General features: G+C 62.5%; 42 protein-coding genes (1 of these 42 running past the window's edge). 19 read left to right on the top strand and 23 right to left on the bottom strand.

What is annotated here, in order from left to right; all coding sequences use genetic code 11:
• Together G442_RS0114535 and G442_RS0114530 are read left to right on the top strand one after the other, a co-directional pair.
• A protein-coding gene (locus tag G442_RS0114535; RefSeq protein ID WP_026398581.1) for a sodium:solute symporter family protein crosses the window boundary here: on the top strand, nucleotides 1-601 show its end. The gene continues 794 nt to the left of window position 1, outside the view; 601 of the gene's 1,395 nt are visible here — the last part of the coding sequence; its start codon lies beyond the left edge, outside the window; the stop codon is at nucleotides 599-601.
• A 497-nt stretch (nucleotides 602-1,098) separates the two neighbouring features.
• The gene (locus G442_RS0114530) at nucleotides 1,099-2,217 is read left to right on the top strand and encodes a THUMP domain-containing class I SAM-dependent RNA methyltransferase (protein WP_026398580.1); all 1,119 of its coding nucleotides are present in this window, start codon (nucleotides 1,099-1,101) and stop codon (nucleotides 2,215-2,217) included.
• 244 nt (nucleotides 2,218-2,461) lie between these two features.
• Here G442_RS0114530 and G442_RS0114520 read toward each other — a convergent pair whose 3' ends face one another.
• Nucleotides 2,462-2,683, bottom strand: coding sequence for a hypothetical protein (locus tag G442_RS0114520; protein WP_026398579.1), 222 nt, complete (start codon nucleotides 2,681-2,683; stop codon nucleotides 2,462-2,464).
• Nucleotides 2,661-3,818, bottom strand: coding sequence for a hypothetical protein (locus tag G442_RS24005; RefSeq protein ID WP_026398578.1), 1,158 nt, complete (start codon nucleotides 3,816-3,818; stop codon nucleotides 2,661-2,663). The genes G442_RS0114520 and G442_RS24005 overlap by 23 nt, the downstream gene beginning before the upstream one ends.
• A 275-nt stretch (nucleotides 3,819-4,093) precedes the next feature.
• Here G442_RS24005 and G442_RS0114510 point away from each other — a divergent pair, with 275 nt between their 5' ends.
• From G442_RS0114510 to G442_RS0114490, 5 genes are all read left to right on the top strand, one after another.
• Nucleotides 4,094-4,786 carry a fumarylacetoacetate hydrolase family protein gene (locus tag G442_RS0114510; RefSeq protein ID WP_026398577.1) on the top strand — a complete coding sequence of 231 codons (693 nt, stop codon included), beginning with the start codon at nucleotides 4,094-4,096 and terminating at the stop codon, nucleotides 4,784-4,786.
• Between the two features lie 62 nt (nucleotides 4,787-4,848).
• Nucleotides 4,849-5,889: an aldo/keto reductase gene (locus G442_RS0114505; RefSeq protein ID WP_026398576.1), complete on the top strand. Its 1,041-nt coding sequence runs from the start codon at nucleotides 4,849-4,851 to the stop codon at nucleotides 5,887-5,889.
• 123 nt (nucleotides 5,890-6,012) lie between these two features.
• Entirely contained in the window at nucleotides 6,013-6,510 is a 498-nt protein-coding gene (locus G442_RS0114500; protein WP_026398575.1) for a DUF2721 domain-containing protein, read from the top strand.
• A gap of 133 nt (nucleotides 6,511-6,643) precedes the next feature.
• Nucleotides 6,644-7,411, top strand: a complete 768-nt coding sequence (locus G442_RS22500) for a hypothetical protein (protein ID WP_035376698.1) — start codon at nucleotides 6,644-6,646, stop codon at nucleotides 7,409-7,411.
• A 74-nt stretch (nucleotides 7,412-7,485) separates the two neighbouring features.
• Nucleotides 7,486-9,321 carry a DUF885 domain-containing protein gene (locus tag G442_RS0114490; RefSeq protein WP_246789469.1) on the top strand — a complete coding sequence of 612 codons (1,836 nt, stop codon included), beginning with the start codon at nucleotides 7,486-7,488 and terminating at the stop codon, nucleotides 9,319-9,321.
• 174 nt (nucleotides 9,322-9,495) lie between these two features.
• Here the strand turns inward: G442_RS0114490 and fdhD are convergent, their stop codons facing one another.
• Both fdhD and mobA read right to left on the bottom strand, forming a co-directional pair.
• On the bottom strand, nucleotides 9,496-10,317 hold the full coding sequence (gene fdhD, locus G442_RS22495; RefSeq protein WP_084440625.1) for a formate dehydrogenase accessory sulfurtransferase FdhD: 822 nt from the start codon (nucleotides 10,315-10,317) through the stop codon (nucleotides 9,496-9,498).
• The gene (gene mobA, locus G442_RS22490) at nucleotides 10,314-10,967 is read right to left on the bottom strand and encodes a molybdenum cofactor guanylyltransferase (RefSeq protein WP_035376697.1); all 654 of its coding nucleotides are present in this window, start codon (nucleotides 10,965-10,967) and stop codon (nucleotides 10,314-10,316) included. Before mobA ends, fdhD begins: the two co-directional genes overlap by 4 nt.
• Before the next feature lie 167 nt (nucleotides 10,968-11,134).
• On the opposite strand from mobA, the gene mobB reads away from it, so the two are divergent.
• On the top strand, nucleotides 11,135-11,680 hold the full coding sequence (mobB, locus tag G442_RS0114475; RefSeq protein WP_026398573.1) for a molybdopterin-guanine dinucleotide biosynthesis protein B: 546 nt from the start codon (nucleotides 11,135-11,137) through the stop codon (nucleotides 11,678-11,680).
• Between the two features lie 88 nt (nucleotides 11,681-11,768).
• Here mobB and G442_RS0114470 read toward each other — a convergent pair whose 3' ends face one another.
• Nucleotides 11,769-12,761, bottom strand: coding sequence for an N-acetylmuramoyl-L-alanine amidase family protein (locus tag G442_RS0114470; RefSeq protein ID WP_084440624.1), 993 nt, complete (start codon nucleotides 12,759-12,761; stop codon nucleotides 11,769-11,771).
• 513 nt (nucleotides 12,762-13,274) lie between these two features.
• On the opposite strand from G442_RS0114470, the gene G442_RS0114465 reads away from it, so the two are divergent.
• A complete protein-coding gene (locus tag G442_RS0114465; protein ID WP_026398571.1) occupies nucleotides 13,275-16,151 on the top strand; it encodes a ribonuclease E/G in 2,877 nt (958 codons plus the stop codon).
• Nucleotides 16,152-16,337: 186 nt separating this feature from the next.
• Nucleotides 16,338-18,575: an excinuclease ABC subunit UvrB gene (uvrB, locus tag G442_RS0114460; RefSeq protein WP_026398570.1), complete on the top strand. Its 2,238-nt coding sequence runs from the start codon at nucleotides 16,338-16,340 to the stop codon at nucleotides 18,573-18,575.
• 40 nt (nucleotides 18,576-18,615) lie between these two features.
• Here the strand turns inward: uvrB and G442_RS22485 are convergent, their stop codons facing one another.
• From G442_RS22485 to G442_RS0114435, 5 genes are all read right to left on the bottom strand, one after another.
• Entirely contained in the window at nucleotides 18,616-18,825 is a 210-nt protein-coding gene (locus G442_RS22485; RefSeq protein ID WP_154660385.1) for a hypothetical protein, read from the bottom strand.
• Nucleotides 18,826-19,639: 814 nt separating this feature from the next.
• The gene (locus G442_RS0114450) at nucleotides 19,640-20,386 is read right to left on the bottom strand and encodes an ATP12 family chaperone protein (protein WP_026398569.1); all 747 of its coding nucleotides are present in this window, start codon (nucleotides 20,384-20,386) and stop codon (nucleotides 19,640-19,642) included.
• 23 nt (nucleotides 20,387-20,409) lie between these two features.
• Nucleotides 20,410-22,581, bottom strand: a complete 2,172-nt coding sequence (locus G442_RS0114445; RefSeq protein WP_026398568.1) for an AsmA family protein — start codon at nucleotides 22,579-22,581, stop codon at nucleotides 20,410-20,412.
• Between the two features lie 3 nt (nucleotides 22,582-22,584).
• Entirely contained in the window at nucleotides 22,585-23,559 is a 975-nt protein-coding gene (locus G442_RS0114440) for an RluA family pseudouridine synthase (RefSeq protein ID WP_026398567.1), read from the bottom strand.
• Nucleotides 23,560-23,569: 10 nt separating this feature from the next.
• Complete coding sequence (locus tag G442_RS0114435; protein ID WP_026398566.1) at nucleotides 23,570-24,964, bottom strand: replication-associated recombination protein A; 1,395 nt, start codon at nucleotides 24,962-24,964, stop codon at nucleotides 23,570-23,572.
• A 454-nt stretch (nucleotides 24,965-25,418) separates the two neighbouring features.
• Between G442_RS0114435 and G442_RS22480 the strand changes: the two genes are divergently transcribed.
• The gene (locus G442_RS22480; protein WP_051292358.1) at nucleotides 25,419-28,220 is read left to right on the top strand and encodes an HWE histidine kinase domain-containing protein; all 2,802 of its coding nucleotides are present in this window, start codon (nucleotides 25,419-25,421) and stop codon (nucleotides 28,218-28,220) included.
• A 4-nt stretch (nucleotides 28,221-28,224) separates the two neighbouring features.
• On the opposite strand, the gene rsmI is transcribed toward G442_RS22480, so the two are convergent.
• On the bottom strand, nucleotides 28,225-29,259 hold the full coding sequence (gene rsmI / locus G442_RS0114425) for a 16S rRNA (cytidine(1402)-2'-O)-methyltransferase (RefSeq protein WP_035376695.1): 1,035 nt from the start codon (nucleotides 29,257-29,259) through the stop codon (nucleotides 28,225-28,227).
• On the opposite strand from rsmI, the gene G442_RS22475 reads away from it, so the two are divergent.
• The 3 genes from G442_RS22475 to G442_RS0114410 all read left to right on the top strand — a co-directional run bounded on the left by G442_RS22475 (nucleotide 29,247) and on the right by G442_RS0114410 (nucleotide 32,815).
• Entirely contained in the window at nucleotides 29,247-30,755 is a 1,509-nt protein-coding gene (locus tag G442_RS22475; protein WP_246789468.1) for a penicillin-binding protein activator, read from the top strand. The genes rsmI and G442_RS22475 overlap by 13 nt on opposite strands.
• Before the next feature lie 336 nt (nucleotides 30,756-31,091).
• Nucleotides 31,092-31,550, top strand: a complete 459-nt coding sequence (locus tag G442_RS0114415) for a (2Fe-2S)-binding protein (protein WP_026398564.1) — start codon at nucleotides 31,092-31,094, stop codon at nucleotides 31,548-31,550.
• Nucleotides 31,547-32,815 (top strand): c-type cytochrome, encoded by a 1,269-nt coding sequence (locus G442_RS0114410; RefSeq protein WP_051292356.1) that lies wholly within the window; start codon nucleotides 31,547-31,549, stop codon nucleotides 32,813-32,815. Before G442_RS0114415 ends, G442_RS0114410 begins: the two co-directional genes overlap by 4 nt.
• A gap of 166 nt (nucleotides 32,816-32,981) precedes the next feature.
• Here the strand turns inward: G442_RS0114410 and G442_RS0114405 are convergent, their stop codons facing one another.
• The 3 genes from G442_RS0114405 to flgE form a co-directional block, all read right to left on the bottom strand.
• Nucleotides 32,982-34,064: a flagellin gene (locus G442_RS0114405; RefSeq protein WP_026398562.1), complete on the bottom strand. Its 1,083-nt coding sequence runs from the start codon at nucleotides 34,062-34,064 to the stop codon at nucleotides 32,982-32,984.
• Nucleotides 34,065-34,066: 2 nt separating this feature from the next.
• Nucleotides 34,067-35,581 carry a flagellar hook-associated protein FlgK gene (gene flgK / locus G442_RS0114400; RefSeq protein ID WP_026398561.1) on the bottom strand — a complete coding sequence of 505 codons (1,515 nt, stop codon included), beginning with the start codon at nucleotides 35,579-35,581 and terminating at the stop codon, nucleotides 34,067-34,069.
• A gap of 133 nt (nucleotides 35,582-35,714) precedes the next feature.
• Entirely contained in the window at nucleotides 35,715-37,025 is a 1,311-nt protein-coding gene (gene flgE, locus G442_RS0114395) for a flagellar hook protein FlgE (protein ID WP_026398560.1), read from the bottom strand.
• 547 nt (nucleotides 37,026-37,572) lie between these two features.
• Between flgE and G442_RS0114385 the strand changes: the two genes are divergently transcribed.
• Both G442_RS0114385 and G442_RS0114380 read left to right on the top strand, forming a co-directional pair.
• On the top strand, nucleotides 37,573-39,447 hold the full coding sequence (locus G442_RS0114385; RefSeq protein ID WP_146882521.1) for a hypothetical protein: 1,875 nt from the start codon (nucleotides 37,573-37,575) through the stop codon (nucleotides 39,445-39,447).
• A 139-nt stretch (nucleotides 39,448-39,586) separates the two neighbouring features.
• Complete coding sequence (locus tag G442_RS0114380; protein ID WP_456303709.1) at nucleotides 39,587-40,228, top strand: flagellar hook assembly protein FlgD; 642 nt, start codon at nucleotides 39,587-39,589, stop codon at nucleotides 40,226-40,228.
• Nucleotides 40,229-40,472: 244 nt separating this feature from the next.
• On the opposite strand, the gene G442_RS0114375 is transcribed toward G442_RS0114380, so the two are convergent.
• The 4 genes from G442_RS0114375 to gmd form a co-directional block, all read right to left on the bottom strand.
• Nucleotides 40,473-41,258: a methylenetetrahydrofolate reductase gene (locus G442_RS0114375; RefSeq protein WP_051292355.1), complete on the bottom strand. Its 786-nt coding sequence runs from the start codon at nucleotides 41,256-41,258 to the stop codon at nucleotides 40,473-40,475.
• A 952-nt stretch (nucleotides 41,259-42,210) separates the two neighbouring features.
• A complete protein-coding gene (locus G442_RS0114370) occupies nucleotides 42,211-43,650 on the bottom strand; it encodes a glycosyltransferase family 4 protein (RefSeq protein WP_084440623.1) in 1,440 nt (479 codons plus the stop codon).
• The gene (locus G442_RS0114365; protein ID WP_026398554.1) at nucleotides 43,647-44,561 is read right to left on the bottom strand and encodes a GDP-mannose 4,6-dehydratase; all 915 of its coding nucleotides are present in this window, start codon (nucleotides 44,559-44,561) and stop codon (nucleotides 43,647-43,649) included. The genes G442_RS0114370 and G442_RS0114365 overlap by 4 nt, the downstream gene beginning before the upstream one ends.
• Before the next feature lie 14 nt (nucleotides 44,562-44,575).
• A complete protein-coding gene (gene gmd / locus G442_RS0114360; protein ID WP_026398553.1) occupies nucleotides 44,576-45,559 on the bottom strand; it encodes a GDP-mannose 4,6-dehydratase in 984 nt (327 codons plus the stop codon).
• A 245-nt stretch (nucleotides 45,560-45,804) separates the two neighbouring features.
• On the opposite strand from gmd, the gene G442_RS24495 reads away from it, so the two are divergent.
• Nucleotides 45,805-46,185: a hypothetical protein gene (locus G442_RS24495; RefSeq protein WP_246789467.1), complete on the top strand. Its 381-nt coding sequence runs from the start codon at nucleotides 45,805-45,807 to the stop codon at nucleotides 46,183-46,185.
• A gap of 370 nt (nucleotides 46,186-46,555) precedes the next feature.
• Here G442_RS24495 and mdoH read toward each other — a convergent pair whose 3' ends face one another.
• The 5 genes from mdoH to G442_RS0114330 form a co-directional block, all read right to left on the bottom strand.
• Entirely contained in the window at nucleotides 46,556-48,730 is a 2,175-nt protein-coding gene (gene mdoH / locus G442_RS0114350) for a glucans biosynthesis glucosyltransferase MdoH (RefSeq protein WP_035376694.1), read from the bottom strand.
• Complete coding sequence (locus tag G442_RS0114345; protein WP_026398550.1) at nucleotides 48,706-50,253, bottom strand: glucan biosynthesis protein; 1,548 nt, start codon at nucleotides 50,251-50,253, stop codon at nucleotides 48,706-48,708. Before G442_RS0114345 ends, mdoH begins: the two co-directional genes overlap by 25 nt.
• An 88-nt stretch (nucleotides 50,254-50,341) precedes the next feature.
• Nucleotides 50,342-50,704, bottom strand: coding sequence for a winged helix-turn-helix domain-containing protein (locus tag G442_RS0114340; protein WP_026398549.1), 363 nt, complete (start codon nucleotides 50,702-50,704; stop codon nucleotides 50,342-50,344).
• A gap of 7 nt (nucleotides 50,705-50,711) precedes the next feature.
• Nucleotides 50,712-51,752, bottom strand: coding sequence for an FUSC family protein (locus G442_RS22470; protein WP_084440622.1), 1,041 nt, complete (start codon nucleotides 51,750-51,752; stop codon nucleotides 50,712-50,714).
• Between the two features lie 124 nt (nucleotides 51,753-51,876).
• Nucleotides 51,877-53,457 (bottom strand): DegQ family serine endoprotease, encoded by a 1,581-nt coding sequence (locus G442_RS0114330; protein ID WP_026398548.1) that lies wholly within the window; start codon nucleotides 53,455-53,457, stop codon nucleotides 51,877-51,879.
• 434 nt (nucleotides 53,458-53,891) lie between these two features.
• Between G442_RS0114330 and G442_RS0114325 the strand changes: the two genes are divergently transcribed.
• Both G442_RS0114325 and G442_RS22465 read left to right on the top strand, forming a co-directional pair.
• Nucleotides 53,892-55,547, top strand: a complete 1,656-nt coding sequence (locus tag G442_RS0114325; protein WP_026398547.1) for a lysine--tRNA ligase — start codon at nucleotides 53,892-53,894, stop codon at nucleotides 55,545-55,547.
• Nucleotides 55,548-55,623: 76 nt separating this feature from the next.
• On the top strand, nucleotides 55,624-57,657 hold the full coding sequence (locus G442_RS22465; RefSeq protein WP_035376704.1) for a lysylphosphatidylglycerol synthase domain-containing protein: 2,034 nt from the start codon (nucleotides 55,624-55,626) through the stop codon (nucleotides 57,655-57,657).
• Nucleotides 57,658-57,671 lie beyond the last annotated feature (14 nt).

Raw genomic sequence — 57,671 nt, 5'->3', positions numbered from 1 at the left:
GCTTTATATGGTGATGTTCGCCTTCCTGATCGTGGTCGCGTTCTATGCCCGCGGCGCTTTCGGCGATGGCCTGTCACCCAACCATGTGTTCATCGACACGGCGCGTCAGCTCCTGTCGCCCTGGCTGATCGGTCTGGTGGCGGGTGGGGCGGCGTTGTCAGGGCTCGTCGTGCTGGCCGGGACCTGTCTGGTGATCGGGCCGCTGTTCACGCATAACCTGCTGAAATCCCTGACGGAGCGCCAACAGAAAACCGGGGCGCAGGCGATCGGCGTGGTCTACCTTCTGGCGTCGATGGCGGGCGCCGCTTTCGCGTCGTCTTTCGCGGCGACCATGAATAACCTCACCTATTTCGGCATGACGCAGTTCCTACCCGGCGTCGTCGTCATCGCGCTTAACCTGCGGGCGCCGGGCGCAGCGGTTGCGGCGGGAATACTCATTGGCGACGTCATTCCCGTGACGCTGTTTTTCAGCGGCGCCGATACGGGCGGCGTCAATCCGGGGCTGATCGGCCTGGTTGCGAACGTCGTGATCCTGACGCTCATGACGATGCGCGCACGCCGCAACGAAGGCGGGGCGATGCGCTTGCGGAGCGGCGGGTAAGGGCTTTCTAACGCTGGTGGCTGGTGGCTGGTGGCTGGTGGCTGGTGGCTGGTGGCTGGTGGCTGGTGGCTGGTGCTGCGAGTGATTCTGCGCCTGAGCGCGCGAAGGACATTCGCCATGATCGGTAATAGCCGTACCAACTACCGCTTTCAGTAGAACAGCTTTCTGCCGTCCCAGTTTACTGTGCGCCGTCTGATACGGAACGCCGTCGGAGAGGTTGACGGTCCCGTATCCATTGTAAACGTCGAACCGCAACGGAGGGTGGGCATTGTGCTCCGTGGCTACCCGGAGAGCATGGCATGGCCGCGCGTGCGCGTTGGACCGCCATCCGATCAGACGTAATCGGCTGATCGGATAAAGAGGCCCGCCAAAACAACAAACCAGAGCCTTATCCGTGAGCCAGTGTGGACGGACAAGGCTCGATGAGTGGCTTTGGTGGGTGTGGTCTCTCTGCCGGAACCGTTGCTCCCGGCGGATGGACCTGCCATTCAGGACGGATGACGACCGCCGACACCGATTTCGAGATATTTCTCGCCGCGCCGCCAGGATTGGAGCTGGTGCTGTGCGAAGAGGTAAGATTGAAGGGTTTCAAGCGTCCTGTGGTCGTGCCCGGCGGGGTCGTCACCCGGGGCGGTTGGCCGGAAGTATGGCGGGCTAATCTCTGGGTACGTGGGGCGTCGCGCGTTCTGGCGCGTGTTGATTCCTTCCCCGCGGTCCACTTGGCCGAACTCGAACGCCGGGCGCGGCGCGTGGCCTGGGCGTCGGTCCTGCGTCCCGACGTTGCGTTTCGCGTGGAGGCAGTCTGCCTGGGCTCGCGAATTTATCACGAGGGGGCGGCCGCCGAGCGCGTTGAGACGGCGATCAAAAGCGCTCTCGGCGCACAGGTTTCGCCTGTGGCCGAGGTCGTGGTCCGGTTGCGGATCGAGCGTAATATGTGCGTGTTGAGCGTGGACACGTCGGGTGAGTTGCTGCACAGGCGCGGCTATAAGCAGGCGGTGAATCGAGCGCCGTTACGGGAGACGTTGGCTGCGCTGTTTCTGCGCCAATGCCGCTTCGACGGTGTGGAGTCGGTGGTTGACCCGATGTGCGGGTCTGGAACATTCGTTATCGAGGCCGCCGAAATCGCGGCTCGGCTCAATCCGGGGCGCGCACGTAATTTCGCGTTCGAGCGGATGGCCACGTTCGACGAAGAAGCGTGGCGGGCCATGCGGGCGCCCAGGGGCGTTCGCACGCCGACGGCGCGATATTACGGTCGTGACCGGGACGCTGGGGCGATCGCCATGAGTTGCGAGAATGCTGAACGTGCTGGCGTCACGGCATTCACCGACTTTCGCTGTGCGGTTATCAGCGAGGCGACGCCCCCCGATGGACCGCCTGGTCTTGTGATGATCAACCCGCCCTATGGCGCGCGGATTGGGGACAAGGGCGAATTGGCGCCGCTTTATGGTGCGCTTGGCAAGATCCTGATGCAGCGTTTTTCCGGGTGGCGCGTAGGGCTGGTGGCTAATGATTCCGGTCTGGCTCATGCCACGGGCCTTCCGTTTCTGCCCAATGACGCCCCGGTGCCGCATGGCGGCTTGCGTGTCACGTTGTTTCAGACCGATCCGTTGGGGTGAGGTCGTCTGTCCGTGTGATAAGGGGCCGTGAACCGACAGGGCGTCCTTCTTCTGCAGCGCGACACCGAACTCTCTTTTGAAAAGTTTCAAATTCTTCATTATATAAATAGTTTTTTCGATATAGAGCTTGCGGCTTATCTGGTGGCGCGGATCGCGTGACGGTGGATGTCCAACGTGATCCGGGCGGCTATGCCTTGCGGCGTCCCCGTCTGGATACGGCGATTTTGTTTCGACCAGAGCGACTTTAGCGAACCGCCAGCGGTGCGGAACGCGCGTTTCGGCCGCACTGCGCCGCCGCATTCGGGAACAACGCGCGATATTCAGCAGTGGGCGCCGGGCTGAGGACGGCCCATGCGGCGTACACGTCCAGCGCCGCCGCGAGCAACGCCGTAATCAACAACGCCGGTCGTCGCGCTGTGCGACGCGAAACGGGCGCAGGCGCGTCAGGCGAGCGTCGATTTTCCATGAATCCACAAAATCCCAATAATAATGTCGAGGATTGCGAAAAGCCCTAAGGTGCCCCATTTCCATGTCGTATTGAGGCTACGCGCCGCGCGCCAGAACACGACGATCATCAGGGGATTGGCGGGCACAATTCGGTAGATGGAATTCAGTCCTGTCGACACGGACAGAAGCCATGTGACGCCGAGGATTGCGCTCTCCATCCGGAAGCCGACGGCGAACGCCCATATCAGCACGATTGGTTCTATGACCGCGAACGGGACAAGGGTGGCCGCGTGCGGCAGGCGCATTCCAGCGGTAATGTGCGAGAGGGGATTGTTCAAATGCCGCCCCCAGCCGCTTTGCACGTGGGAAAACGCCAGCGCATCGCCGATCGTGTGGTGGAGATACAGCATATAGGCCGCCAGACCGCTGACGCCGATTGTAACCAACACGGCGCTTTCGGCGACGGCGCCGCCCAGCGACGCTGTTCCTGCTTTCCGAAGCATGGCGGCGCCGTTCTGCTGATCAATCTTCATGGCCGCAAGCACATGCGCCACCGCGAGGACAAAGAGAATCGGGGCGCCCGTAGGCCTTGCCGCCGTCATGAGCGCGCCTGCGGCGCCTGCCTGCAGCAGGGCGCCCGCCTGCAGCCGCGTGAGGCACAGCATGAGCGTCAGGCCGAACAGCGTCTCGCTATAAGGAAGCCGGAACCACAGTCCCAAAGGGTACAGCAGGAAAAAGAGACAGAAGAAACGGGCGTCTCTGATGCCGTGCTGTTTGCGGGTCCAGTCAAAAGTGAGCCAGAGCAGGATCGGGAGCGACACGGCGTTCAGCAATAGGCCAGCCGCCGCGACGTTCAATGTCGTTACGACGCTCACCAGTCGCATGGCGAGAGGAAAAAGCGGAAAAAAAGCCCATGAGCCCTGACCCGGCAGGGCTTCGGGGCCAGACTTCACGAGAACGCCATAGCCTGACCGCGCGATGGCGGAATACCACTCGCAGTCCCAATGGCAGGCCGAGCGGACGACGCCCGAACGCCACGCAAGCATGACGCCAAGCGCGAGAAGAATTGCATGCGTCGTCAGCGCCAGTCGCAGTGGAAAACGGCTCCAGTGCAGCCGTGCGGGGATGGTCAAACTCAATTCCGGTCGCTGCACGAACGCCCTGCTCCTAAAATCCGGCGATCGACCCCGGTTTTGCGCCGAGATGCGGCAAAATACGCCGCCAGTGTAACCGAACGCCGACGCTAATATTTTGACATAAAGTAACGTATGCAAAAAGTGGAGACGTCGTAGCGATCCCTTTCGCATTATTTCGGTCGTCCAGCTCTCGACACAATAGCGGGAAGTTTCGGCGCGCCTGCTCAACAGCGTTCGTCCGATGCGGTAGCCTGGGTCCGACAGAAACACGGCGAGCAAGGAACAACACCGTAATGACGTATGTGATCGACGCGCCGAAGCAGGCGAGTGTGAGTGTGGCTGGCGAGGAAGCACGGTTTCCGGTGCGCCGGATCTGGTGCGTCGGACGCAACTACGCCGAACACACGCGTGAAATGGGAGGCGATCCGTCGCGCGATCCGCCGATTTTCTTCTCCAAGCCCTCCGACGCCGTCACCGAAGAGCAGGGTCTGCCTTTCCCTGTTCACACGGACGACCTGCATCACGAGGTCGAACTGGTGGTCGCCATAGGCGGGGAAGGCGCTGACGTTCCGGAAGAACGTGCTCTTGATCTTGTCTACGGCTACGCCGTTGGCCTCGATATGACCCGTCGGGACCTTCAGGCGATCGCGAAGAAAGGGGGGCAGCCGTGGGATCTGAGCAAGGGCTTCGACCAGTCCTGCCCGATCAGCCCCATCGCGCCCGCAGCGCGAAACGGACATCCGACATCGGGGAAAATTGAGCTCACGGTAAATGGGGAAGTAAGGCAGTCAGGAAATCTCGATGATCTGATCTGGTCCGTGCCGCAGATCATCGCGTTTCTGTCGACCTATGTTACCCTGCGTCCCGGCGACCTGATCATGACGGGAACGCCGTCGGGCGTCGGCCCTGTGCGGGCTGGCGACATAGTGCGCGCGGAGTGCGAGGGCGTCGGCTCTTTGCAGGTGACTTACGTGACTCGGGATTGATAGCGGCAGTCATTCGTAATCCCTGCGTGGCGCACGCGCGCGACAGATAAAGGAGCACGACGATGGAATATCGCCAACTGGGCCGTTCGGGCCTGCGTATTTCCGCGCTCACGATGGGAACGATGACGTTCGGCGGGCGCGGAAATTTCGCGAAGACCGGCAATGTCGATCTGACGGGCGCGAAACGTCAGATCGATCTCTGCATCGAGGCCGGGATCACGATGTTCGACACGGCGGACATCTACTCCACTGGCGCGTCCGAGGAAATTCTCGGTCAGGCCCTGAAGGGCCGCACGGAGGAGACGCTTGTCACCACCAAGGCGCGGTTTCGTATGGGGCCGGGCCAGAATGACGTGGGTCTGTCGCGCCAGCATCTGATCGCGGCGTGCGAGGCCAGTCTGAAGCGACTGGATCGCGACCATATCGATCTTTACTACCTGCATGAATGGGACGGCCTGACGCCGCTGGACGAGACGCTGGAGGCGCTGGACGCGCTGCGTCGCGCAGGAAAGATCCGCTATGCGGGCGTTTCCAATTTTTCCGGCTGGCATCTTATGAAAGCCCTGTCCATCGCGGAGCGTGACCGTCTGATCGCCCCTACCGCGCAACAGATTTATTACTCGTTGCAGGCGCGTGACGCAGAGTATGAGCTTCTGCCGATCGCCGTGGATCAGGGAATCGGCGTACAGGTGTGGAGCCCGCTCGCAGGCGGTCTTCTCTCTGGCAAATACCGTCGCGATCAACCGACGCCACAGGGGCGCCAACTGGAGAACTGGGGCGAGCCCCCGGTCCATGACAAGGAGCGCCTGTTCGACGTCGTGGACGTGCTGGTCGCCATAGCGGAAGAGCGCGGCGTTTCGCCAGCCGAAGTGGCTCTTGCATGGACGGTAGCGCGCCCCGGCGTCACGTCTCTGGTCATCGGCGCCCGAACGGAGGAGCAACTTCTGTCGAACCTGAAGGCGGCGGAACTTCATCTGTCGGCGGAGGAGACGACGAAGCTGGAGGAGGCGAGTCGTCCGCCGCTGATTTACCCCTACTGGCATCAGGCGAGCACGGCGAAAGACCGGCTTTCGGCGGCCGACCGGGTGCTCATCCGGGAGTGATTTTGGGGGCGACGCATTGGGGCGACTATCGTGGTCGCGCCAATGCGTGGTTCGCACGAAATTTTGAACTTGGACGATCAAAAGGGTAGAACGCCCGGATCGCAACAAACTGTGTCTGATCTGATGCCTCTTCCCCTGTCCTCGCTCGCCACGGATTCAGCAGGCGACGTCGCCCATCTGATTGAAACCGCGCTGACGCCGGTTTTCATGTTGTCCGGCGTCGGCACCCTGTTGAATCTTTTCAACACCCGCTCCGCACGCGTGGCCGATCATATCGAAAAGGCGTCCGACCTGCTGGACGACGAGGTGGACAAGCACGCCCGGCAGAGTTTGCACCGCCACCTGTTTCATCTCCGCCGACGGACGTTCGTGCTCGACCTGTCTATCCTGTTCGCTGGCCTCGCAGGCGCGACGACTTGCGGCGCGGCGTTTGTGTTGTTCCTCGGCAGCGTCCGCGACGCGTCCATAGCCTTGTGGCTGGTGCTCATGTTCGGTGCGGCTCTGCTTGCGACTGTGGCCGCGCTGGCTGCGTTTCTGGTCGATTGTCTGCTCTCCTGGAATAGTCTGAAGAGTGAAGGGCCGTTGCCGAAGAGCGTTAAGCGCAGCGGAAAGGCCACATGACTTGCCTGTATCGAGCCTGACTGTGTGTCAGAAGATGTATGACATAAGAAGCTGAGAATATTTGCTTAGATTGCGGCGCCGGGAATTTATTTTTATGCCTTGATTTAAATAATTTTTCGAAGGCGAAGATATTGTGGGCTACGATGTGGAAATAACGCGAAATCCCTTATTTTCGCGCAAGAAAGGGCCGCAGATCACGCTGGATGAATGGTTCGCCATTATTCGCGCCGATAAGGAGCTTAAGTTCTTTGTCGGCGAGCACGCAGACAAATATGGCGTCGACACCGCCATATGGTCTGCCCATCCAGACCCGGAGAGTGAGTCGCGATATCTGTGGGGAGCAGGCGGAGTCATCACCGCCAAGTATCCCGATAATCACCTGATGGCAAAAATGGTGCGCATCGCCCGCCGTCTCGACGCCGACGTGGTTGGCGACAATGGAGAAATCTATGAATTGGACAACGATGGCGCCTTGATCGTGCTGGACGATCACGGGGTTTCGTCTTCCGAATTTCATGCGGGTTTTATGGGCAAAAACGCGCTTATTTTTGGGGTTGGGCATAATAAAGGAAAAGATTTTCTCGATAGAATATACAGAGATACTTCAAAAATGACGGGACAGCACGCTTATCTCGAGATAGAAACATATAAAGTCAACACGATGTGGTGGAAGGTTGTATACTACGCGTGGTATCAAGGATTTATTACCGCGATAAACGAAAATAGAAAAGCCGATGGCTTTCCAATCATTACCTACAAGGGGGAAGGAAACTTCTTCGACGAAGATATGATTTTTTTTCGCAATTATTTTGACAAAAAGCCGGATGCCTCTTTTTTTCGGGCGGTAAACGCGTTGATCGAATTTCGCAAATCCAAACTGGGCTTCTACGACGAATTCTGATCTGGCGCCGCTCTGCAAGCGGGGAGGCTGCCGACTGGGAGACATCTGGTCAGCGCTGCGTAGGGCGCGTCTGTATGGAAGACCAGCCACTATCAATTCTGGCTCAGGAAGGCGTGAGCGGCCTGCTTCTTTCGATCGGCCCACGCTTTGCACGGGGCTGTGCCCCAGATATCGTGCCGCTTATGAACATGCATGCACCACGCGCCGTCCGGCGTATCTTTCTGGCCGTGACGGTCTCAATGATCGGTATAGCCGCTCATGCCGCGCCGCCGGCCTCGTCCACACTCGATGCAATCGAGAAAGCGCATTTTGACGCCGAGTGGGCGGCGAGTCCGGTTTCTTCGACCCTGCTTGGCGTCCACAATGCCGATGGCGAACTGGATGACGTCTCCGTCGCTGCGACTGTCGCGCAGACGGCGCGCTTGCGTCGCGAAAAGGATGCGCTGACCGCGCTTGACGTCTCCAGTCTGCCTCAGCGGCGTCAGGACGACAGGGACGTCCTCGTCGCCGAGATCAATGGCGAACTGCTCTCGAACGAGCGTATTCAGCCCTACGCGCATAATCCTGACAGCTATGTTTCGCTCGCCACCAACGCGCTCTACAGCCTGATTGATCGGGACTTTGCGCCGCTTTCGGAGCGTATGAAGAACGTCATAGCGCGAGAAAAGCTGATCCCTGCGATGCTGGCGACAGGCGAGAGTCAGCTTACACAGGTTCCCGCGATTTTCATCGAAATCTCCAAAGAGGATCTCGCCGGAGCAGTGTCTTTCGTAAAAGACAACGTGCCCGAAGCTTTCGCCGGGGTGAAGGACCCTGCGTTGCAGGCGCAATTACGGTCCAGCACCGCCAGCGTGCTTGACGCTCTGCAGATGTTTGGAACGAAACTCGAAAGCATCAAGCCATCCGGCGGCTTCGCACTTGGCGCCGATACGATGAAGGCGATGCTGGCGGCGGATATGGTGGATACTCCGCTCGATACAGTGATCGCAGCGGGCCGCGCGCAACTGAAGCGTGACCAGATCGCGTTCCATCAGGCCGAACGAGAGGTGGACCCATCCCACCCGAAAAACGCGCTCGCCGAAATCCGCAAGGATCACGTCGCGGCTGACGCGCTCAATCAGCTGGTGCGCGATCAGTTGAAGGACGCCCAGAGCTTCGTGACGACGCATCGCATCGTGACGTTGCCCAACGCCACATTGCCGGTGGTGACGGACACGCCGAGCTTCCAGCGCTCCCTGATCACCGCCGCGACGGATTGGCCGGGCGCTTTCGAGACGAAGGCGACGACGTCGTTTTACTACGTGACGCCCATCGACCCGAAGCTGGATGCGAAGAAGGCTGAGGAGTCTTTGGAAGATTTCAATACGCCTTCACTCCTGAACATCACTGTTCATGAAGCGATGCCCGGACATTTCGTGCAGGGTCTGTACCTGCGCGCCAACCCTGGCTGGACCCTGACGCGGAAAGGAGCACAGTCCTATTCCACGACGGAGGGATGGGCGCATTACACCGAGCAGATGATGGTCGAGCAGGGCTTTCATGCTCAGGACGCCAGGCTGCATCTGGCGCAGTTGCAGGACGCTCTTCTTCGCGACTGCCGTTTCCTTGCGGCTTTTGGCATGCACACGCAGGGAATGTCTCTGAAGGACGCGACCGGAATGATGCAGCGCGAATGTTATCAATCGTCCGTCATGGCGTACAAAGAAGCGCGTCGTGGTACGGCCGATCCTGGATATTACTCGTATCTGCTGGGAAAGCTGATGATCCTGCATCTGCGTGAGGATATGCGGAAGCGAGACGGAGCCTCATTCTCTTTGCAGAAGTTTCATGACGGGTTGTTATCTTCCGGGTTGGTGCCGATGAAGATCATTCGCCGTGAATTGACCGGCGCCGACGCGCCGATGCTGTAGGGCGTGATCCATTCGCGGATGAGCGCCCGGCTTGCGCGGACATTTTTTCCGGTTGCAACAGGCATGACGTATTGGAGTCTTAACTGTTTGCGCCGGTTCACGGACGAGGCTCCGGCTTGTTGTCATAACGAGCATCGTCATCCGGCCAGAGGCTTCCGCTGATCGGATGACGCTTCAAACGCCGGGGCCTTTCCGGTCGGGCGACGTGAACACCCACGCGTCGTCGCCACGCGCCAACGCCGCCAGCGTTTGACCGGCCTGCTCGGCCAGTTTCACGGCTCGCTCCGTTGGCGCGGACACGGCGACCAGCGCGCCAATCCCCGCAGCGACCGATTTCTGCACCATATCGAACGAGCAGCGGCTGCTTATCGTGCAAAATCCATGTGACATATCAAGATTTTTCCTCGACGTCGCCCCGATCAGCTTGTCGAGCGCATTGTGCCGCCCAACATCCTCCCGCACGAGAACGATATCGCCATCGAGAGTCGACCAGGCCGCAGCGTGCAGCATATGAACGTCTCTGTTAAGAATCTGCCTGCCGCGTAGCTCAGCAAGCGTTCGTGCGACTGCTGCCGCCCTCAGTGCGGGAGAGGTGACGGGGCGCAGCGGACGCATGAGCGCGTCCGTATCTTCGGCGCCGCAGACGCCGCAACTGCTTCGAACCGGCATGCTCCTGCGGCGCGCGAGCACGGTTTTCATAGCCGCGCCCGATGTCGCGATTTCGGCGATAAGACCGTCTACGCCGTCGCGAATTTGTATTGAAGCGATCTCGTCAGGCGCCGAAATCAATCCCTCGGTCAGCGAGAAGCCGATAATGAAATCTTCGATGTCGCTGGGCGTCACCATCATAACCGAATAGGGGACGCCGCTGTAAATCAGTGAGAGCGGCGTCTCGTCCGCTATCGCCAGTCTGCGTGCGTCGTGTGAGTCGCCGCCCAGCCGGGTAACAGTTCTCCAGAACGCAGGATCGTAAGAGGTGGGGGAAGAATTCGTCATGACCGGACGTTTTTCGTATCGATGCGTGATGCTTCCCTGCGCGTGCGCGCCCAGGCGAGATCTTGCGGGGTGTTGATGTTGAAGAAAGGGTCGCCGTCCTCGGCAGAAAACTCGACGACCCGCCAGGCGCCGAGGTTTTTCATAAAATCACGGACCCGCCACGCTGCCGATTTTCCTGCCTCCGGCCGAGCCTCCGCCATGCGCTCCTCGATCCAGTTCCGAAGCGTCGGCGCGGCCGATGTCGGCCAGCAAGCGATCAGTGGGTGGGTTCGCCCGCCCGATGACGCCACGGAGAGCGGCGCAGCCAGTTTCTCGATTAGATTGGACGGGATGAAGGGCGTGTCGCCGGGTACGGTCATAAGTCTGGCGAAGCCTTCGCGGTGCGCCCATTCAAGTCCGGCAAGCACGCCTCCAAGAGGGCCGACGCCGGGGATCGGGTCGGCGAGCATGGGCTTTTCAAGGGCCGCCGTCGCCGGGTTCCGCGTGTTCGTGCTGATCGCGATGGCGTCGCACGCGTCCTGCAAGGCGGCGACGAGCAGAGACAGGGGCGTCGCGCCACCGAGATCCAGGCTGGCCTTGTCGACGCCATTCAAACGCCGCGCTTCGCCGCCAGCAAGAATAAGCGCGGCATGGCGACGGTCGTCGCTCATGTCGTCCCCCGGATGCGTGCAGGAAGTTCGCGCATAGCCTTATGATCGCCTCCTGAGCAATGACGGACCTTGCCGCTACAGGCCCGCTCCTGAAATAGCATACGCGCAGCGCTGTGATACACAGCCCTGCGGGGCGAGCGCATGTGGTGGAAAGGACACTGTGACGGATGAAACCTCCATTGCTGATGGGAATCGCCGGACGAAGCGGAATGGGCAAAACCACGCTGATCGAGCGACTGATTCCGGCGCTGTCCGCCTTGGGAAAGACCGTGTCGACGATCAAGCACGCCCATCACGGCTTCGATCTCGATCGGCCGGGAAAGGACAGTTTTCGCCACAGGGAAGCGGGCGCGCGTGAGATCATGCTGGCGACAGGCTCACGCTGGGCGTTGATGCATGAGCAGCAGTCGACGCAGGAAGAGCCGGACATCGACAGTCTGGTGGGGCGCATGGAACCGGTGGACATCATTCTGGTCGAAGGGTTCGGCGCCCGTTTACCAATCGCTCTGGAGGTGTGGCGTCGGGAAGTCGGCAAGCCGCCGCTATGGCCCGAACGTCCTGCTGTGCGCGCCGTCGCTCTTGGTGACGCTTGCGACGCGCTGGCCGACCTGCCGCCCGCTCTTGTGACATTCAGGCTGAGTGACGTTGGTGAGATTGCGAGTTGGGTCGTCGATAACGCCCGTTCTGCCGTTCGAAGGGCCGCGGGAGAATGATGGGCGTTCGGTCGGTCGTCTCGAAGGCGTCTGCGACGCATAAGCCCGCGGACGGCCCCATATCGTAGCGAGCCAGAAGGTGCGGCGTTCAGCCGACGCCAACGCCCGCCGACATGAAATAGCGATCGACGGCGTCGCGCATCGCTCCTGCGACCATGGCGCGGTGTCCGGCGGCGCGCAGGGCGGCTTCGTCCATGCGGTTGGACATGAAGCCCATCTCGACAAGCACGGACGGGATGTCCGCCGCCTTCAGGACAACGAAGGCCGCATGCCGGTGCGGATTGCTGAGCATCGTCAGGCGGGACGACAGGGAAGAGACGACGGAACTGGCCATATGCGCCGATCCGCGTCTTGTCTCTTCTGAAACAAGGCTCGCCAGAATCTGCTGCACGGCGGGCGACGTCGCATGGACGTGCGGTCCGCCGAACAGGTCCGCGCTGTTCTCGCTTTGGGCGATGGTCGCGGTCTGGCTGTCGGAGGCGTTGCTGGATAGGGTATAGACGCTGGCGCCCCGGACGGAGGCGTCGTGCAAAGCGTCGGCGTGCATGGAGATGAACAACTCGGCCTTGTGCGCCTGCGCCATATCGACGCGCCCTTCGAGGGGAATGAAACGGTCGCCGGTTCGCGTCATCGCCACGCGATAGCGGCCCGTGGCGAGCAATTGCCGCTCAAGCTCATTGGCGGCCGCTTCAGCGACGTGCTTTTCGAAGGTGCCTGAATATCCAATAGCGCCCGGGTCTTTTCCACCATGACCCGGATCGAGCATGACGAGCGGAAGGGGGGCTGCGGCTTTCCGGATCACCGCAGGCGCATGCAGGGGGGGGGTATGCGTGGGAGCTGAATGCGGCGCGCCTAATGTATGGGCGTGGGGGTGCGATCGCGCGAAAGCCGCTGCCGGGACCAGAGGGGCGAGGCCCACGAAAAGGGTCGCGCGGCGGACAAGATCGACGCGTTCGGTCGACCGGGAGGCGACGTCGATTCCCTTCGAGCCGCAACCGTCCAGCAGCCCCTGTTTGAACTGCCGGGTTTGCGCAACAGGCCCGGTCGGGACAGGGGCGCATGTTCTCTCGTTTTTCGTCATCTGGCCTTCCGGGTATGACAGGGGGACAGTTTCATATTTTTATGCCTAAGTCATTAATTCATGCACTTGTGGCGGTTTCTTGATGTCGCGACGGATCTGTCCAGGCAGGGCGTCACGCGCCGCTTGCGCAGGGCGCCCATTTCGGTCATGGTATTGTCATGTGGCATGGTCGATCACAGGCCTGCCGCGTGGCCGCCTTCTGACACCGTCTGTCGCCGTATTTCGGCGAACGGCGCGGTTACGGGTCGGCGCAGACCTATTGCCGATCGTAAGGATGGATGAGAGCTAGTCTGATCAGGCTGACAGCGCGCAAGGCAGGTCGTGGCGATATTCGCCCGGTCCCGGCGCCGCTTCTGTCAGCACTGATCAAGAGCGCTCCGCCGACCGTGATCGTCCACGCCACCACTGATCGTTCAGTCGATTTTCCCGACGCGTTCCCCCGCGTAGCCCGGTCGTTGTCCGACCGGCTGCGCCCGGCTGGAAGAACGCGCGGGCACCGGAGTTTTTCTTTTTATGACCAAGCGTATGCTGATCGATGCGACGCACGCGGAAGAAACCCGCGTCGTCGTGATGGATGGTAACCGTCTCGAGGATTATGACGTCGAGGCCGCCAACCGCAAACAGCTCAAAGGCAATATTTATCTCGCCAAGGTGATCCGCGTCGAACCCAGCCTTCAGGCTGCGTTCGTCGAATATGGCGGCAATCGCCACGGGTTCCTCGCCTTCAGCGAAATTCATCCTGACTATTACCAGATCCCGGTTGCTGACCGAGAGAAGCTGCTCGCTCTTCAGGAAGAAGACGAAGCCGCTGCGCAGGAGGCTGAAGAGGCTGCCGAAGCTGAGGGGACGCCTGTTGAGAACGGTGAGGTCGATCCTTCGGCTGAAGTAACGGTCGAGGCTGAGGGTGGCGAATCTGTCGCATCCGACGATCACGCACGGTCGACCCCGGATTACGTGGGTGGCGAGACCGACACGGGCGAAGAGGCCCTCGTCCAGAAGCGCATGGCGCGCTTCCTGCGCAGCTACAAGATTCAGGAAGTCATCCGCCGCCGCCAGATTCTGCTGGTGCAGGTCGTCAAGGAGGAGCGTGGCAACAAGGGCGCCGCGCTGACCACCTACGTTTCGCTCGCTGGTCGTTACTGCGTATTGATGCCGAACGCCCTGCGCGGCGGCGGCGTGTCCCGCAAGATCACGGCCGTCAGCGACCGCAAGCGCCTGAAGGAGATCATCGCCGAGTTGCAGCTTCCGCGCGGCATGGCAATGATCGTCCGCACGGCCGGGGCGCAACGTCCGCGTCCAGAGGTCATGCGCGACTGCGAGTATCTGCTGCATCTCTGGGACGAGATTCGCGAGCACACGATGAAGTCGGTCGCGCCGACTCTGATCTATGAAGAGGCCAGCCTCGTCAAACGGGCGATCCGCGACGTTTACACCCGCGACGTCGAAGAGATCGTCGTCGATGGTGAGCCCGGCTGGCGTTCGGCGCGCGATTTTATGCGTATGCTGATGCCGCAGAGCGCGCAAAAGGTCGTGCTGTGGCGCAAGGAGCATCAACCGCTCTTCAGCCATTATCAGGTTGAAGGGCATCTCGACGCGATGCTGTCGCCGACCGTGCAGCTTCGCTCCGGCGGTTATCTGGTTATCAACCAGACCGAAGCGCTGGTCTCGATCGACGTCAACTCCGGCCGTGCGACACGCGAGCGGAACATCGAAGAGACGGCGGTCAAGACGAATCTTGAAGCAGCGGATGAAGTCGCGCGCCAGTTGCGTCTGCGCGATCTGGCCGGTCTGATCGTCATTGACTTCATCGACATGGAGTCCCGCCGCCACAACGCGCAAGTCGAGCGGCGCCTGAAAGACGCGCTCCGCAACGACCGGGCGCGTATTCAGGTCGGCGGGATCTCTCATTTCGGCCTGCTGGAGATGTCGCGCCAGCGTCTTCGTCCGTCGGTCGCCGAAACGGCGTTCATGGCCTGCCCGCACTGTCAGGGCACGGGCATTGTCCGCGGGATCGAGAGTTCCGCGCTGCATGTGCTGCGCGCCGTGGAGGACGAAGGGGCGCTGCGCCGCGCTTCGGAAGTCACTGTCCATGTGGCGGCCGACATCGCGCTCTACATCCTCAACAACAAGCGCGACTGGGTGAACGGCATCGAGACGCGCCATAAGATGCGCGTTTACTTCGCGGCCGACGCGACGTTGCCGCCGCCGCAGGTGCGGATCGAGCGCCACAAGCCGCAGACCGCGCGTTTCGACGCGCCAGAGGTTGTCGCGACGCCAGTGACGACGGAAGCGACGGTCGCCGCTCTTGAGAACCGCCCGGAAGTTGTGGCTGATGACGAGCGGCCGACACAGTCCCGGCCCGCCCGCTCGATCCCGATTGCGGACGCTCCGCCGGTCGTGACTGCGGATGAGCAGGACGAATACGTTTCAGTGGGCGCGCCCTCCGACGCACGTTCCGAAGCTTCTGCGGCTCCGCGTTCCGAGGAAGGGGACGGTGAGCAACCGCGTCGTCGCCGTCGCCGTCGCCGTCGTCGTGGCGGTCAGCGCGACAACGCTCAGAATGGCGAGCAGGCGCAGCTTGGTCAGGCTGACGAGGCGTTCGGCGCGCAGGACGACGACGATGACGCGGACGAGACCCCTGTCATCGCAGCGGACGCGCCGAATAGCGAAGACGCCGCACGTGCGGCCGAGAACCTCGTGCCGGGGCGGATGCGTACGCGTCATTCCCGTAAAGGGCAGTCGGAAAGCGAGACCGTTCAGGAACGGCCGCAGCAGCGCCAGCCTCAGCCTCCGGCCCGTCCTGCTTTCCAGCAGGCGCCCGCACGTCCGCAGCAACCGCGCCCCGCTGCGGCTCCGGTCTGGCGTGGCCCCACTCCGGCTGACCCGTTCGGCGGCAACTTCGACATTTTCGACATGATGGATCAGGCTGAGCGCGAAGAGGCTCCTTCGCCGCCGCGTGCGCATCAACCTGTCGCAGTCGAAGTGGAGACGCCCGTCGTGGCGGAGCCTGCCGAGCCGGTGGTGATCGAGGTGAAAGTGCCTGTCGTGGAACCGGCGCCAGAACCTGTCGTCGCGGAAGAGCCTGCGCGTCGTCCGACCCGTCGCCGCCGCTCGGCTAAAGCCGCGGTGGAGGAAAGCGTATCCGTTGCCGACGCCCCTGCGCAGGACGCGGCTGAGGGGGAGGCGGCGGAGCCCGCGCCGCGTCGCCGGACCCGTACGCGTCGCGCCAGGACGACCGACGCGGAAGCGCCGGTCGAAGCGGCCGCTGTCGAGGTTGAGACTCCGGCCGCGACGAAGCCCGCCCCGCGTGACGCTGTCGTCGTGGAGCCGGTGGTGATCGGCGAAGACGCCCCGACGGGCAAGGCGCGCACCGGCTGGTGGAAGCGTTGAGCCTGTTTCCTGCTAGCCATTAACGGGCTGGCAGGTAGTCGAACAGACTGGTCGTCCACGGCGCGAAAACCATGGACGACCATCTCCGTCACGCTTTGGTTTGGGCGCTGCATTCCGACCATAAAAGCGTTGCGACGCCGTGCGAGATGACTTGCGGCGTCGGACCGAAGCGCCCATTTTTCTTCAATGGCCGCACCCTCCCGATCCTCCCTGCAAGCTAATCCAGCGCTACTCTTTCAGCCCGAGCGGCTTCCGGCGAAGGAAAAGCGTTTCCGGATGGAGGTGGTCTCGGAATACGAACCCGCAGGCGATCAGCCGCAGGCCATCGCCGAATTATCGAAGGCGGTCATGGAGGGCGAGCGGGATCAGGTGCTGCTTGGCGTCACCGGGTCCGGCAAGACCTTCACCATGGCGAAGGTCATCGAGGCGACGCAGAAACCCACGTTGATCCTCGCCCCGAACAAGACGCTGGCGGCGCAGCTTTACGGAGAGATGAAGCAGTTCTTTCCGAACAACGCGGTCGAGTATTTCGTCAGCTACTACGATTATTTCCAGCCGGAAGCGTATGTGCCGCGCACCGACACCTACATCGAAAAAGACAGCCAGATAAACGAACAAATCGACCGTATGCGTCACGCCGCCACACAGGCGTTGCTGGAACGGAACGACGTGATCATCGTCGCCTCGGTCTCTTGCATCTACGGCATCGGATCGGTCGAGACGTATTCGCGCATGGTCGTGCGTCTGGAGGCGGGCGGAGAGATCGACCGGGACAGGTTGATCAAGGCGCTGGTCGAACTTCAGTACAAGCGCAACGACGCGGCTTTCGTACGTGGCTCGTTTCGCGTGCGCGGCGAAAGCGTCGACATTTTCCCCGTGCAGAACGAGGACCGCGCCTGGCGCGTGAGCCTGTTCGGCGACGAGATCGACCAGATCATCGAATTCGATCCGCTGACGGGGGAGAAGACCGCAGATTTGCAAGAGGTCAGCCTCTACGCAAACAGCCACTACGTCACGCCGCGCCCGACGCTCAATCAGGCCGTCGTCTCCATCAAGCAGGAACTGCGCGAACGGCTCGATCAGTTCACGAAGCAGGGCAAACTGCTGGAGATCGAGCGGCTTCAACAGCGCACCACCTTCGATCTGGAGATGATCGAGACGACGGGCGTCTGCAAGGGAATCGAAAACTACTCGCGCTATCTGTCGGGTCGAAAAGCCGGGGAGCCGCCGCCGACCCTGTTCGAGTACCTGCCCGAGGATGCCTTGTTGATCGTGGACGAAAGCCACGTCACCGTGCCGCAGATCGGCGGCATGGAGCGCGGGGACCACGCGCGCAAGTCGATCCTGTCGGAGTTTGGTTTTCGTCTGCCGTCATGTCTCGACAACCGCCCTCTGAAATTCGAGGAGTGGGAGAGCTATCGCCCCCAGACTGTCTTCGTCAGCGCGACGCCGGGACCATGGGAGATGGAACGGACGCAGGGCGCATACAGCGAGCAGGTGATTCGCCCGACCGGCTTGATCGACCCGGTGACGGAGGTGCGTCCCGTCGAGAAACAGGTGGACGACCTGCTGGCCGAATGCCGCGATACGGTGGCGAAAGGCGGGCGGGTTCTCGTCACGACGCTCACCAAGCGGATGGCGGAGGATCTGACCGAGTATCTCGACGAGGCGGGGATCAAGGTTCGCTATTTGCATTCCGACATCGACACGCTGGAGCGGATCGAGATCATCCGCGATCTGCGGCTGGGCGCGTTCGACGTGCTGATCGGCATCAACCTGCTGCGTGAGGGGCTGGATATCCCCGAGTGCTCGCTGGTCGCGATCCTCGACGCGGACAAGGAAGGATTCCTGCGCTCCCGTACGTCGCTGATCCAGACGATCGGCCGCGCAGCCCGCAACGTTGACGGCCGGGTGATCCTCTATGCCGACAAGATGACCGACAGCCTGCGATACGCCATCGAGGAAACGGCGCGGCGCAGGGAAAAGCAGGCCGCGTGGAACGCCGCCAACGGGGTGACGCCACAGAGCGTTCGTAAACAGATCGGCTCGATCGTCAATTCGGTGTTCGAACAGGATTACGTGACGGTCGCGCCGACGCAGGAAGGCGCCGGGGAGTTCGTCGGCAAATCTCTGGAAGCCAGCATCGCCGAACTGGAGAAACGCATGCGCGCCGCCGCTGCGGATCTGGAATTCGAGACTGCCGCGAGGCTGCGTGACGAGGTCAAGCGCCTGGAGGCGTTGCAGCTGGGGCTGGAGCCGCCGCCTGTTGCGGCGTCTCGACAGGGGCGCAAGGGAGAGCCGTCGGGACGGAAGAAGGAATTTGCCCCTACGCCGCTTGGGCCGGGGGGCGGAGGGTACGATCCTTCGAAAAGACGCGGCGGTTCTTCCGGGCGAGGGAAGGCGCGAAAGACTACTTCGGCCTGAAGGAGATATCCAAAGCCTCGGGCGGAGCTTGCGTTCAGGCTCAGCCTATCTCCACCAGCACCACGACGAACGGAACCACCGCCAGCAACAGCCACGCGCCCATGGCGAAGGTGGCGAAGAGATGCGCGGCCTTGCGCCGGATACGCTCTGGCGTGCTGCGCGTCACGCCGCCTGTCTTTCCGATTTGCCAGGAACTGCGTGCTTGCGTGGCGAGAGTGTCGCCGGGAGTCTGATATGCGGAGTGCTCCATCATGTTCCCTTTCCAGCCTGTCCGGGCGATACGCCGCCGTTGCGTTCGCTCCGACCGTGCTCCCGACCACATAAGAGTTGCAAGTTACCAACTGTCTCTGACGGTTTGGTTATTTCGTCTTGTGAGATAAAGCGCGGCTCTGAGGCGAAATCGTGGCGTGTTTGTAAGATGACGGACATCTTTTCGCTTTGCCGTCGATAGAAGAACATGCGCGTTTCGGTTCAATGCCTTGCGGCGACCGTCAGCCATTCATGGCAATGAACGTGAAATTTCTTCAGCATTGCGGGTCGCGCGATTTTCTGTGGCGGTGCCTCGCGGCTTTGTATGCGTGATGACAGGCATGGTTTACGGCATGCCGGGCGGTGCCACGAGAGCGGCCGGTCCGACAGGAAAGGGACGCCGTCGGCATATAAGATGTTATCTTATTTCAATAACTTGTTCTGGTTGGTCTCGGGCATGTTTCTGCTGCTTTGGACGTTGTGCCAAATCCCGCTCATCTGAGGCGGCGCCAGGGCATCGTGTCGAGGGTTAGTGCGGGCGTGACGTCGGAGCATGGCAAAGGCTTTTGCGCCGACACTGATCGTTCTGATGCCCGGTTCATGTGGTGGTTGCTCGGCGATTGGGATCGCGGAGCAAGCCGAAAAAAATCCCGAACCGTACAAAAAATCGGCCCGCGACGCCGAACTCGCCTCTGGCGGTGTCAGGGGCGCATTTCTGTGGGCTCTGGAATCGGGGAGTCAGGAGAAACGTCGCGGGAAGTTTGTTACAAAACGATGTAATAATTTTTGCCTGCTGAGGTCACGCAAGCACGACGTCAGCGGGCGAGCGTCATGAAGCGTACGGCGTCGGACAGGTCGGCGGCGATCGTCGCAATCCGGTCCAGCAACGCGCTATCCTCGCCCCAGCGCGCCATCTGCACCTGTTCGTCGAGCGTCGTCAGGGAGACAGCTTCGTCCACGGACAAGGCGCCCTCCATAAGTGCGAGACCCAGCACGAGGCTTCCAAGGGCCGGGACTGCGACGCCAAGCCCCGCCAGGTCAGCGTCCGATGTCGCGATGAGCGTCGCTTCAAGTCGGCCGAGGGCTTCCGGTGGTTGCGTGACGGGCATCAGGCCGGTCGTTTTGATCAGATCTGCGCCCAGCCGGGTGGCGCTCCACGTCAGCCACGGCCCCAGTTCGGCTTCCTGCCGTTCCGCAAGGGCTCCACCTTCGTCGGTCCAGTAGCACAGCGCGTCGTTCTTTCCGTATTCCATAAGCGTGCGGATCGAATGGAGGCGGTCCGGCGCGACGCGCTCGATCATTGTCCCGGTGATTCGGGTCAACGGCAGATCGAGCGGCCCGAAGCGTCTCTCCACATCGTCCCGCCCCGCGCGGCTCCATTCTTCCGCCAGCGCCTCGGCCAGCGCCCGAGACGATACGCGCAGCGGCGTCCCTCCGGGAAGCCGGACAGGGCGCCCGTCGAGAGCGACGCCGAATTCCCCCATATCCTCGGTGACGGACGCTTCGGTCCAGAAGCGTTTCTTCAGACCGGACGACGAGCCGGGGACTGGGCGTGAATTCATGTGCGTCCGTTCGTCGGGGGCTGTTAATGGAATAACCCGTGCAGCAGGTTCATCAACTTGTCGGCCTTCCGACTGGAGGCCGGAGCGGCGGCCGGGCCGGGACCACCCTCGCGGGCGGCGGCCAGAAGGTCGGGGCAGGGATCCGCCTCCCCGCCGCTTCCGCCGACCGTGATGGCGAAGCGCCCGTTCGATCCCGGCTCCAGATGCGGCGACGGGGAGGCGAGCGAACCGCTGACGCCGACGGGGGAGGACGCCGACGCGCCGCCGACGCCGATATGCGGCAGCAGGTGAAGGTCCAGCGCCCCGTCGGCCAGGCCCACGGTTCCATGTCCGCTCATGGACAGGAGATCGGCTTCCAGCCCCAGCCGGTCGATCGTCGCCCGCTGGTCCGCGAACTGCATATGCGCGCCGAAGCAGCGCAGACCGATATTGCCGTGGACGGGAATGCTCTGGCCGATCAGGCTGGCCAGCACCGCGCCATTCACCCGACCGCCGACCATCGACGCTCCGGCATGTCCGGTCAGGCTGCTTCGCCACGCTGCTGCGGATGCGCCGTCGGCGGACACGTCGCCTACGATCTGCAGCGATCCATCGACGAGGCCCTGCGCGCCCGACCAGAACGCGGCGGCCGTCGAGGGGAGGACGATGGGGGAGGCGCTGATGGTCAGATGCGGCGTTTCGCCTGATGCGTCGTAGGTGAAGCGGGCCGTCTGCGCGACGCCGGAGCCGGAGCCGTGTATGGGGTCGGCCGTCAGAACGGCCTTGTCGAGCGTGACATGGGCCGACACGTCCGTCCACGCCACCGAGCGCCACGTCACGCGTTGCGCCGCGACGTCGAGCGTCGCCTGTGTCGCGCGCATCAGCGCCGCCGGGTCATGCGCGCGCAGAACCGACACGGGGGCGTCGCTTGCGATGTGACCGTCGGCTTTCAGACCGTTCAGCGTCGGTTTTTCTGGACCGAAGGCGAGGGAGGGGAGCGAACCGTGGATGTCCAGCGCCGTGCGCCGTCCGCCTGCCACGCCGTCCAGCGTTAGCGACGACTGTCCTTCAACCAAAGCGAGTTTCAGCGGCAGAGCCTGATCGTCGGGCGCGCGCAAGGCCCGTCCGGTTTCTTCAAGCGTTCCGAGCAGGCCGTGCAGACTGACGGCTTGGTCTCCTAGCTTGCCGTCCGCTGCGACGGCAACGCGATCGGTGGGTTGCGAAGCGTCGAGAGTCAGGCTGCTTGTCCGCAACTCCGGCAGGGCGGCGCTGAGATCGGTCGGCCCGACGTGCAGATGCAGGGTCTTCAGGATCGGCGCCGCACCGTCGCCACTGACGGCGGTCTGAAGGGAGACGTTTCTCGCCTCCGGCAGATTCGCACGGGGAAAGAGCGCGTTCAGGGAGCGAAGATCGTCGAGCGTCCCGGTGATCTGCAGCGCGTAGCCGGTAGCGTTCGCCGGGCTTTGGATCGCGCCATCGACATGCAATGTCCCGGAAGAATGTTTGTCAACGGCGAGAGTGGCGGTCAGGTGAACGGGCCAGGGCGGTGTCCCCGGGGCGGTGGCAGAAAGCGGAAGCGGGCCAGTTGATCCAGCCAGCGTGTATGTCGTGGCGGCGCGGCGGCCATGGATGTCGAGGGAAACGACGTTGCTGGTCAGGCCGGAAATATCGGCCTTGTCGAGCGTTGTCGCGCCGGACATGCGGCGCGCGCGGTCATCCCATGCAAGAGAGCCGTCGCGCACATGGATGGCGTCGACGGCGATGTCCCATCGTACATGCGCGCGGCTGTCGGACTTTTCTTCACCGGTCGTCGTGACCCGAGATGGCGGAACGAAGCGCCAGTTGGCGCGTCCATCGTCGGTCCGCTCCAGCGACAGGGTCGGTTTCACAAACGTCACGTCGTCGAGGACGACGCGGTGCGAAAACAGCGGCGTCAGGGCAAGTCGGGCGCGAACCTCCTCCGCCGTGAACATCTCGACCCGTCCGCCATCGGGCATGTCCGTCAGACCCACGCCTTTGGCGTCGACCCACGGATAGGGGAGCAGCCAGACATGGAGCGAGTCGATCCGCAATTGCCGCCCGGTCTGGCGCTGCACCGCGTTGACGAGGCGCGCGCGCAGCCAGTCGGCGTCCATGAGCGCGGACGCTGCGGTCGCGCCGACCAGAACGACGGCGAGCCCGCCTGCGGCGACGCCGATCCTGCGCTTCAAACCCATTTCCTACCTCCTGCGCGGCGCCGGCGTGGAGCCAGCCGTGAACCCGAGCGCGCGGAAAGTCTCGCGCATATGTGGCGGCAATTCGGCGCTGACTTCCAGCCATCCGCCAGCGGGATGCGGCAGCACGAGGCTGCGCGCGTGCAGGTGCAGCCGATCTGTAAAGCCGTCGGCGTGCGCTTTTTCGGCGCCGTATTTCGGGTCGCCGAGGATTGGCGTGCCGATGGACTCGCAATGCACACGCAACTGATGCGTCCGGCCGGTCAGGGGCGAGAGGCCCAGCCAGGAGAATTTTTTGCCGGCGGAGTCGAGCACTTCGTATTCGGTGCGGGCGAACTGCGCGTCCTCGTCGTCGCGTTGCGCGGGGACGGTGATGGAGCCGGGACCCGCGCCCAGCCGTGCGAGCGGTTGATCGATCTCCCCCGAAAGTGGGTCCGGCCGTCCGACCACCACGGCCCAGTAGGTTTTTTTTACGTCCCGCCCGCGAAACAGGGCCGCCAGCTTCGCCGCGACGCCCGGCGTGCGGGCCAGCAGCAGCAGGCCGGACGTGTCGCGGTCGATGCGGTGCACGAGCCGGGGGCGCGGATCGTCCCCTTCGCGCAGCCCGTCGAGCATCATGTCGACGTGATGCGTGATGCCGGGGCCGCCCTGCGTCGCGAGCCCGGAGGGCTTGTTCAGGACGATGAGTTGCTTGTCGGAATAGACGACCATACCCTGGATTTCGCGCGCCAGACGCGGGTCCAGCGTCTTTGGCGCATCGCGGGCGGGGCCGGCGGCCACGGGGATCGGCGGCACGCGGACCGATTGGCCGGGCGTTAGGCGCGTGCTGGCCTCGACGCGCTTGCCGTCCACACGAATTTGTCCCGTACGGCACAGCTTCTGTAACGCGCCCTGTGTGAGGTGCGGGTAGTGGCGTCGGAAATAGCGGTCGAGCCGGATATCGGCCTCGTCCTCGCTCACCGTCAACATGGCCACACTCATAATACCGTCCTCACGTTTCTTCTTCGGAGGCGCGGCTTGCCCTCATTCGCGTCCATGTGTCCAGTCTTCGCTTGATTTCGTGTTCGTATCCACGCCCGGTCGGCCGATAGAAACTCTGCCGCTCCATCTCGTCGGGGAAGTAATTCTGACCGGAGAAGGCGTCGTCGGCGTCATGGTCATACTGATACCCCACGCCGTAGCCGATTTCCTTCATAAGCTTCGTCGGAGCGTTGAGAATATGAGCCGGCGGCATCAGGCTGCCGGTCGCCTTGGCGGCTCGCCGCGCTGCGCCGTAGGCCTTGTAGACTGCGTTCGACTTTGGCGCCGTTCCAAGATGCACGACCAGTTGCGCCAGCGCCAGTTCTCCCTCGGGTGAGCCGAGCCGCTCGTAGGTCTCCCACGCTGCGATGGCCAGCCGGAGCGCCGAGGGGTCGGCCATGCCGACGTCTTCGGCGGCGAAACGCGTCAGGCGGCGCGCGAGGTAACGCGGGTCCTCGCCGCCCTCCAGCATGCGGGCGAACCAGTAGAGCGCCGCGTCCGGGTCAGATCCGCGCAGGGATTTATGCAGCGCGGAGATGAGGTTGTAGTGCTCCTCCCGGTCCCGGTCGTACAGAACGGCCCGTTTGGCCAGCAGCGAAGCGAGCGCCTGCGGGTCGAGCGGCTCCGGTGCGTTCAGCGCGAGGATCTGCTCCACCATGTTGAGCAGATATCGCCCGTCGCCATCGGCCATCGCACGCAATGTCGCTCGCGCAGGCTCGGTGAGAGGGAGGACATGTCCCGCCTCTTCCTCCGCCCTGACGAGCAACGCTTCGAGCGCCGCGTCATCCAGTCGACGCAGCACCATCACCTGACAACGGGAAAGCAGCGCCGAATTCAGCGCGAAGGAGGGATTCTCCGTCGTGGCGCCGACGAGCACGATGGTTCCGTCCTCCACGACGGGCAGGAAGCCGTCCTGCTGGGCGCGATTGAAGCGGTGAATTTCGTCGACGAACAGCAGCGTGCCGCGCCCCGTTCCGGCGAGGCGGCGCGCGTCGTCGAAAGCGCGCTTCAGATCGGCGACGCCCGAGAACACCGCCGAAATTTGCATGAACCGGAGGGAGGCCGCGTCAGCGAGCAGTCGCGCGATGGTGGTCTTGCCGACGCCCGGTCCGCCCCAGAGGATCAGGCTGGCGAGCGTGCCGCGCGCCAGCATCCGGGTCAGCGCGCCGTCGGGGCCGAGGAGGTGATCCTGGCCGACTACATCTTCCAGCCGACGCGGGCGCAGCCGGTCGGCGAGCGGCTGGTTGGCGGCGGGCCGCCCGCCCCCGGACAGCGCATGTCCGTCCGCTCGCGCGCCGCCGGAGGCGGGCGGGCTTCCGCCGAAGAGATCGTCGCCCGGATCGGGGGCGTTACGGTGCGACGCCATGACGATGCCTGCTGATGTTCATCCTCTGTTCATAGCGCTGTCGGGGCGTTCCGTTAAGCGGCGCCGTGAATCGGGTGGCGGGGATTGAGCCCGACCCAGTGCGTGGGGAGGTGAGGGCGGAGACTGGGGCGACGCAGGCGAACGGGACGCGTGACAACTACGCGAGGAGAGAAGAAAGCCGATTGGAAATGCGGAGAATTTGCGAAGTGACGTCTTGAGAGTTATGAGAACTTAAATATGCAGTCGGCTGGACGCTCTGGATCGGGGCGGTCCATAAGGCGGCAGGCGGCATGTCGGGGGGCATGACTATAGCGGCGTTGGCGATCAGTCGAAGTGGGAGAAGAATTTCCCCAAAATACGGCGGAAGGCTCGTGCGACGTCGCGCCGTCTTTTCCCTCATCGAACGCGGCTCTTTGCGAAGCCTGACTTTGACCCCCTCGAAGCCCCCCGCGTCATGAGCGCGGGACGTCCCCGCAGCTCTTCTGCGCATCTGTACGCCGCCGAAAGAGGTGACGGCGGGCAAGGTTGGTTCGGGTCTTTCGATGCGGACATGCAGGTTGACGACGAAGCGACCAGAGCTGCGTCCGCCACATTTCCTTCTTACAAGACGAACCCGCCGATCCCGCGGACTGTCTCGCCACATAGCTGCCTCATCGCATTTGACGCAGCTATGCGCGCAGCTACGCATTTTTCGGCGAATGCGCCCGAAATGCTCGGGGTAGCCGGGGATATTCCGGGTCGTTCTATCGAGCAGCTTCTGGGAGCCGAGGCGGCTCGCGCAATCAGGAAGGCGCTGGGCGCGACGCCACGGGTGCGTCGTCCGGTCCTGTTCTTTCACATGGCGCTGCCGTCGGGCGAGGCGTTTGATGTCTCGGCGTTCGATGGACCTGATCGCGTGGTGATTGAGTTCGAACCCGTCCTACCCGGGGAGGATTCGGGAGCCTATCTGGTGGCGCTCCGCACAATGGTTGATCGGATGCGCGATATCAGTTCCCTTCCGGATCTGTTCGACGCTGTTGTCCGTCTCCTGCGGGATACGCTGCGTTTCGATCGGGTTGTGTTCTTTCGCTATCAGCCGGAGGGGCTCAGTCTGGTGGTGGCGGAAGCGCGCTACCCCGCGATGCCCAGCCTGTTGCGCCGGCGTTTCGCTGAAAATCTGCTGCCGTCGCACGATTTGTCACCTTATCCAGGCACTCGATTTCGCATGCTGGCGGATACGCGGGCTGAGCCGATCCCCGTTTTATCGGGTGAGCGCGCGCGGGTCGATGCGACGGACGCGACTTCGGATGGCCTTGCTCCCGCGCACCTGACAAGGGCTGGCGCGACATTGGAGTGTCTGAACGCGCGGGCGGCCATATCCAATATCCTGATCGCAGACGACGAGCCATGGGGCGGCTTCGTCTGTCATCACAGGACGCCCAGACGCCTGACGCAGGCGCAACGTGTTCTCGTCAAGATGTTCGGGGAGTACGTCTCTCTTCAGATCGTCACGTTGCTGCGGACCAATCGGCTGCGTTACACGCGCGGCACGCTCGCCTTCATCGACAGATTTCTGAAGGAGGCGGCCCGCGCTTCCGACATGCCGATGCATTTGCGGACTCGGCTCGGGGAGCTGAAGGCGTTTGTTCCGTGTGACGGCGCGGCTCTTTGGTTGGGGGGAGAATGGACGCCGTGTGGAGCCGCCCCGAGCGTAGTTGGCCCGTTCGTGGAACTCGCGCTTGAGCGCGCGGGCTCGCAGCTTTGGAGCACACGCAAACTGGTCGGAACGCTTTCCGACGTGTCGCTTGTGGCGCCTGGGATCGCCGGGGTCATGGTTGTGCCGATTTCGTCCGAGCCGGGAAACTACCTGTTCCTGTTTCGCAATGAGGCGCTGCAACTCATCTACAAGCTGCGCGAGGAAATACGGCAAGAGCATGACGGATCCGGAGGCGGCGACCCTGTCGCTGCGGAAAACGCTCTCGAAGGCGTTCCGGCGGGGAGCGAGCGAGACGGTGACGCAAAAGCGGAGAATTCTTTCACTCTCTATGGCGATTTCATTATCGGACACGCCCTGCCGTGGAGCGATGAAGACGTCGAGGTCGCGGGGTTGCTGCGATCCGCGTTGATTGAAGTCATGGGAGCCTACCATCAGCGCATGCTCGCCGAGCGCGCTTCGAACGACGAGCGGTTGCGCACCCTGAACGAGGAGCTGACGCACAGGGTCAAGAATATCCTCGCCGTCGTGCAGTCTCTCGTTATGCAACGGGCGCCCGAGGGGCGGGCGGTGGATGAGCATCTGCACCACATGCGCGGGCGGGTAAGGTCTCTCGCTTCTGCTCACGATCAGATCGTCCGCACCTCCGGGGGAGGGATGCTGAGAGATATGCTGGAGAGCGAGCTTGAGCCGTACTCCGACGGCCGGCGATCGATCGTGCTGGATGGTCCCGCCTTGTGGCTTGAGGGCGAAGCGCTTTCTGTCACGGCTCTGACCGTGCACGAGCTGGCTACGAACGCCGCGAAATACGGCGCCCTCAGCGTATCCGGCGGCGGCGTGCGCATTAAGTGGCGTCTGTCGGCCGACGGAAAGATGTGGATTCTGTCCTGGCGGGAGGAGGGCGGACCACAGGTTGGGGAGCCGGTCAGGCGCGGCTTCGGCTCCGCATTGATCGAACGGGGCATGGCGTATGAACTCGGGGGGGCTTCGCGGGTCGCCTACGATCCCGCTGGCTTGCAGGTGACGCTCGAAATTCCTGTCCGCTACGCCGGGGAGGCGCGCTTTGGCGACGATTGGGTCGAACGGGTGGACGCGGCCCAGCTGACCGGAAGTTTCGGCCCGCCCCTGAAGGCCGGAATCGGCGTTCATGATGAGCGAGCCGATCTGGGTGACGTGACGGGAGACCATATCTCGCTTGATGGGCTAGACGTTCTGGTGGTCGAGGACCAGTTGCTGATCGCGCTCGAGGTGGAGCAGGACCTTGGCGAACTCGAAGGTTGCAAGGTAAGGACGGCGAGTTCGGTCGAAGAGGCGATCGTCTGCATAGACGCTGCCGAACCGGATGTTGTCCTGCTGGACGTTAACCTCGGCGACGAAACCAGTGAGGCCGTGGCGTTCGCGCTGCGCGCGCGTGGCGTGCCGTTTATTCTGACAACCGGCTACGCAGACCGCATCGAGAGTCTTAAGGAGTTTAGCGATGCGCCGGTCATCGCCAAACCTTACGAAGTCCGGACCGTGATTTCGGCCATCATCGACGCGCTCGGAGCGCGAAAAGCGGCTTAAGGCTTCATTTCTTGCGGGCGGCGGAAAGCTCAAGAGCGCGGGCATAGACCAGCTTTCGCGGCAGGCCGCTTGCGGCGGCTACCAGTGCCGCGGCGTCTTTGACCGAATGCGTCTCCAAAGCCTGCGACAGGCTCGTATCGAGATCGTCCGCCCCGGCCTCATCCTCGTCGGGCGGACCGAGCAGTACGACAATCTCTCCCCTTGGCGGTTTGTCGGCGTAGGCGGCGGCGAGTTCCGCCGCGCCGCCGCGTCGCACTTCCTCAAAACGCTTGGTCAGCTCCCGCGCCACCACGGCCGCGCGCCCGTCGCCAAAGGCGGCGGCGAGGTCGGCGAGCATCTCGCCCAACCGGTGCGGCGCCTCGTGCCATATCAGGGTCGCTCGCAGCCCTGCCAGTTCAGCTGCGCGCAACGTTGCGAACGCGCTGCGCCGCGCCGCACTGCGCGGCGGCGGGAAGCCAAGGAAGAGGAAAGGGTGCGGCGGCAGGCCAGACAGCACCAGCGCAGTCAGTGCGGCGTTCGGGCCGGGCACCGCTGTCACTGGCACTTCTGCGTCAATGGCGGCGCGGGTGAGGCGATAACCCGGGTCAGACAGAAGCGGCATGCCCGCGTCCGACACCAGCGCGATCCGCGCGCCCCGCCGCAGACGCTCGACAAGAGCTGGCGTTCGCTGGCGTTCGTTGTGTTCATGCAGGGCCTCTGATCGCGGCGAGATGCCGTGCTCGGAGAACAGCCGCGCCGTGACGCGCGTGTCCTCGCAGAGCACCAGATCGGCGTCCCGCATGGCTTCGACGGCTCGAGGGGGGAGATCGCCGAGATTGCCGATCGGCGTTGCGACCAGCGTCAGGCCGCCGCGTTGTGATCCCGGGACGGGTCCGTGGTCCTCGCTTTCGTAAGCCGGAGGATCTTCCCCTGCGTCGGTCTTGGTTGAGTCATCGCGGACATGACGTGGCCGCAATCCTTCGCTATGGGGGAGGGCGGCGTCGGCGTCGTCCCCGTCGCTGAGGCGTTTAGAAGAAGAGGCGAAAGATGGATCGGACATGCGGCTTCCTGTTGCGCGGGGCCATCCAAGCTGTCGCCCCATCCGGTGCGACGCGCAAGTCCGAAGGCGGCTTTGTCGGCGCTTCCGTGGGGCGGCGTTGTATGGCTTTGACCGCAGTCACTGCGTTGGCGGCCCTTTCAGCGTGCGCGAATGGCGGCGGTGAAGCCGGCTCCGGAGCGGCTGGCGCGGCGGGTTCGAAGACTATAGGCGTAATCCTTCCGCTAAGCGGTCCGAACGCTGCTTTGGGGAGCGAGATGCTGGCCGCCGCGCGTCTGGCTGTCACGGGATCGGTGTCCCGCGCGGTCGGTCCGCAAGGACATGGGGCTCAAGGCGGCGCAGGGAGCAGCCCGGGCGCGTTGCAGATCGACGCACACGACACGGCCACGACCGGCGGCGCTGCGGCGGCCATGCAGGCGGCGCTTGCTTCCGGGGACGGCATTATTCTTGGCCCCCTGACCGGCGCGGATACGGGGCAGATTTCGGCTATGGCGCGACAGGCGGGAACGCCGATGCTGGCGTTCACCAGCGACGTGGCTCAGGCGCAGCCCGGCGTCTGGATTCTGGGCGTCACGCCTGAGCAGCAGGTCGACAGGCTGGTGTCGGCGGCTCAAGCCGAGGGACGGCGGCAATTCGCTGCTTTTCTTCCGGACAATCCGCTCGGGCGCGCTCTTGGTGAGGCGTTGTCGCGGTCCTGTCAGGCGCGTGGCCTGGCCCCGGCCCAGATCGTCTATCACGCGACCGGGGCCGATGCGATTACGACCGGCGTCGCCACGCTTTCCGCGTATCAAAGTCGGGTCGACGCTGCCAATGGCGCGGCTTCGGGCGCTTCCGACGCGCTTCCCCCGGACCTTGCGGCGGCGCTCAATCATCCGCCGGGGGCCACTTCGGCCGTCGCCGCGCCAAGACCCCTCGATGGATCGGACGACACAGCCTCCGCTGGGGGGCAGTCCACCGCTTCTGGCGCTGTCGCTACGCCTGCGGCGACGGCGCCGGCGGAATTGGCTGCGCCGCCCTTCGACGCGCTGCTTCTTGGCGATACCGGTCTCGCCCTGAAATCGACGATCGACGCCCTCGCTGCGAACAAGGTGACGAGGGACAAGGTGCGGATTATGGGGCCGGGACTGTGGGCGGCGTTTGCCGGCAAGCTGGGCGGGTTGGCCGGGGCATGGTACGCCGCGCCCGATCCGGCCAACCGCCGCGCCTTTGTGCAGGCGTTTGTCGCCCAGACGCATCGCACGCCCAAGCCCCTTGCTGATCTGGCTTACGACGCGGGAGCGCTGGCGGGCGCTGTGAACACGGCCACCGGCGGCGCGGGATATCCGATTTCCGAGCTGACGAGGCAGCAGGGTTTCGCGGGTGTCGACGGCGTTTTCGCTCTGACGCCGGATGGAAGAACGACGCGCGAGCTGGCGATCTTCGAGGTCCAGACAGGCGGCGGAAGCCGCCTCGTCAGCGCGGCGGCGCGGCGGACGGCGCCAGCGCCCGGCGCTTCCTGACGTCGGCGCCAACGGTTCTTCGAAATGCGCGTTGGAGGCTATCCAGCGCGCATTTTCTGCGTTTGGGCGTTCAAGAACTAGTAGAGACGGATGGGGCAGTTCGCGGCTCGATTCGGGTTTGCATATTTTGAAAACGTCCTGCGGGTTTGCGATCTCCGGGCGCTACGAGAATTAGCACGATGGAGAAACACGGGATGACGCCACTCGTCAGACGCGGGAGGTTCGACTTGCGTTGTGACACGTTCAGCGTGCGCGGCTTGTTGCACAATCGATCCAGCTTGCCGTCGGGTGCATCTCCTGCGCATTGTTTGGCGCTGGGGCGATAGCGGGGACGACATGATCACATTGCGGCTCAACGGACAGGACACCCCGGTCGACGTCACGCCCGACACCCCGTTGCTTTGGGTGTTGCGCGATGTTCTCGGACTGACGGGAACCAAATTCGGCTGCGGCATCGCGCAATGCGGCGCCTGCACGGTCCATATCGACGGAAAGGCGGCGCGCGCTTGCGTTACGCCGGTGGGCGCCATTGGCGAGGCTTCTGTCACGACGATCGAGGGCGTTTCGGGCGATACGCTTGCTGACGCTGTGATGAAGGCGTGGGTGGATATTGATGTCGTGCAGTGTGGTTATTGCCAGCCGGGCCAGATCATGGCCGCGATAGCGCTGCTGAGAGGCTCGCCGAACCCGACCGATGCGCAGATTGATACGGCGATGTCGGGAAATATCTGCCGTTGTGGCGCTTATGTCCGCATACGGGCCGCCATCCACAATGCCGCGGCGGCAGGCGCATGAATGGGCCCCGGGAGACGAACGACCATCGCCGTCGCTTGTGCGGCGTGGGTCGGTTATGCACGGCTGCTGTCGTTTTCGTTCTGTCGTTCTGTTCGGCAAATTTCGCAAGAGCGGACACGCATGCAGATCTGGTGGCGCGGGGCGAGTATCTGACCCGCGCAGCCGATTGCGAGGTCTGCCACACGGCGAAGGGAGGCGTTCCGTTCGCCGGTGGGCTGAAGTTCGACATTGCGCCCTTTGGCGCAATCTATTCCGGGAATATTACGCCTGATCGGGACTCCGGACTGGGCGGCTGGTCGGAAGCTACTTTTGTTCGGGCTGTACGTGAAGGGAAAGGGCCGGAGGGACGTCTCTATCCGGCTATGCCGTATCAGGATTACGGCAGGATGAGCGTGGAAGACGCTCAGGCTATCTGGGCTTACCTGAAGACGTTGCCTCCGGCTCGTTCGCTGCGGCCCGAGAATACAGGCGTGTTCGCGTACGGGATTGTGCGTTCCGCCATGATCGGCTGGAATCTGCTATACGGTCCGCGTTCGGACTATCCTGACGATCATGGCCGTTCAGGCGCATGGAATCGCGGACGTTTTCTTGTCTTGGGGCTGGGGCATTGCCAGGAATGCCATTCGCCGCGGAACTGGATGATGGCGGCGTCCGATGGTCGCGCCTTCGCCGGGAATGTGACGGATGGTTGGCTGGCCTACAATCTTTCCTCCGATCGCTCAGACGGCCTTGGCGCCTGGACCGATGCGGAACTCATTGAATACCTGTCGACGGGGCATACGCAGAACCATGGTTCTGCGGCCGGTCCTATGGGGTCGGTCGTAGGGCATAGTCTTCGCTTCCTGACGCAGGACGATATTCGCGCGATGGTGACCTATCTTCGGAATGTGCCGCCCCAGTCGCAGACCGGCGTCGTTGAGCGTGCAGCGGCCGACAGGGCGTCGATCGACCGTGGCGCGCGCCTGTATCAGGGCGCTTGCATAGGCTGTCATCTGGAGAGCGGTGACGGGCGCAATACGCATTTCGGCGATATTCACAGAAGCCATACGGCAAGGGCCTCAGATGGTCGCAATCTCGTGCAGGCCATGATCGAAGGGACGTCGCTTGAAACTCAGACCGGCGCGGCTTCCATGCCGGAATTCGGTCATGGCTATGACGACCGCGATATCGCCGACATCGCCAATTATGTTCTCGCCAGTATCGGGCATGCGCAGGGACATGTCGATGTGACGGAAGTGACGAAGGCGCGCGACAGCAGCCATTGATGAGATGAGGTCTTTCTGTATTGGTTTAGGGGCCTCCCGTATCTGTTTTGAAAGCCCCTGGCATTGAGAACGCGCTTTTGGCGCGTTCTTGCCCGGGGCAATCGCAAGGAATGGTAAGAGCGAAAAACAGTTCGAATGCGAACTCTTTGTTTGTTTTTGCGCCAGTTTAAATGTAACTCGCGAGCGTCATGCTCTTGAGGCTTGCGACAAGAGAGTAAGACGCTTCGAGCTGATTCTGTATTGCTGTCGTTTGCACCGATACGCTTGCGAGGTCGGCAGATTTTGCGTTGTCCAATTGGGTGTTGAGCATCGTGCTCATCGTGGACAGCATCGTCGATTGAGATGAAAGCGAGTTTTGACTGATGCCGAGAGTTCCTTCCTCATTCGTCAGCGATGTTGAGATGGAGGAGGTCGACGTCTGCAGGCTGCTGATCAAGTCGGAGAACTGCGTACTGGACGTGTCGGCGGATCCCAACGAAGCGACAACCATCAGGTTGCGGATCAAATCGCGGATAGGCGAACCTGTGGATGTGGCCGTGGCGTCAGAGCCCTGGGTCGCGATCATTCCAACGCTGACGGTATCGTTCAAACCGATAACGGCGGAACTCTGAAGGGAGGACGCGGATGTTCCGTCGACTGAAAGGGCGGACGAGAAAACTGAATAGCTTGCGTTCGAACCTGTCCCGGTCGCGAGAGCGGTCGCCTGCTCAAGAACGCTTGCAGCCGACGACGACGACAGAGAGGAGACGACGGACGACGTCGCCTGTGCGAGCGAACTGGTGCTCAGGCCGCTGGGGTCGGTGACTGGTGGGTCGTTGGCGTCCGTGCCAGCGAAGACGTAGCCGGAACCCGACGATGTGTTCAGGAGAGTGCCCAGAGTGGCGAGGTCGCTCGTGGCGGTGCTTACGATCGACTTCAACTCGCTTTGCCCCAGACTTCCGCTCAAGGACAGAAGATTCGTTTGTAGCGTCGTCACCATCGACGATATCTGCGTCAGGGCGGTTTGGGTCGTGGACAGCGTGCCTCGAGCCGTCGTGATGCTGTTCTGCCACGCCGATACAGCCGTGATCTGAGGTTCGAGGCTGAGCGCCGCCGAACGGTTGTCGCCCAGTCCGGCGTAGCTTGTGGAGGTGACTCCTGTCGACGCTTCTCCGCTCAGATTGGCTTCCTGAGTGTTGAGGTTCGAGATCGCCTGTTCGAGAACATATAATGTTCCAGAGGCTCCGTATTGTCCGATGGTGGTGCTCATGATCAGTTGATCGCGTCCAGAAGGGCTGTGAACATGCTTTGGACGGTTGTGACGATCTTGGCGTTTGCCGTGTAGGCGTTTTGCAAGGCGACGATTTTTGACATTTCGTCGTCCACGTTGACGCCGGACACGTTGGAAACCTGCGTCGAAAGACTGGTCTGGACTGACGTCGCCGTCGTCAGGCTTGAAGACGCCGTGGACGCGACCTGCGCCTGTGCGGATGTCAGCGTCGTTGCGAGATTGGCGAGGCTGAGCGTCGAGCTGTATCCTGTGGACAATGTTCCGGTCATGCCAAGCCCGGAGCTCGGCGCCGAGAGCGTCCCGGATACGTCATTTGTCGCTGAACCCAAGGCGCTCGACAGCACTGTGGACGCCAACGTCGTCGAACCGTTCGGCGAGAGTTGGGACGTGTCGCTGACGATGTCCGGATTGACCTCAAGTGTGCTGGCCAGGCCGACAATGCCGTCTGGCGTGCCTGTCGTTGTCGAGGAAGACGGCATGCTGCCTGTTCCATCGGTGAACAGCGTCAGTCCTGCGGCGTTGAAGCGATTGGCGAGCGTATAGGAAAAGGAATCGAGCTGAGCCTGCATCGTCGGGTAAACACTGTCTCTAAGCTGAATGTTTGCGCCCAGAGTTCCGCCGGTCAGGCTGGTGGTGATGTCGGTGCCGTTGAGTTCGATGCCAGGAATGGCGGAACCCGAGGTGGTTCCGGGATAGCTGCTCGTGGCGTCGACGGAGGCGGATTCGGTCGACAAAGGCCATGTGGAGGTCGGGATGGTCACGCCGGAACTACTTGACGGCTGCGTGGGCAGCTCCGTGCCGTCAGCCGTCTTGACCAGCATGTCTCCGGTCGATGTTTCCGTGAATGTCACAGATATTTTCGACGAAAGATCGGACATTGCGCTGGCGCGCTGGTTCTCGAGGTCAGCGACGCTGGCGCCGGTGACCTTAAGCTTCATGATCTGCTGCGACAGGGCGCCGATCGTCGTCAGGTCCGTATTGACGTCGGAAACAGCGGTGACGATTGTGTCCTGCGCGTTTTGACGTTGAGTCTGATACTCGTTCGACAGGGAATTGATCGTCGACGTCAGGGTCTGGGCGTCGGAGATGACCGTCGAGCGTTCGGTGTCGCTCGTCGGGTTGGACACCAGCGCAGTGAAGTCGTTGGAGATGTTTCCCAGCAGGTCGGACAGCGTGTTGCTCGATCCGGATGTCGCGCTGGTCGAGCCCTGTAATGCCGTGATTGAGGACAGCGAATCGCTTGTCGCCGTCAAGGCCGCCACGCTGGCGTTCTGTGTATAAAGCCCGGCCATCAGGGCGTTGTTGACGTTACGCGTCGTAAGGCCGATTGACACGCCGGACCCGACGCCAGCGCTGTCGCGAGAGGAAACCTGCGAAATTTCCTCGACATATCCGGTTGTGCTGGCGTTCGAAACGTTTTGCGAGACGACGCCCAGCGCATATTGGGTGGCTTCCAGTCCGCTGGTGGCGATCGAGAGCGATGAGTTCAGATCCATTCTGACCTTCTCCGGCACTGCGCTCTTTCGGCGGATATGGGCTCCAAGAGACGATATAAAACCCGACGAACCTGCGGGATATTCTGCGATGGTGCAGCCTACCCCGCTTCCGTAAACAATATATGAAATTGAATTACTGGATCATGGCGATCGTCGACTGCAGCAACTGGTTCGCCGTGGTCACGACTTTTGTGTTCGCCGTGTAGGCTTCCTGCGCGACGATCAGACCCGACAGGTCGGACGTCAGGTCGGTGGTGGACGACTCAACGGACGAGGTCTCCAGCGTGCCCGTGCCGTTGGCGCCGACGACGCCCGTGGTGGCGGAGCCGGACTGCGCGGTGCCGACGTAGGCCTGTCCGTCGACAGCCGACAGCCCGTCTGCATTGGCGAAGCTCGACAGGGCGATTTTACCGACGAGCTGCGTATCGCCGTTGCTGAACTCAGCCATGACCGAGCCGTCGCTTTCCATTTCGACGCCCTCATATGTTCCGCTGGTCACGCTGTCGCTGGTCAGGGTCGGCGTGGTGCTGGTTGAACTGGTCGTTGAAAGCGTCGTGGCGCTGCTGCTGCCGATCGTACCGATATTCAGCGCGATGCTCTGGGACGTGCCGTTATAATTGGCGGTGATGGGGATGGATGCGGTAGCCCCGCTCAGGCTTGAGCCAACGGCGTCGCCGGAAGAATCGGTGACCGACGCGATAGCCCCGCTTGAGTCGAAGGTGACGGTATAGGGCGTTGCGCTTATGGCGGAGGAATCCGACGGGTCGCTGGCGGAGACGGTCCATTTCAGCGGGTTGGCGCTATCCTGCGTCCAGGTGACGTCCAGCGTATGGCTGGCGCTTTGGGAGTCGTAGATTGTCGAACTGGTCGTCGTTGTGGCGGCGCCGCTCGACGGCAGGGTCGTGCTGCCGACGTCTCCCGTCATGGTCAGTTTGGTGGTTTCGGTGGGACGGAACACGACGTTGGAAACGTTGATCTGGGTCAGCGACGTGCCGAGCGTCCCTGTGGTCGCGTCGGCCTGATATCCATCGAGATAATAGCCCGACGTATTCACCAGATAACCGTTCTTGTCTTCGTAAAAATCGCCGTTTCTGGTGTAGTACTGCTGATCGCTGAATCTTTCGGTTCCTGAGGTGGCTTGTCCGCTCTCCTTGGAGACGTCGAAAAAGCCGTTTCCGGAAATCGCGACAGCCAGCGAATTGGTGCTGGCCGAGACCGTTCCCTGCTGCTGCGTCGAGGTGTGCGTCACGGCGCCGACGCCGTCGGACACGGCGTCCGAGCTGCTGGATCTGAGGGAGCTCGAGACGAAATCCTGAAAACTTGTTGTCGAGGCCTTGTAGCCGGTTGTCTGACTGTTGGCGATGTTATTGCTCAAATTGGTGAAGGCGGTGGACTGGGCGTTGATGCCAGCCACGGCGGTGGTCAAAGAATTGAAAATCGACATGAATCACTCCTCAGGCGGGTTTTTGCGACGGCCGGCGTCGCCGAACCACGACGCTGAAACTCTATGCAGGAACCATGCCAACTTTTTCGGGAGCGCGCTTCGACGCCCTGTTCGCAGTTGAGCGCCGCTCGAGTGAGCTGATGGATGGCGATGTGGCGCCAAAAAACGCGCAGGTAGGTCAATATGGACCGGCAATTTGTGCCTAGTCGGCACAAATGGAACGTCGTGAGTTCGGCTTGAATCCAGATCAGCCTTGCCTGAGCTGGAGGATGCGAGTTGGCCCGTTTTTTGCATGGGATCGAGACGTTCTGGACGATCGGAAATGTTAATGACGCCCATAGTGCATTTGACTGGCTCTAAAATTTCATCGTTGGTTTCCTCCCCCGGGGACGCGGACGCCAGCTCCGGCGCGTCGCGTTCGATGCCCGCGACACAAGTCCATCGATCTTTTTCAAGCTTGCTGGCCAACGAGACGACCAGTGGGGGGAGGACGGCGTCTATACGAGATATAAATTTTTCCCGGACAGTATCGACCAGGGATGCGTCGTTGGCGAACAAACCCTCGGCGGCAGCTTCGCGGGCCGCGCCCGGTGGTTTGCCGGGAACGGCGTCCGCGAAGACGTCCGGCTGCGCGAGCGCGCAGGGCGGGTCAAGGCCAGCGGCCGACGCGCAGGGCGTTGTCGATGCGACGGACGGCAATATTCCGGCCCGGTCGCAGGAATCGGGAGAGGAAAGTGACGATCCGACGACTGCCAATGATCAGCAGACGGCACAGGCGATGACCGTGGAGGACGCAAATCAAAGCGCCGTCAATTCGACGCAGGGACAGGTCCGATCAAGCGCGTCGACGGGCAAGGGAAGTCGTACGCGTCATGAAGACGACGCAGCGGAGTCTTCGTCCGGCGCTGTATCGCAGGATGCATCTTCGGGTGACGCGAGCGTGGCGGCGATGCAACTGCTTGCTGGCGCAGCAATGCCCACGCCGGTCGTGTCTCAGCCCGCCGCGCGAATTTCCACGAACGGAGGGGGCGTTTGCGCCAGCGACGTGGTCGGAGGTGTGGATCCAGGCTCACCGTCTCCAGAATCGCCTGTGATGCAGGGTGTACAACTTGCGTCCGTAACTGACGATAAGTCGAACGCTCAAGATGTTGCGCCCGTAACCTCGGATAACGTGGCGGGCGCAGCCAGGACTGGGGAGGCGCCGAAGATTGACGAGCACGCCATGGCTGGTGCGCTTACGCAGAACGCTTCGTCTATGTTGGCAGGCGCGCAGTCATCGCCGGCGCCGGTTTTGGCGGACATGCAGGCTCAGACTCAGTCTGACCGAGGAGACTCAGGCGCTGCACAAGCTGCGATGCCGCAGACGAGCGGCGGACAGGCAGGAGGCGCGGCTGCGCCAGGCGCCGCCTCCGCGAAATCTGGCGTCCGCGCACTTGCTCAGCAACTGGCCTCGGAGGGCGTCAGGGGCGCTGTAATGGTGAGCGCCGCCTCTCAAACGTCTCCCGAAGTGGTCCAGTCCACGGTTAGCGTGGCTTCGGCCGCCGCAACGCCGCAGAGTGGAAGCGTCTCGTCGTTGCCGGACGTCACGAAGAAGGCAAATCTCAACGGCCGTGACGTTCAGGCCGCGAATGGGGCGGGCGTGGCCTCAACTGTGCCGACCGGATCGAGCATGCAGCCGTTGGCCGCCGCAGATGGTCGGTCTCGCGGCGGCTCTTCCGACCAGAACGAAGACAGGCGGTCGATGTCTGGCGAAGGGCAGGGCGCCGCACTGAGCGACGCGCCCGTCCCGACCGCCGCGCTTCAGATGGGCTTCGCTCCAGTGCTGTCGGAGCAGAAACTCGCCTCGACTATTGGGGAAACGCCATTTTCCGACACCGAAATGCGGCACGTGGCTCAGGCGAATTCCGGAGAGGCGACCCGGATCGATGTCGCACGAGCGGCGGATGGAAGCTCCGTGGTCACCATGACGCTTCCGGTCGACGGGGTGGACTCTTCTGTAAATGTGGCGATCAGTAAAGGCGAAAATACTGAAGGTCTGCGTATTCATATCGAAGCTGGTGCGGTCGATGTTCTGCAGTCGTTGCAGACTGATCGGGCCGAACTGACGCGCGCACTGGAAAGTTCGGGGGTGGACGCCAGATCCGCTCAGGTGACGTTCGGTCTCGCTTCAAATATCGGGGGCGAGGCCCGGCAGGATTTGCTCAGTGGTCCGCCACAGGGGGGCGACGACGGCGCGTCCAGAGCGTTCGATCCTGGCTCCGGTGCGTCTGCAGACGGCGGGTATAGCGGGCGCGACAGCGGCAGTCGGCTTTCCGGCGGAATGTCTTTCCCCGGCGCGACCGGTCGTTCTGATGACGCCGTAGAACCAGTTTTTGTTGCGTCACCCTACCGGCGTTCCGGCGCCGTCAACATTACAGCGTGAAAGAGCGACGCGAATGACAACCACATCCTCCACGACTTCCGCTCTGTCAGCAGCCATGTCGGCGGCTCAGTCGGCTGCGGCGACAAATTCTTCGGTGTCGACGACGACATCTTCCTCGGCCAGTTCGTCGTCGAATGCGCTGGCGTCCCTGTCGAGCAATTATAGCACTTTCCTGACCTTGCTGACGACGCAATTGAAAAATCAGGATCCATCCAGCCCTATGAGCAGCGACAGTTTCACGTCGGAGCTGGCGCAGTTCGCCGGTGTCGAACAGCAGGTGCAGACGAACACGAATCTCCAGACGCTGATCGATCTGACGCAGGACGGTCAGGAGTCCTCAAACCTTTCACTGGTTGGGGAAACCGCGATTGCGACGACGAGCGAACTGCCGCTGCAAAGCGGCGCGGCGAACGTGTCCTTCACGACGACGAGTGCGGAGCCGATTGCGATCGCGATTACCAACAGCGCCGGAACGCTGGTGAAGACAGAAGAACTGACCTCCGCCGCTGGCAGCAACACATGGACGTGGGACGGCGTCGATAACAGCGGGAATCAGTTGTCTGACGGGTCTTACAACATCGCGATCGAGACCAGCGATTCTGCAGGTAACACCACGGCGGTGCCGTTTACCGTGTCAGGCAAGGTCACGGGCGTCACTTCGGGCGACGGCGTGATTTATGTCGATATGGGCGCGTCCCAGGTCGATATGTCGAAAGTATCGTCGTTTTCAGGGACCAGCGCGTCGTCCTCTGCATCGTCGGCGACCTCGTCCGGTGCGTGAAGCGGGGCGGAAGTCGATCCCCGACAATGCGCGTAACCGTGGCGCTCGCAGATCCAATCGGAAAGTTATTTTTCCGCAGGACGAGTTTCAGACGGCGTCCGGTCCCGCCGCCTGCGTGCGCGTCCTTCTGAGAGAGTGAAGAGGGTTACAGGTTTCGCGGGGTTGGGTGAAGCGTCCCATCCCATCCCATCTCTCTGAATGCCGTCAGCGAGATGGCGATGCGCCGACGCTCAGACAAATCAGTTCAGGATGAGAGAGCCGCTGTCAACGGCGTAAGATAATTCGCCAGCTTCACGCGTAACGGCATTAGATAAACCGATCCGCCGTCGCTTCGGACGGCGCGAATGGCCGCGTCGGCAAACGCGATGTTCGCGTCGAGCGTTGGTTCGAAGTTTCGCGGGAAGATTACGCGGTTCGTGGTTTCCCAATAAGAACGGGACCGGGGGCCGATAACGGGAGACAGGCCCCAGAATACGGTCTCGCCCGACAGCCATTCTCTGCAAAGATCCAGCATACGCATGTCGAATATGGGTTGCGTGAAAAACCCGCGTGCTCCGGCGTCGCGTTTGCGTTGAACGGCGTCGAGTTCCTGATACGGCGCCTGCCGGTATGGATCGAAGGCCGCATAGACCGCGATCTCAGGCGCTTCGCGCTGATAGCGTCTGATAATGCTTTCGCTGGAGTTCGGGAACGTGCGCCGGTTGAGGTCCGCTGGCGGGTCGCCACGAATGACCAGCACTTCCCGGATCGCGGGGTCGTCGGTTCCCGGAAGCGGTTTGTCGGGATCGACGTCGATAGCCCGTATATGCGGGATTGCGGCGCTGACCCGGTCGCGCACGAGGCTGACCGCCTTCCAGCTACGAAGATCAAAACGCATCAGGTCCGGGATGTTGATCGTGTCGGCTTGCGGCGCGAGGGCCAGAGCCTCATCTGCGTCGTTGCGCAGGCTGGCTTCATCCCGAGGGATGAGTTCTACGGATACGCGGCGTTGATTGGTGAGGGCGGAGGCGATGGGGCTTGCGTCAGGCATGGCGTATCATAGCGTATTGGCGTCGCAGAAGTGAAATCTGACCTGCCGGGCCGCAGCGCCGGGTAGGCAGGGTGACTTAGAGGACGATTTTTTGGCAAGGTCTCTTCGGAAGGACAGTATCTGCGGCTCGTAATGGCCCGATAGCAATGTAACCGGACTTGGGGATGACTTAGGACGGTGGCACGAAAAACATGGGCGTGAAGTTTTCTTCGTAACTTCTGAAATCTATCGGAAACCAGTAGCTGGGTGCGCTAAGGGTAAGCTCAGAGGGCGGCGGCGGAGCCGATGATTATTTGCCTCCTGGCAGTTTTCGGGCTGGTTCTGGACGTGGTCACGCTCTGCGTGATGTGTTTGTCTGTGACGCCTTCTGCAAAAGGAAGGCGAGCGGTCTGTTGCCGCGTATCGTCATTAATCTTGATATACCATTGATAAAAATCGGCGACTGTCCGATTATAGGCCGGATTTAGAGCAAAAAGTAGGCAGAAAAACTAAAAATTATAAGAAAAACGAGATGATATTTTTCCATAAAAACTCAAATATACCTGTAAGTCACCTGATTCCGTTTTGGGGTGCCGTATTATGAATCTGGATAGACGCAGCGGTATTGCCTAAAATTCGAATTCTGTATTTTTCCATAGAACATGTAGATGTGGCCATTGGATGACCTTTGACGGGCTGGATGGTGGAGGGTCTCCAGCTTTGCACAGGGCTCCAACCGAGATCGTGATGGCGCCTGCTGAAAGCAGGTCGGCATCATAATCCTTGGGCTTGGCGTTTGTATCGGATCGTTTTCCCGACTTCGCTCGCGGGACGGACGTATTGCGCAAATTGTAAGGCGCTTGCTGTATGAGGATGACTTTGGAAATATTTGACGGTGGTGTTTGGGACCCAACCGTCAACTGGTCCATGTATTGTTAATAAGAATAAACAGGCAGAAAGATATAGTAAGCTGTTACGCGAAAGCCGTCACTATCCGCTGCGCTGCGTCATTCCACAAAACAGGCTTGAACCTCGTCACTACGGCTTCCGCCTGTGCGAGCATCTCCGGCTCGAAAATCATTCGCTCAATGACCTGAAATGCTTCGGACACGTTATCCGGATCGAAACTGTCGACCAGCCCGCCTCCGGCTTCTGGCAACGACGCCCGGTTCGAGATCAGGCAGGGGCGTCCATGAGCGAGACTCTCCGTCACCGGCAGGCCCCAGCCTTCATAAAAAGATGGAAACACCGTGAACAGCGACCTTTTGTACAGCGCGTCGATCTGCGCGTCCGACGGCCCACGCACAATGACCAGATGCCCATTTAGGTAATCGCTGTTTCGGATCTGCTGCATGAGATCGTCCACCAGCCAGCCGGGAGATCCGGCGAAGACCAGTTTCGGTACGGTCTCAGGTGCGTGGCTCTTCAGCAATTTTCGCCAGACGCGAAACAGCAGGGCATGGTTCTTGCGCGCTTCGATCGTGCCGACGCAAAGAACGTAACGCCCCAGACTTTCGGCCATTGCGACGGCTTCACCGTCTTCCCTGGATGAGGCGGTGAAGCCGCTGCCCATGGGGATGACGGTGACAGGCGCGCGCAGATTCAGCGATGCGCTGGAGGCGTAGGATATGATGTCATTGCGTGTCGCGTTTGATATCGCGAAAACTGCGTCACATTCAGGCAGCACAGCGTCATGCCAGCGGCGGAAGACGCGGCTGAGCCCGGGGCGACACCATTCGGGCCAGAGAAGAGGGATCAGGTCGTAGATCAGCAACCCGATACGCATGCCGTGCTGGTCGCGCCGCCGCCGCAGCAGGGATGCATAATCAGCGTGCGACCATGCAGCGCCGAGGACGAGCAGGACGTCGCCCTGTGCGGGCGAGAACACTGCGGGGGACGCGTCACCGTCGCCTTTAACGGCCCGCTGTTCGTCGAGGGCGCGCGCGGCGGCGCCTTTTGCCGCGCGAAGCAGGGCGCCGCCACTTTTCGCAGCGGCTACCGAATGGCTGATCGTCTGTCCCAGCGGCACGCGCAATTGCGTCGGGAGTTTCAGCGCGAGACGGCGAAGACGCGACGGCGCCGCTTCACCCGCTCCGTCTCTTTCAAGAACGCCGGCGGGGCCCGTCTCGGCGGTCATGCGGCGGTAGAGCGTGTAAATCTCTTCCCATTGCACGGGACTGAAATCGCCGCCCGAGACGGCGTGACGCACAAAGCGCACCCGTCCAGCAAGCGCAGGATCGCTTTGCAGGGCCAGGCAGATTTCGAATGCGACGCGCTGGATGCCGCTGGGACGTCCGTTGGCGCGCGCATATTCGAAGAAGTCCTCGACGTCGATCCAGAAGGTCGGTTGCGAAGCCACGCTGGAAATTGCCGCTGAAGTCGGATCGACTTGCGGTTGCCCTTGCACGGTCATGCGTCGTCCTGGACGCGTCGCCGCCAATCGTCGAGCACCGCGCGCAGGGTGTCATCCCACGCGATCCGGGGGCGCCATCCCAGCAGTTCCGCCGCACGAGCCGATGAGCCTGCCGCACGAGGCAGATCGACCGGCCGGAGCTTGTCGGCGGCGATCTCGACTTTCGCGGCGACGCCGGAGAGGCGGAGCAGGTCGTCGAGAATGCTGCGGATCGAACGCGTCTGGCCAGAGCAGAGGTTCAGGATCGCGCCTTTCGGCAACGTTGCGCCGTGCGTGAGGCAGGAAGCATAGGCCGCACATATGTCGCGAACGTCGAGGAAATCGCGTTCGGCGGACAGGTTGCCGACCGAGATCACCGGTTCCTGCCGGCCTGCTTCGATGCGGGCGATCTGGCGTGCGAAAGCGGGCACGACAAAGCTGTCGGTCTGACCGGCGCCCGTGTGATTGAACGGGCGCATCCGCACGACGCGCAAGCCATCGTTGGCGAGCGCGCCAAGAGCAAGATCGGCGGCCGATTTCGTGGCCGAATACGTATTTCCGGGTGCCAGGGCGGCTGTTTCATCGAGCGGCGCGCCGCCCCGAAAACTGTCGCCATAGGCCTCGGAGGTCGAGGTGAAGACCAGCAGGGCCTCTGGCGCGGCGCTCTTCAGCGCATCCGCGACGTTGAGAACGCCGCCCAGATTGACCCGCCACGCCAGATCCGGCTCGCTGCGGGCCTGCCCAATGCTGGAGACGGCGGCCAGGTGGAAGCATATCTGGGGCTGAGCCGCCTCGATTGCGCCGAATACAGCCTGCCTGTCCGTCACATCGAATGAAGGGGTCAGCACCGTGCAGTCCGGGCGCTCTTTCGCGAGCACGGACAGGAGATGCTTTCCGACGAAGCCGCGCGCTCCGGTGATCAGAACCCGCATCGCGGCCTCCCGCGTCAGAGACCTGCCTTGGCGCGGTGACGGACCAGATCGGCGTCGACCATTTCGCTGACCATGTCTTCAAGCGACGTCTTGGCTTCCCACCCAAGGGCCTTCTTCGCCTTGGATGCGTCGCCGAGCAGCACTTCGACTTCCGCCGGGCGGAAGAAGGCGGGATCGACGCGAACATGCGCTTCGTAATCCAGCCCGACATGGCTGAACGCGATGCGGCAAAGGTCGCGGATGCTCGTTGTGCGGCCGGTGGCGACCACATAATCATCCGGCTTGTCCTGCTGGAGCATCAGCCACATGGCTTCGACGTAGTCGCGGGCGTGGCCCCAGTCGCGCGTGGCGTCGAGGTTGCCCAGTGCGAGTTCGTTCGCAAGGCCGAGCTTGATCCGCGCGACGCCGTCGGTGACCTTGCGGGTGACGAATTCGATACCGCGCAGCGGGCTCTCGTGGTTGAACAGGATGCCTGAAGAGGCGTGCATGCCGAAGCTCTCGCGGTAGTTCACCGTCATCCAGTGCGCGTAGAGCTTGGCCACGGCGTAGGGCGAGCGCGGGTAGAACGGGGTCTTCTCGCTCTGGATCTTCTCCTGGATCAGCCCGAACATCTCCGAAGAAGACGCCTGATAGAAACGTACGGCCGGATTGACGATGCGAGCGGCCTCCAGAACGTTGGCTGCGCCAAGGCCCGTCACGTTGCCAGTCAGCAGGGGCTGCTGCCACGACGCGGCGACAAAGCTCTGTGCTGCGAGGTTGTAGACCTCGTCAGGCTTCACCGTTTCCATGATGCGGATAAGGCTGGAAAGGTCGGTCAGGTTGCCGTCCACCAGTTCGACCCGGTCGGCGACGTTCAGCCAGTGCAGGCGCGCACCGATCACGTCAGCCGACGCGGAGCGACGAACCAGTCCGACCACGCGGTAGCCTTTGGACAAAAGCAGCTGGCTGAGATAGGCGCCGTCCTGGCCGGTAATTCCTGTGATCAGGGCTGTGGGCATGCGTGTTCTCGCGAGTTGTATCTGACAGAGGGATGACGAGAGATCCCCCTCTCGTCCGCGTTCTGAATAGTCGACTGCTTTGCACAACGCCAGTCGGAGAAAGAATGTGGCGGCCAACAAGGCTCAGGGCGCCCGGTTACGTTATGATATGTTTACAGTGCGACTTTACCCTTTCGCGGCAGCTCGGTTAGGATCGGGCCGTGCCAGCGGGCGACCGCATATTCGACCCGCGAAAGGTTTTCTTCGTGACATTCCGCCGAATCTGGCTGGGCCTGACAGCCGCCGCTCTTTCGACACACGCCGCATTTGCTGAGCCGCCGGGCGCTGGCAGCGTTCCAAACGCTCAGTTGCAGAAAGAGGTCGCGGTCCTGCAAAGCGACCCCGATGAAGCGAGCCAGGCTTGTCTCGACGCGCTCAAAGAACTGCACGAGACTCAGGACAAGCTGTCGGCGGAGCAGGAGCGGAGTCACGATCAGGATATCGCCGTGGCTCAGGATGTTCTCGAATCGGACTTTGAGAACGCTATAGAAATGTGTGGACCAGACGCCCGTCGTATGTGCAGCAAACATAATCCGTCCAACAAGCTGGCGCACGCGTGCGAGATGCTGGGCAGCGTCCCGAACTGATTTTCCACGCGGCTGTTGGACCGCGTCGTCGGGTAGGGCCACCATAAGAGCGAGCCGAAAGAACTTTGTTTGCTCGCGTGGCTTCGCGGGAAAGGTCCGGGACCGAATGCCTTGATGGATGTCGCTGTTTGAGTAGTGGGACGTCTGACAAAATCAGCCAATGGAATGTTTTCGCTGAAGCGTCATCTGGAGCCATACCCGTAACATACTGGTTCGCGAATATGGGTTTAGGGCATTGTTTTGAGAGATCCTTTATCCGGCCCGATGAGTTCGTCCGATCGGATGACGGTCTGGTGGCAATGTTCTGACTCGGCGTTTCGAAGAAGCAGTGCATACCCGACCAGTCGTTTCCGGCTGATCGGATGACGCCCTAATCCGGCAATGACACCGCACGCTCCACGCCGGTGGCGTCGCATAGCGCGGCCGCTTTTTCGCGAGGCGTCAGAACGCGTTGCGCTTCCGCAACCGTGCCCGCTTCCGTCAGTTTAAGCACGCCGACAAGCCGCTCTGCATCAATGGCGTCGCCCGGACGACGGGGCGACGGCAGCATCGCCCGATGCGCCGCCAGCAGGACCGGGTCCGCCCGTAGCGCGGCAATCGCTTCGTGTGGACCGTCGGGTTTCGGCGCGGCCATCGCGGCGGCGGCCTTCTTGAGAACATCGGGGGGCGATGTTTCTTCGGGCACCAGCAACAGTCCTGCGCGTTTCATCGCCAGTCCGGCGTTGCGGCTGGCGGTCCAGGCGGCGAGGGGAATCGCCAAAGCCAGCCCAAGCAGCACGGGCGACATCCAGAGGAACAGGGCTGGCGAGACGATCCACGCACATGTCCCAAGGATTAGCCCGAAGGCGGTGAAGCGCCAGTAACCACGCACGATCTCGCCGAACGGAACGCCGCCGTCGTCGCGACGCTGCGCGTTCCAGCCGGAGTCCTGACCGCTCAGGATGGAGATCACGCCGGACGTCTGGATCAGCATGGCGATCGGCGCGATCAGGCCGCCGATAAGCGTCTCGATGACGATCGACGCGGCTACACGGATCGCGCCGCCGCACCCCGACATCGTCCGACGGTCGAACAGCAGCGCCGCGAAGGCGAGCAGTTTGGGCGCCAGCAACACGCCCATCGTGCCGATGAACACGAATTTCGCCTGTACCGGGTCAACCTGGGGCCAGTGCGGATAGAGCGTCTTGGTGTCGCCGAAATACTCAGGTTTGTCGAAGCGGGCCTGCAACGAGATCAGGATGCCGACCAGCAGAAAGATCAGCCACAGCGGAGAAGTGACGTAGGAGCCGATGCCCATCGCCATGTGCAGGCGGCTCAGCCAGTGCAGGCCCCGCGTCGGCAGCACCTTGTAATGTTGCAGGTTGCCTTGACACCAGCGACGGTCGCGAATGGCGACGTCGGTCAGCGAGGGCGGGCTTTCCTCGTACGAGCCCAGCAGCGCCGGGACCATGTGGATCGCCCATCCGCCGCGTCGCATCAGCGCGGCCTCGACGAAATCGTGGCTGAGGATATGGCCGCCGAACGGCTTGCGGCCCGGCAGATGCGGCAGCCCCGCCTGCTCCGCAAAGGCGGCTGTGCGGATGATTGCGTTATGGCCCCAGTAGTTGCTGGCGGCTCCGTGCCACCACGCGATTCCATGCGCGATCAACGGGCCATACACGCGCCCTGCGAACTGCTGCATGCGCGCGAACAGGGTGGTTCCGCCCGCGATGACCGGAAGGGTCTGGATCAGACCCACTTCCGGATTTCCTTCCATGGCTGCGGCGATACGGACAAGAGTTTCGCCGTCCATCACCGAGTCGGCGTCCAGTGTGACCATCAGAGGATAGGCCGCGCCGAAGCGTTGCACCCATTCCCCGACATTGCCCGCCTTGCGTTCCGTGTTCTTGGGGCGGCGGCGGTAGAAGATACGCGATGAATCGCCGGTTTCTTCGCGCAGGGCGAGGAAGGCGGCTTCCTCTTCGACCCACACGTCAGGGTTTGTGGTGTCGGAAAGGATGAAAATATCGAAATCGTCCGCGCGCCCGGTCTCCCGCAGGCTGGCGTGAATGGCGCGCAGTCCGGCCATAACGCGGTGCGGGCTCTCGTTATACGTCGGCATCAACAGCGCCACGCGCGTGCGTAACGTCGGCAGCGGACCGGCTCCGTCGATGCCGAGGCCCAGCCCGCCACGCGTCAGCAGGGACACGAAACCGGCGATAGCCGACGTAAGCGCCAGCGCGATCCACAGAAACAGCGCGATGAACAGGATCAGCATGACGACGCCGAGGATCGACACGCCGTTCGCGTCCAGCACGAGATGCATCTGCCACGCGCCGTAAGCGGTCAGCGCGAGCGCCGAGCCGATCACAAGCGTGCGACGAAGCCGGATCATGCCCGGTTCGGTGCGTGAGAATGTCGGGCGGCCATGACGGTCCGGCGCTGCGCGCAGGTTCTGGACCGGCATCCGTAGCGGCGCTTCGGGCGGAAGGGCGCGAAACGTTGTTGCGGCGTCGGTCGATCCGGCGTGGTCTGTGGCGTTCAGGGCGTCCAACGGTACATCCATCGTTCAGAAACAGGGCCTTGCTCGTTGGCCAGAACGGCGGTCAGTTCCACCAGTTTGGCGTCGCCCGGCGCGAATTCGAACGTGGTGCGCCAGCCCTTGATGTTGGGGTTCGGCTCCACCACCACGTTACGGATCGCGCCCGCCGAGGTTTGCGGGATGAGGTGGAATTTCGCGTCCGGCGGGGCGTTCTCGACTGCGCCGCCCGTGAAGTCGATGGCGAAGAAGCGAGCGTGCTTGTCGTCGGTGACAGCGCCGACCCGTGTGGCGCCGACGCGCGCGAGTTGCGTCGCGCCCGGCGCGTCCCAACCCCAGTACATGCGGTAGGTGTAGCCGTATTCATGTCCGGCCTTCAGGGAGTCCTTGGGACGCCAGAAGGAGACGATGTTGTCGTTGACTTCGTTGGGCGTCGGGATTTCGACGAGATCGACCGCGCCAGCCCCCCAGTCGCCGATCGGTTCGATCCATAGCGACGGGCGCTTTTCGTAATTGAGCGCAAGATCCTCGAAATCGTGGAATGAACGGCGGCGCTGCATCAGACCGAACCCGCGCGGAGATGAGTCAGCGAAGGCCGAGAACTGCAGATCCAGCGGATTGCGCAGGGGGCGGAAAAGCTGCTGATCAGAACCGGTCCAGATCTGCAGCGCCTCGCTGTCATGAGCGGCGGGGCGCCAGTCGTCGACGTGGTTGCGGTCGTTGGCGTCGAAATAAAACATGCCAGTCAGCGGCGCGATGCCGGATTCCGCGATCTCGGTGCGCGGGAAGATGGTCGACTGCACGTCGAACACCGTCGTGTCGCCGGGGCGGATTGTGAAGCGGAAGGCCCCCGCGACGGACGGGCTGTCCAGCAGCGCGTGCACGACGACGGAATCGACGCCGGGTTGCGGCTTCTCCAGCCAGAATGCGCGGAACAGGGCGAACTCCTCGCCCTTCGGGTCGCCCGTGCCGTCAGCGAAGCCGCGCGCGGACAGGCCATAGTTCTGTCCCTTGGCGACCGCGCGGAAATAGGACGCGCCGAGGAACACGCAGAACTCTTCCATCACGCCGGGCGTGTTGATGGCGGTGCGCAGGCGCAGGCCCGCGAACCCGATATCGTCCGTCACGCGCAGCGAAGGGTCTCCGTAGGAGAACAGATCGGGGTTGTACGGGACCGGCGCGGCCTTGCCGTCGACGACCTCGAAAATTTCGATACGCGGGCGGTAGAGGAAGCCGCGCGGGAAGAACTCGACGTCGAAGGCCAGATTCTGACCGTGCCAGAGCGCCTGATCGGCTTTGTAATCGATTGACCGGAACTGATCGAAATTCAGGGAATCGATCGCTTTCGGCAGACTCTGGCTTGGCGCCTGATAGGCGCTTCCTGCGATTTTACGGGCAAGTCCGACGACCGTGCTGTTGCTGTCGAAGGGGGTCGCGCCTGCGGGAGCGGCGGCGGCGCTCGAAACGCCGAACAGTTCGGCGGCGAGGGAGGCGATAACCGCGCCGCCGCCTGCACGGAACAGGTCGCGGCGTAAAACAGAAGATGACACGCTACGGGGTCTCCCAAAATCGGCCCGCCGCGACGATACAGGAACAGCGCGAAAGGGGCGGCCGCGTTTCTCACAAGGCTGTGGCTTTTTAAGGGCGGCGCAGCAAGCTCTCAACCGCGCGCAGGCTTTCGTGCGCGCCGTCGCAGGCGCGCTGCTCGGCCTCGCGATAGCACCGGATCACCTGCTGGCCCGCTGCGGAAAGCCGGGCGCCGCCGCCGCCGCCGGGCTTTGTCTCGACCAGAGGATAGGCGAACTGGGCGTTGAGCGAGTCGATCAGAAGCCACGCGCGCCGATAGGACATGCCCATCGCCCGACCGGCTGCCGAGATCGAGCCAGTCGCGGCTATTTCTTCAAGTAGCCGGATCTTGCCATGACCGAGAGCAGCGCGACCGTCCACGTCGATCCGGAGCGTCAGCCTTATGCGCGGGGGCGAGGCGTCTTTTTCGCTCATTGGCATCTTATCCTTGGTCACTGATCGGGCATGCGCTCGCGCTTTTCGCATGACGCCCCGTCCCGGTGAGAAAGCAGGCGAAGTCGCCCAGGTCGACGCGCAGCACGCGTAGTACGAAACGCCAGACCTGATCGTCGATGGCCGCTTCGTCGGGAAGCCCGGCCAGCGCCGCGCCAGCATCGACGGTTTTGCGCGGCTTGTCGCCAGCCTCCACGTCACAGCGGTCTGCGATCCAGTCCAAAGCAGCGGTCATGCCGCGTTCGAATTGCTCTACGTTGGCGATCTCGTGCACCGGGCGCGCCAGCGCGACGCGCGCGACCACCATGGCGTCTGTTTGCAACTGCCGCAATGTGGACGGGAGCGCAGCCAGCATTGGATCGCGGCTTTCCAGCGGACGCCAGTGTTCCCGGCGCGCTTCGTCGACGTTGGCGATAACGTTCCGGAGGGACGTCGTGCAAGCGTCGCCCAGAGCGCGGATTTCTTTCCACCCGATCGCGTCGTGGGACGCTTTGGCGAGGATGTCACGGAGCCCCCGGATCATGATCCCGGCTTCCCGAAATGCGTCGCGTCGGGGCTGTTCGCGCAACACGGCGAACGAGACGATCATGGAGACGATGACGCCGGTCAGTACGCAGAGCACCCGTTCGAAAGGTACGCCAAAGGGCGAACTGGCCGATGGGAACAGCATCACGATTGTCAGCGTGACAGGCCCAAGGCGCGTCTGCGGTCGCCAGGAGGCCAGTGCGGCGAGCGGGATCAATGCTCCCCAGTAGGCCAGATGGGCGGGAACGCCTGCGAATTTGGCGCACAGAGCGAGAATTCCCGCCGTTCCGCCTATGAACGCGCCAAGAAGCTGGCTCCGTCCGTTTGTGTAGGTGGCGCTGATCGTGGTCTGCGTCACGACTGCGGCGGTGATGACGGCCCAGCCGGGATCGTACAGGTGTAAGCCGTAGGCGATGGCTTCGGAGAGGCCGACGGCGGTCAGCAGACGGATTGTCTGGCGTTGGACCTTTCCGCCGATCCAATCCATCTTTCCTGATCTCAACATGAAACTCTCGATGGCGGCGGGGGTGGGCGGAGCGTTTGTTTTCGTTCTGCCCACCCCCGCCGTGAATTATGATGCTATTCAGGCGTTAGCCTGACCGGGCGCAGTTTACCCGATCATGCGTTATTTAGTGGCCGTCGCCGTCCAGAGGGAACGGTATCCAGCGCAAACCGTCCTGATCGCGCACAAGCATCAGAACCGATTTACGTTTCTCCTTTTGCGCGGCGTCTATGCCTTTGCGGAGGTCGGCGGGGCTGGTGACCGTACGCTGCTGGACTTCGGTGATGACGTCGCCTGCTTTAACACCGCGGTCGGAAGCCAGTCCGCCGTCGGTTACGTCGGTGACGACGACGCCTTTCTGGTCGGCGGGAAGGTCGTATTTATGACGTGCGTCGTCAGTGATCGAGCCGACGCTAAAGCCGAACATCGACAGGCTGACGGATTTTTCCACTTTCGTCGCGTCAGGTTTCTTGTCGGGCGTCTCTTCGGCCTTGGGCTCCGGGAGGGATCCGATTGTCACGGGCACATCAACGGCGGCGCCTTTGCGCCAAACCTTGAGATGCGCCTGCGACCCCACGGGCAGGTCGGCGATCAGGCGGGGCAGAGCCTTCCCCTCGATCGGCTTGTCGTTCAGGCCCTGAATGACGTCGCCGGTCTGCAATTTCGCCTTCGCCGCCGGGCCGTTGGGCTCCACGCCCGCGACCAGGGCGCCCTTGGCTGATTTTAGGCCAAGGCCATCGGCGATATCCTGACTAACGTCCTGAATACGGACGCCGATCCAGCCGCGCGATACTTTCCCCGTCTTGCGGAGTTGCTCGATAATGCCGCGCGCCTCGTTGGACGGGATCGAAAAACCGATGCCGACCGAGCCGCCTGACGGCGAATAGATGGCGGTGTTCACGCCAATGACGGCGCCGCGCATATCGAACAGCGGGCCGCCTGAGTTGCCCTTGTTGATCGGGGCGTCGGTCTGGATGAAGTCGTCGTAAGGACCTTGTTCGATATTGCGGCCGCGCGAGGAGATGATGCCTGCCGTCACCGTTCCGGACAGCCCGAATGGATTGCCGATGGCGAGAACCCAGTCGCCGACGCGGTCGGCGTCGCTGTCGCCGAAGGTGACGAACGGCAGCGGGTGGCTGCTCTCGACTTTCAGGACGGCGAGATCGGAGCGATCGTCGTGGCCAATCAGCTTCGCGGGCAGCACAGTGTTGTCCTGAAGCGTGACGGTGATGCGGTCCGCGTGACGGATCACGTGGTTGTTCGTGACTACGTATCCGGCGGGATCGATGATGAAGCCGGAGCCCAGCGCCTGCATCTTGCGCGGCGGCGAGTTTGGCGCGTTCTGCCTGTTCATGAAGTCGTGGAAGAACTTCTCGAACGGGGAGCCCTGCGGGAAGCTGGGGATTTGCGGCCCCTGATCGTCACCGCCTCCTTCGTCCTCGTCGTCTGAGTCGCCCTTGACCGTCTGTGTGGTCGAAACGTTCACCACCGCAGGCAGAAGCCGCGCCGCAAGGTCGGCGAAACTGTCCGGCGCCCCGCGCATAGGCATGGCGGCTGCGGCCGTCGCGGGGAGCGTAGCCGGCTCAGGCGCCGCTAGCGCGTCGTGTGGCGAGACGGGAAGGAGGAGCGCCGTCGTTGCGGCGAGGACGCCGACACGGGAGAGGGCGGACAGGAATGACGAAGGCGATACGGGGCCGGAAAGGCGCATGGACAGGGCTGCTCTATTATAGTCGTCGGCGGGAAGACTAGACCACGCTTGCTCTGCCGCCCAGCCTTCGACGCAATGAAAAGCGCGACGGTTCCGCCGTGAACTGACGCCTCGGTCGGTTTGTTCCGCCATATGCTCATGCTGAGCCGGATACGACGATTCGCGACCGGGCTCGTCATGTGCGGTGCACGGAGGCGGATGAGGCCGGGCAGGTTTTCTGGTTGACGTATTGTCGGCCTCGCTCTTGGGTCGAAGCTAGGCCGTTATCCACCTCGTCAGATGAGAAGATGGTTAATTTCGCGACATTGCGGCGTTTTGTCGGGTCTAAGACGGAACCATGACGTAGGACGAATCCGCGGTTAACCGCCAGTCGAACTTACCCCATATTTGATTTGGATTGACCCGGCGGCGGCCAGTTCATAGCTTCCGCCCCCATGTCTGACCTTTCCACCTCCCCCGTCTCCCGCCTGTTTCGGACGCAGCTCGGCTTCCAGCCGAAAGCCTGGCCGTTCGAGGAAGCCCGCAAGCTTGCCGAGCATGTGGCGTCGAAACCGGCGGAGCGGCCAGCCCTGCTGGAGACCGGGTACGGTCCGTCCGGGCTGCCGCATATCGGCACCTTCGGAGAGGTCGCGCGCACAAGTTGGGTCCGTCAGGCGTTTACGGCGATGACGGGCCGTCCGACCCGCTTGCTCGCCTTCTCGGATGACATGGACGGGCTCAGGAAGGTGCCGGACAACGTTCCGAACAAGGAGATGCTGTCCGCCCATCTCGGGCAGCCGCTGACCCGCGTTCCCGACCCGTTCGGCACGCATTCGTCCTTCGCGGCGCACAATAATGCGCGGCTGTGCTCCTTCCTCGACAGCTTCGGCTTCGAATACGAATTCGCTTCGGCCACAGATTACTACACGTCGGGCCGTTTTGACGCGGCGCTTCGCCGAGTGCTTGAGACGCATGACGAGATCGTCGCGGTGATCCTGCCGACGCTTGGACCGGAGCGCCGCGCGACATATTCGCCCGTGCTGCCGATCCACCCGAAAACCGGGCAGGTTATGCAGGTTCGCATGGACGCCGTCGATCCGGACGCAGGGACGGTGAGCTGGACGGACGATAACGGCGAACGGTTCGAGACGCTCGTCACCGGCGGCGCAGCCAAGATGCAGTGGAAAGCGGACTGGGCGATGCGCTGGTACGCGCTGGGTGTCGATTACGAAATGTCGGGCAAGGATCTGATCGACAGCGTTCGGCTGTCCGGACGGATCTGCCGCATTCTTGGCGCGCCGCCGCCGGTCAATCTTACGTACGAGCTGTTCCTCGACGAGCACGGGCAGAAGATATCGAAGTCGAAAGGCAACGGCCTGTCGGTAGAGGAGTGGCTGCGCTACGCGCCGCCGGAGAGCCTCGGCCAGTACATGTTCAATCAACCGCAGCGCGCCAAGCGCCTGTTCTTCGACGTGATCCCAAAGGCGACCGACGAATACCTGTCGCATGTCGAGAAGGCGGCGGCGCTGCAGTCGCGGCTGGACGGCGCCGCTGACGAGGCGGAGCAGGCGGCCGCGACGACCCTGTGCGTTAATCCGGCGTGGTTCATTCACAACGGGCACGTGCCGGCTCATGCAGGAAGTCCGGTCTCATTCGGCATGTTGCTGAACCTGGCCAGCGTCGCGAACGCCGAGACGCCGGAAGTGCTGTGGGGCTTTCTCGCGCGATATGACGCATCCGTGTCGCCGCAGACGCATCCCACGCTCGCGACCCTGGTCGAACGCGCGATCGTCTTCTACGCGGATTTTGTGCGCCCGGCGAAAGTCTATCGCCTGCCGGATGAGCGTGAGCGCACTGCGCTGGCCGATCTTTCGCAGGCCCTGGCGATCTACGAAGCTGAAGGCGCGACGGCCGAGACGCTGCAGGAGCTGGTTTTCGAGATCGGCAAGCGGCACGGGTTCGAGCCGCTGCGTTCCTGGTTCGGCTGTCTTTACGAGGTGCTTCTGGGTCAGTCCGAGGGACCGCGCTTCGGGGGATTCATCGCGTTGTATGGCGTGCGTAATACAATCGCCCTGATTGACGCCGCCCTGATCAGAGGCGGGGAGGCCTGAGGGACGAGGAGCGTTGCAGGAGCGATATCGCGCGGAGCGAGACGAAAACTCCGCAGATAGAAGGGAGGCGGATGGCGTGAGCGTGGAGTCCGAACAGCCACGCCCCTGCGCGCCGCCGTCTCGCTGGCGTGCGTGGCTGCATCACGCGCCGCATCTTGTCGGACTTCTTTTGATGATCGGCGCCATTTTTGTCGTCCGGCGGGAAGTCCGGACGTTGAGCATGGCCGATATTCGCGCAGCGCTTCGTGGCATTCCCAACGAAGCGCTTCTGGCCGGGGTCGGTTGCACCGTTCTGTCCTACTTTATTCTCTCGTTTTACGACCGGCTGGCGGTGATACAGGTGGGGCATCGCAAGATATCCTTCCTGCGCACCGCGTTCGCGGCTTTCTGTTCTTACGTCCTGTCGCACAATCTCGGTTTCTCGGCGGTCTCCGGGGCGGCGGTCCGTTTCAGGCTGTATCGTAACTGGGGCCTGCCGCCGCTTGCGATCGCCCAGATCATCGCCTTCTGTTCCGCGACGTATTTGCTCGGGGCAGCCGCCTTGGCAGGAAGCGTGTTTATGCTGGAGCCCCGGGCGATTCCGTTCGTGGGCGCTCACTCGCCGCTGCTGCTGATGCGCGTGGTTGGCGGCCTGCTGTGGGCGGTGGTGCTGGCCTACGTGGCTGCGACGTTGATGTGGCGCAAGGTCAGCGTGCGAGGCAAGGTCATAGAGTTGCCGACGGCGCCAATGGCGGTCGCGCAAACCATCGTCTCCGCCACCGATATGGCTGCCACAGCGGCGATCGCCTATGTGCTGCTGCCGGCTGGCGCGCCACTCGGTTACGGCGCTTTTCTGGCGATCTACATCGCGTCCTATACGGCGGGTCTTGTCGCCAGTGTTCCGGGCGGACTGGGGGTCTTCGACGGGGCGATGCTGCTCGCTCTGGGGCCGTATATTCCAGCCCCGCAGATTCTCGGCGCAATTCTTGTGTTCCGCCTGTTCTATTACATCATCCCGCTGTTCATCGCCGGGGGGATGTTCGCCGGTCATGAACTGTTCCTGCGCGGCGACGCTGCTCTGGCCCGTAAGGCGCAAGCGCGAAAGGCTGGCGCTACGCCGCGTCCGGCCCGACGCAGCATCGTGGTGCGCGAGAGCGAGGCGGACTTTTCCGTGGGCGTCGCAACGGGCACGGTCTCGCTGTGCGGGATACTGCTGTTGCTTCTGCCGATTATCAATCCGATCATATCCACGCCCGGGGGGCATGTCGTTTTCGCGGCTGCCGGGGCGATCAGCGGTTATATGCTGTCTTTGATCGGCGCCATGCTGATCGCGCTCGCCATTGGTCTTTCGCAGCGGGTGACCCTGTCGTGGGGTGCGACGCTGTCGCTGCTTGTCCTGTCCGCCGTCATTACCTTCATGCGTGGCAATTCGCTTCTTGCTCCTGCAATGCTTGCGATGTCGGCGTTTCTGATTGCGCCCTTCCGTAAGTGCTATTATCGCCGCGCGCGGTTGTTGAGCGAACCGTTGTCATTCTCCACATTGTTGTCGTTGCTGCTGTTGATAGGGTGCGCGTTCGTGGTCGCGACAAGCCATCAGATCGGCAACTGGTGGGACATGATTGTCTTTGTGCCGGAGGCGAATGACGCGCGGTGGATCGTCTTGCTGGCGACGTTGCTGGGGCTGGTCATCATCGCCCGTCTTGCGAGGCCGGGTAAGGTCGCGGAACAGCCCTGGACCGACGACGCGGAGAACTGGTACCGGGGGTTGTCTCATGCGTTGGACACAATACCAGGACCTGCGCCGGATGGCTTGATCAAGGGGGAGGCCGGGGCTGCAGCCATTCCATTTCGTCGGAAGGGCGGGTTCGTCGTCGCGCTCGGAGATCCGGCGGGAGACGACGCGGACTGTGCTTCCGTGATCTGGCGTTTGCGCGATCTGGCTCTTCAGGACGGGCTGCAGCCGGTCTTCTGGCGAACTGGTACGTCTTTTCTGCCGATTTACGCGGATATCGGTCTGGTTAACTGGCCGCTGAGCGACACGCCGGGCGCATATCTTTGCTGCCCGTCCGAGCAGATAGGCCTTGTGCGGGCTGTGCTTTTTCGCCGACGTCCCTTGTTCGTCGAGCGCTGATGGGGGGGGGGGGG

It is taken from the genome of Acetobacter nitrogenifigens DSM 23921 = NBRC 105050 (genome assembly GCF_000429165.1).
In the GTDB taxonomy this organism is placed as follows: domain Bacteria; phylum Pseudomonadota; class Alphaproteobacteria; order Acetobacterales; family Acetobacteraceae; genus Acetobacter; species Acetobacter nitrogenifigens.
This window is presented reverse-complemented; position numbering and strand designations above follow the sequence as displayed.

What these genes read in the sequence shown, in the direction of transcription:
- G442_RS0114530 (WP_026398580.1), top strand. Translation starts at nt 1,099, where the DNA reads ATGACGACCGCCGACACCGATTTCGAGATATTTCTCGCCGCGCCGCCA.
- G442_RS0114520 (WP_026398579.1), bottom strand. Translation starts at nt 2,683, where the DNA reads ATGGAAAATCGACGCTCGCCTGACGCGCCTGCGCCCGTTTCGCGTCGC.
- G442_RS0114510 (WP_026398577.1), top strand. Translation starts at nt 4,094, where the DNA reads ATGACGTATGTGATCGACGCGCCGAAGCAGGCGAGTGTGAGTGTGGCT.
- G442_RS0114505 (WP_026398576.1), top strand. Translation starts at nt 4,849, where the DNA reads ATGGAATATCGCCAACTGGGCCGTTCGGGCCTGCGTATTTCCGCGCTC.
- G442_RS0114500 (WP_026398575.1), top strand. Translation starts at nt 6,013, where the DNA reads ATGCCTCTTCCCCTGTCCTCGCTCGCCACGGATTCAGCAGGCGACGTC.
- G442_RS0114490 (WP_246789469.1), top strand. Translation starts at nt 7,486, where the DNA reads ATGGAAGACCAGCCACTATCAATTCTGGCTCAGGAAGGCGTGAGCGGC.
- fdhD (WP_084440625.1), bottom strand. Translation starts at nt 10,317, where the DNA reads ATGACGAATTCTTCCCCCACCTCTTACGATCCTGCGTTCTGGAGAACT.
- mobA (WP_035376697.1), bottom strand. Translation starts at nt 10,967, where the DNA reads ATGAGCGACGACCGTCGCCATGCCGCGCTTATTCTTGCTGGCGGCGAA.
- mobB (WP_026398573.1), top strand. Translation starts at nt 11,135, where the DNA reads ATGAAACCTCCATTGCTGATGGGAATCGCCGGACGAAGCGGAATGGGC.
- G442_RS0114470 (WP_084440624.1), bottom strand. Translation starts at nt 12,761, where the DNA reads ATGACGAAAAACGAGAGAACATGCGCCCCTGTCCCGACCGGGCCTGTT.
- G442_RS0114465 (WP_026398571.1), top strand. Translation starts at nt 13,275, where the DNA reads ATGACCAAGCGTATGCTGATCGATGCGACGCACGCGGAAGAAACCCGC.
- uvrB (WP_026398570.1), top strand. Translation starts at nt 16,338, where the DNA reads ATGGCCGCACCCTCCCGATCCTCCCTGCAAGCTAATCCAGCGCTACTC.
- G442_RS22485 (WP_154660385.1), bottom strand. Translation starts at nt 18,825, where the DNA reads ATGGAGCACTCCGCATATCAGACTCCCGGCGACACTCTCGCCACGCAA.
- G442_RS0114450 (WP_026398569.1), bottom strand. Translation starts at nt 20,386, where the DNA reads ATGAATTCACGCCCAGTCCCCGGCTCGTCGTCCGGTCTGAAGAAACGC.
- G442_RS0114445 (WP_026398568.1), bottom strand. Translation starts at nt 22,581, where the DNA reads ATGGGTTTGAAGCGCAGGATCGGCGTCGCCGCAGGCGGGCTCGCCGTC.
- G442_RS0114440 (WP_026398567.1), bottom strand. Translation starts at nt 23,559, where the DNA reads ATGAGTGTGGCCATGTTGACGGTGAGCGAGGACGAGGCCGATATCCGG.
- G442_RS0114435 (WP_026398566.1), bottom strand. Translation starts at nt 24,964, where the DNA reads ATGGCGTCGCACCGTAACGCCCCCGATCCGGGCGACGATCTCTTCGGC.
- G442_RS22480 (WP_051292358.1), top strand. Translation starts at nt 25,419, where the DNA reads ATGAGCGCGGGACGTCCCCGCAGCTCTTCTGCGCATCTGTACGCCGCC.
- G442_RS22475 (WP_246789468.1), top strand. Translation starts at nt 29,247, where the DNA reads ATGGATCGGACATGCGGCTTCCTGTTGCGCGGGGCCATCCAAGCTGTC.
- rsmI (WP_035376695.1), bottom strand. Translation starts at nt 29,259, where the DNA reads ATGTCCGATCCATCTTTCGCCTCTTCTTCTAAACGCCTCAGCGACGGG.
- G442_RS0114415 (WP_026398564.1), top strand. Translation starts at nt 31,092, where the DNA reads ATGATCACATTGCGGCTCAACGGACAGGACACCCCGGTCGACGTCACG.
- G442_RS0114410 (WP_051292356.1), top strand. Translation starts at nt 31,547, where the DNA reads ATGAATGGGCCCCGGGAGACGAACGACCATCGCCGTCGCTTGTGCGGC.
- G442_RS0114405 (WP_026398562.1), bottom strand. Translation starts at nt 34,064, where the DNA reads ATGAGCACCACCATCGGACAATACGGAGCCTCTGGAACATTATATGTT.
- flgK (WP_026398561.1), bottom strand. Translation starts at nt 35,581, where the DNA reads ATGGATCTGAACTCATCGCTCTCGATCGCCACCAGCGGACTGGAAGCC.
- flgE (WP_026398560.1), bottom strand. Translation starts at nt 37,025, where the DNA reads ATGTCGATTTTCAATTCTTTGACCACCGCCGTGGCTGGCATCAACGCC.
- G442_RS0114375 (WP_051292355.1), bottom strand. Translation starts at nt 41,258, where the DNA reads ATGCCTGACGCAAGCCCCATCGCCTCCGCCCTCACCAATCAACGCCGC.
- G442_RS0114370 (WP_084440623.1), bottom strand. Translation starts at nt 43,650, where the DNA reads ATGACCGTGCAAGGGCAACCGCAAGTCGATCCGACTTCAGCGGCAATT.
- G442_RS0114365 (WP_026398554.1), bottom strand. Translation starts at nt 44,561, where the DNA reads ATGCGGGTTCTGATCACCGGAGCGCGCGGCTTCGTCGGAAAGCATCTC.
- gmd (WP_026398553.1), bottom strand. Translation starts at nt 45,559, where the DNA reads ATGCCCACAGCCCTGATCACAGGAATTACCGGCCAGGACGGCGCCTAT.
- mdoH (WP_035376694.1), bottom strand. Translation starts at nt 48,730, where the DNA reads ATGGATGTACCGTTGGACGCCCTGAACGCCACAGACCACGCCGGATCG.
- G442_RS0114340 (WP_026398549.1), bottom strand. Translation starts at nt 50,704, where the DNA reads ATGAGCGAAAAAGACGCCTCGCCCCCGCGCATAAGGCTGACGCTCCGG.
- G442_RS22470 (WP_084440622.1), bottom strand. Translation starts at nt 51,752, where the DNA reads ATGTTGAGATCAGGAAAGATGGATTGGATCGGCGGAAAGGTCCAACGC.
- G442_RS0114330 (WP_026398548.1), bottom strand. Translation starts at nt 53,457, where the DNA reads ATGCGCCTTTCCGGCCCCGTATCGCCTTCGTCATTCCTGTCCGCCCTC.
- G442_RS0114325 (WP_026398547.1), top strand. Translation starts at nt 53,892, where the DNA reads ATGTCTGACCTTTCCACCTCCCCCGTCTCCCGCCTGTTTCGGACGCAG.